Genomic DNA, 56,206 nt, shown 5'->3' with positions numbered 1-56,206 from the left:
CTAGCGGTGCTACCAGTTGTATCTATAATGATGACTCCGGTTGCAGGCTATTTATCTGATCGCATTGGAGAGCGAATTGTCAGCATCATCGGACTGGTGTTATTGGTATTCGGGTGTTTAGCTATCAGTACCTTTGAGGCTGAACTAACCGTGTGGGGGTATATTTTGCGAGTTACACCTCTGGCGTTGGGAGTAGGAATATTCCAACCCTCCAACCAAAGTGCTGTGATGGGAGGCATATCCCCAGAGCGATTGGGTATTGCTTCGGGGTTGTTGTTTTTGTCACGCACATTAGGACAGATCACAGGTTTATCGCTGATAGGTATTCTATTTTCTATTTTGACTTATACTCACACCCAGGCTAAATCTCCTATTGATGTTACAGATGCACCTGTTGAAGCATTAGTGTTTGCCATACAGATGAGTTTTCGCTTGATTGCGCCAATTCTCATAGCTGCAACAATTATGGCAGTTGTGTTGTGGTGGCTAGAAGGAAGGAAACATAGAAGTTAATTGATTATTCTTTATCATTCCCCACTGAGTCAAATATTTCAGCATTTTTACGTAGCATTTCAGTTAAATATCGAGCTAAAATATAGAACCTTATGTCAACAATTTCCCGAAAATTATATGGATTTGACTATTTGCGAGTTATCTGCTCTTTAATAGTTGTTCTCTTGCATGTTCAACATGAATTTTCAAATCATTTCCATTTCACGCCAATCGAAGAAGTCCTGATAAATTCATTTATTTATAATTTGGGCTTTCTCGCAGTTCCTGTATTTTTACAGATTTCTTTATTTCTTTTTTATTTTAACCTTAATCTCAAAGAAAAATATTTCAAAAAAAGGATAATTGATATAACAAAAATTTATGTTCTATGGTTTCTTATATATCCAATTTTTAGCAAATTAGTTATAGAACATGGAGAATTACCCTCATTAAATTTTCTATCTATTACCACCTTCATTGCTTCTGGGGGACATACATTAATGTATTTTTTATCCGACCTGATATTATTAACTGCCATCTCAGGATTATTAATGAAAATAGGTTTGTTGAAAAATAAATATCTTGTGGTTTCATTTTTATTAATTAGCAGTCTAATTGTGTTTTTATTGCCATTTATTAGAATTTTTCCCCTGGCTTTATTAAATATCGATATGACTCAACATTGGAATCCTTTAAATTTTATTCCCTACATATTTTCTTCTTACCTCTTATATATGCAGCTAGATAGTGAAACTAATTCATTAAATAAAATGTCTGTAGCAGCGTGGTGTGTCATCTTGCTAATCCTATGTTGTACAGTAGTAATCGAGTGGAGATATCTACAAGGTTATGACTTCTGGGAACATCGACTACTTTTGCCAATTTACTCGAGACTATCTCTAATTATTTCTGCCTATATCGTTAGTTATTTGGCTATTAATTATTTGTCATATCCACCACCTGTCTTCATACAATTAATTTCTAATTGTTCTCTAGGTATCTATTGTATTCATCATATTTTAATAGATATAGCTGTTTGGGTTTATCCCCAAAATTTAGAATTTTCTCCATTACCAGATTCAATTATTTTTTTGATGATATTTGCCTTGATTGCTATTATCACAATATCCTTGACAAACTTCGCGAAAAAAATTAAATTTCTTGAGAAGTATTTATAATCATTAGGAGTTACGCATTGACAAAAAAACTAATTCATGTTGATTAAGCACCATAAGCATTGGTAAGATTGTCCACAATGTAGTCGCGGACGACTAAAGTGAATAAGTTTCTCTGCACTTCATAAGCTGTTACGCAGTTAAATTTAATAAACGGCATTACCTTTATTTTTAATTTTGCGCTCCCATTTAATAATAAGACCTCCTTCATTTAGCAATTTATTTAACAACTCTTCTAGCTGTGATACTGATTCAAATAATCTATGAGCTATATATTCTTTTGCGGAATGCCAAACTAATTCAATTAAATTATAATCTGGACTATACGGTGGTAAAAATTCCAAAATAATATTTGGCATTTCTGACTCAATCCGAGCTAAAATATCTTTTCTTTTATGAAAACTGGCATTATCTAGAATAATAACTATCTTGGCAGAATTATTCTGAAAACTTTCAATTTGATTTCCTTGTTCTATCCATTCTTGTCTTAGAAAATTATTCAATGATGTCAACTGTTCATAAAAAACATCTGCGTTCCCCTTTTTTATGACAAAATTAATTCTTTTTTTGTCATGATAACGCAACCCTCCCATAATATTTACTCATCAAGAGTCTTCTTTGTCCCGTTACTTTTTTTCTGTTCCCTTTCTTTCCCCATGTTTTTCTTCTTATCACTCTCAAACTAAATCCACTTTCGTCCCAAAACCATACCTGTAAACGCTCTGGCGTTTCTTTAGTTATTTTTAAATATTCTGCCAATTTTTCTTTAAATAACTTCCGTTTCTCTGGATTCTGTTTGTCTTCCAAGCTATATCTTGCCCAAAGGTAAACGTACTTTTTTTTCGCTAAGATTCTCCTTACCTGAGAACCACTTAACTTAATTCCTGTTACTGATTCTAGATATGTTGCTAATCTAGCCGCTGTCCAACGACCAAATTCATAGCCATATTCTGCCGGCTCTTTTTCTATTATTTCTAATAATAATTCTTCATATTCTTTGGTAACTTTACGGAAGTTACCTTCTCTTCTTCCATCCAAAAAACTTTCTAGGTTATCAGGATCTCCATGTACTGCCCAATATGCTACTGTTGGATATGCGATATCTAAAAAATTACTAATTTCTTGGTAAGTTTTCCCATCATTCATCAACAACAAGATCAGTATCTTCTCTCTTATGTATGGGTTTTCTTGCTCTTTTAGGTTTTTTAATAGCTTTTCTCTCTGCTCTTGTGATAGATGGTTTTTTGCTGGCATACTTCCTGGTGATTGCTTATTAACTTAATTTTCTATTATACAATCAAGCTGCACAACAGCTTACCAATTATAAATTATGTTGAGGGAGCGCATTTTTTCGTTTAGAAAAAATGCTTGAAGTGAACAAAAAATGTGTGTTTTGATTGCTTGGCTATCTCGAACCATAAATCGCACATTCCGCACCCCAAACTATCACAGAGGGAATGCTACTATCCCTAAATGGTCTATGTTCTGAATTTCTATTTCTTGAGGTTTTAATTTCACAACAGTTTCGTCTAATATTTCTGTTGTCATCAATTATTTCTTATTTGCTTATCAATTCATTTTTTTATTTTGTTTTTGTTACCAAGCTTCACTTTCTCACACCATTTCTCTTTTAATGCTATTTCTTATTATTAAGCCTCTTAACCTTTGAATTGACTTTATTATGTACTACTTTAGTGGCTTTTTTTTTATCTGTGACAGTTGAGGGTGCGGAATGTGGGATCTATCAGAAAAAAGTAGCCCCAGAAGTCCAGGGAAGGGTCTTTGCTTTTCGTAGTGCTGCTATGCAGGGGTTTTTACCACTGGCCTACCTGACCTGCGGAGCATTAGCTGATCAATTTTTTGAACCAATCATGGCGCAAGATGGAGCTTTAGCCAATAGCATTGGCCAGATTATTGGGGTTGGTCATGGTCGCGGCATGGGTTTAATGTTGATCATCATGGGTCTGTTTTCTCTAGCTGCAACCTTGACTGCTTACTTATATCCACGTCTGCGCTGCGTAGAAAATGAACTACCTGATGCCTGAGTTCGGTGTTAGGAGTTCGGTGTTAGGATTGTCAAACTTTGTCGCTTTCTCCATGATTTGGGTAGGGCGATGCCTTCGGCGCGGCGTAGCCATCGCATCTCTATCTAAATCTCAAATCAAGCTTATTGAGAATACTGTCAAATGTCTTAGGCAACAAATTGATATCATTATCAGAATTTTGGTAACTATCACGAAAAAAGTCAAGGAAAAAACACCAAACTCCGAACTCCTAACACCGAACTCCGAACTCCGAACTCCGAACTCCGAACTCCGAACTCCGAACTCAGGTCTGATGCACTTTGACATCTATCCCAGCGGGTATTTCATATAACAAAAACTTATTGGTAATAAGTAACTAAATTTCATTACTAATCGGGGTCAATTTTCTGTTATAACTTTTAACTTTTCCCTTAGTATCAGAATTGAAGCAAATTTAAACCAGCGGCTAATCCCATCAGAATAGCTGTAGTGTTTGCTTAAACATCACTTATACTGCCGATTTCACAACAGAGGATAATTAAATGGCTATTTTCAAGGTAAGACTATTCAACGAAGCCGAAGGTTTAGACCAAACTATTGAATGTCCTGAGGACACCTACATTCTAGATGCAGCGGAAGAAGCTGGACTTGACTTACCCTACTCCTGTCGGGCTGGTGCTTGTTCAACCTGTGCTGGTAAAATCATTTCCGGTACTGTTGACCAATCTGATCAGTCTTTCTTAGACGACGACCAAGTTGAAGCTCAATATGTATTGACTTGTGTTGCTTATCCTACTTCTGATGTCACTATCGAAACCCACAGGGAAGAAGATCTTTACTAAGTTTTAGTAAAAAAGTCCACTCTACAAAGGGAATTGGGGATTGGCTACTGAGTAAGACTTTTACCAATTGCCCAACTACTTAAGTAGTCGGACAAAATTAAATTCACTCGTTGAGAGAGGGAACAGGGAACTCTTAACTGGGAACAGAAAAATCAATTGTGTAATTAATTCTGTCCCATTACTTATTCCCTTGAATTTTAGTTCCTGGATCATAGAACTCTAAAATCTTGGAACTAGATCAACCTCACAAAGTTAATTTTCTGTCACCCCTTGTAACCTTTTCCTGGGGATCAGAACTCAAGTAAATTGAAACCAGCACTTAATCCCATCAGAATAGCTGTAAAATTTGCTTAAACATCACTTATACTGCCGATTTCACAACAGAGGATAATTAAATGGCTACTTACAAAGTCAGACTAATCAACAAATCAGAAGATTTGGACACAACCATTGACGTTGAAGACGATACCTACATTCTAGATGCAGCGGAAGAAGCTGGACTTGACTTACCCTACTCCTGTCGGGCTGGTGCTTGTTCAACCTGTGCTGGTAAAATCATTTCCGGTACTGTTGACCAATCTGATCAGTCTTTCTTAGACGACGACCAAGTTGAAGCTCAATATGTATTGACTTGTGTTGCTTATCCTACTTCTGATGTCACTATCGAAACCCACAGAGAAGAAGACCTTTACTAAGTTTTAGTAAAAAAATCCACTCTACAAAGGGGATTGGGAATTGGCTACTGAGTAGGAGTTGCACCAATTCCCCAATTACCTGTTTCCTTTAATTTTAGTCCCCGGATAATAAAACTCCAGAATCTTGGCACTAGACCAACCCAGTTTGGCTAAATTCTGAGCGCCTGTTTGACTTAAACCTACTCCATGTCCTAAGCCACCACCAATAAAAGCATATCCCCACAGATTGGTTTGACCTTTATTCAATGGTTGAATGTAGAAAAGCGTGCTGATGGGGGCAGCGAAGGCACTGCGAACTTCATCTTTTTGTAAGGTAAAAACGCCAATATCTGTTTTCACAGCCAGTTTTAAAATCCGTCCACTGGGACTGCGTTGAACGACGGACATGGCTTGAATTTTTTTGAACTTGCTATAGGGACTTTTTTTCGCTTGTAAGAACTTTTGCAAGTCTTTGGTAATTTTATTGATGTCCGTTTCTCTGTGCCAACGGAATACATCCCATGTACTTTCATTAAATCCGGCTTTAAGATTGATAAATTTCTCAAAGTTCCGATCATCTGCTAGATTCTGATGTGATAAGTTCCAAAGATTTTGATTAGCAGCATCTATGACCGGTTTTAAATAGGGACGATCTTCTCCATTCCAGATATCACTAAAGTTAGCGGTAACACCACCTGTAGTGGAAGAATACAAAGCATCAACTATTTCATTATTATAAGTGAGGATCTGACCTCTGGTCGAGGCGATCGCCTGATCTGTATTTTTAGCAATTCCGCTCAGTCCTTGATAAACTTGACAGTGAGTGTCAGCACATAACTGATAATTATCTACCGCAAATCTGCGAACATTTCGCAAAGCATAGGTGCGAGCAATAATCGCTTGTGCTTCTAGGGCTGCCATTGGCGCATCTATGCCAATTTCATGGGGTAAAACTCCTCGCACATAGGTTTCCAAGGGGACGGTATTCACTAAGGTATAATTCCCATAGGCGTTAGGCTGCAAGGTCACTTTTCCGGGATAAACACCCTTTGATTCGAGTTTGTTATCGGTACTGACTTTGACCAATTCCTTACCCGCAGTCACTTCCAGATAATTGGGACTATAATTTTTACCATTTACTACCCAAGTAATTTTTGGGACTTTTGATAAAATATTGGTGGCTAAGTAAGCATTTTTATCACCGGATGTTTCTATACTTTTTAATAGTAAGCGGCGAATTAAGGGAGTGCTGTAAACGTCCCGTTTTGCCCATACTTGCCAGCGTTCTGGTTGGGATATTTCCACTTCTATACCCTGGGAACGCCAGTGATTAGCGTTATCTTCGGCTGTTTCAAAGGTGCGAAAGTCACCCAGCACTAATACTTCCTGAACCACTGTTTGGGTTAAGGGCTGCATGAATGTTGCTAACTGGATGGGTTTGTCTGTGACTAGGGTTTGCTGTTGACTACCTACTGCAAATTTTAATGTTAAGCGATCGCCCTTGGTGGCAGATAATTCTAACTTGTCTGTGGGTTTAGCCCCAAATCGTTGGACAATACCAATTTGCAATTTTACATCCTGGTTTTTGCTTACGGGTTCTGATGCGGCAGTCAATCCCAATAAGCACAAGGTTGTTATTAATCTGTAGGAAGAACGCCAAATAAATATTTTCATGCAAACTAATTCTGATTGCCCTTATATTGTCGGAGAGGTTTTAAATTAATTAACTCAATTTACAAAAGAAGGGAACAGGGAACAGGGAACAGATAAGAAACACTCATTTGCACCAGTTTAGAGCTTCAGTCAAAAAAAAGATGTTTTTAAAAGATGCGTAGCACGAAAAAAACAGTGTCATTATTTCAATCTCATGTTTTTAAACATGAGTTTTTCCTGTTCCCTGTTGCTTCTTCCTCTGAATCATGATAAGAAGATGCAGGGCGGCAGGAAGAATCACAAATTACCAATCTCAAGTTAGATAATTAGCAACTGGGAATATTATATATTTTTCACTTACGCGCTTCTATAATACCATTACGTCTTTTCTTCGGCACAATTGCAAATAAAACTCATTATGAGTATGATTTATTTAGTGATAACGACAATTTTTAATGACAACCTGCTGCTGTATAAGCCAACTATACTCAATGCGGCTTAATTATTTGATTCTATTTGATTCTATTTGATTCTATAGGTAGGGGTAAAGCAAGAGCTTCATTGGTGTCAACTTAAGCTCAAATCCCTACCACATCTCGTTCCTAGGGACTTCCAAATAAAAAAATACTCAACCACCTAACGCAAAAATCTCTCAAACCCTTATTCCTCTGTGTCCTCTGCGCCTCTGTGGTTCGTTAATCAGGATAATTTATTTCTTGGAAGTCCCCTAGTCTCTGACTAGGAATGCAGTTGATGAGGCTCTGCCTCTAAGTAGTGAGACAGAGTTAATTACACAATATCATTGCGTTAGCGCAGCGTGGCGTTAGCCATATGGAACGAAGTGAAATGAAGCAATTCCAAGGGTTGTGATTGCTTCCCTTCGCTCGCAATGACTGTAAATATTTTTGTCCAATTACAAAAGAAGGGAACAGGGAACTCTTAACTGGGAGCAAATAAGAAACACTCATTTGCACAAGTTTAGAGCTTCAGTCAAAAAAAGGATGTTTTTAAAAGATGCGTAGCACGAAAAAAACAGTGTCATTATTTCAATCTCATGTTTTTAAACATGAGTTTTTCCTGTTCCCTGTTGCCCGTTCCCTGTTCCCTCTGAATTAATATTATTGAAGGCAGAGCCTTCTAGAATTCATTCCCAGTCTCTGAGTGGGAATGAGATGACTTGAGTTCTTTGCGGGATAGAGGTTTTACGTTAAGTTGACACCAATGAAGCTCTTGCTTTACCCCCTACAAATCTAGGTTTTTCGTAATTTTCCAAAAGTCCATATTTCAACCATGTTGAGTATAGAAGAATAGTTTCACTGGAAAAAAGGTATAATAGCTAACAACATCTTATATCCCAGATTTTATGGCGCAAGTTGACTTGACTGATAATTTGCGAAATTTAATGCAAAAAGTTGGTTGTGATAGTTTTAACGCTTTAAGTCGTGCTGCTGGTGTTTCCCAATGGCAAATTTTGCAGTTGCGGAGGGGGAAAATCGGACAGATGCGGATGGAAGTATTGGTAAAACTGTCAGAGATTTTACAAATATCTTGGATTGAGTTGGTAGAAACTTTCAGTGTTGATGGTTTATTTTCAAGTGTCAACAACACTCATTCCTCTCATAAAAACATAAACTTATTAAGACAAATTACGGATTTACAATCTGAGTATGAAAGATTAACATTATCAATGTTAGAACAACGGGAAGTATTACAACAAGAATTTCAGCGATCGAGTTTACAAATATTGGAATCCTTACTATTACAATGGCCAATAGCAGCACATAGAGCCAGGGAGGATCACCAGTTATCAGCGGTGAAAATACTACCTTTGGTAGATAAACCCCTAGAGACATTATTACAGACTTGGAATGTGCAAGCGATCGCTGCTGTCGGCGACCAAATTCCCTATAATCCACAATTTCATCAATTATTAGAGGGAACAGCACAACCAGGAGAAATCATTAAGGTACGTTATCCAGGTTATATGCAACACGACCAGCTTTTATACCGAGCTAGAGTCAGTCCCATATAATTATTTGTTGTATTTGTTGCGACTCAATCTCCCAAAAATGCTCTAAAGGATCACTATTTTGGGTTATAAGAAACTGGAATAAATGCCTGATGAAAAATTGCTCAATATTTTTGTGTACAAAATGTCTTTATTCAATTTAACGTTAAGATATACTAATAAAATCAAAATCAGAACCTTATTAAATAAATCAAAATTAGCATATTATGAATCAGCAGGTGAAAGTGATTTCCATTAGTGGGAGATTCAATGCCAATAGCTCTCAAAACTTTCGAGAAAGTATTACAGAAGTAATGGAAAGTGGAATGTCCATTGTGTTAGTTGATTGTCATAATGTTACCTTTATGGATAGTTCTGGATTAGGCACTCTCATTTTAACATTTAAAGCTTTACAAGAATTAGGTATAAAGATGGTAATTTGTTCAATTAATGAACAAGTTAGAATGCTATTTGAATTAACCGGGATGGATAGCAAATTTACAATTGTTCCTAGTCAAGAAGCATTTGAAAATCTTTTGCTTTCTGCCAAGTAGGTTAGCATTGAAAATTGTCGTTATAGGAAGGCAAGAGGCAAGAGGTAAGAGGTAAGAGGTAAGAGGCAAAAGGTAAGAGGTAAGAGGTAAGAGGCGAGAGGTAAGAGGCGAGAGGCGAGAGTGAAGAAGCTTTGGGCGATTTTACTTTTCTTTACACACTTTGGTTTTATTGTGTTCACCTACTTATTTGATCAATCAAATTTAACTTGAAGAATAGATAAATCATCTTCAAATATCTCTTTGGAGTTTAATTTAATTAGGTAATCCAGTATATAATCAAGTTGATTATCAACAGAATATTGTAGGCTAATTAAAATCTGAGTGAACCCTTCCAAACTCCAAAGATTACCATTTGATTGAGTGATTTCATAAGCACCATCACTAAAAATATAAAGGGTACTAGATTTTTCAATCTGACAATAAGCATCAACATATTTAGCTTCAGGAAACATCCCCACCGGCATTCCTGGAGTTTTTAATCTTTTTACTTCTGTGTTAGTAGGAGAGTTACCAGAAATGATAATAGCTGGTGGATGTCCAGCACTAGAGTATGTTAACTGCCGACTAACTCGATTATAAACTCCATACCAAATCGTAAAATATTTATCATTTTGATAATTTATTTGAAAGGTATTATTTAAAGCCGCTAATACCTCGCTAGGTTGATAGTAATTTAAATCTTTGAGAGCGCGGGAACGTAAGAGATTTAATACAGAAATTGAAGGCAGAGTTGCTTTTAGTCCATGACCAGCAACATCTAGTAGGTAAATAGCTAAAGAATCAGCGTCCAGCCAATTATAGTCCAAACAATCCCCACCAAGTTGCCTGGATGGCAAAAACTTAAACTGAATACTCAGGGGGTTATTTATAGGCAGGGGTAAAAGGGATTTTACATATTCTGTAGCTTCGGATAATTCTGTTTCTAAAAGTAGCTTTTGGGTCTGTAAATCCTGACTTAATTGATGTAGACGTAACCCGGCTCTAACTCTTGCTTGGAGTTCGTTTTGTTCGATAGGTTTGGAGATAAAATCATCAGCACCAGCATCTAATCCTTTAACTCGATCTGCGACGGAATCTAAAGATGTTAATAAAATAAAAAATGTGGTAGATAATTTGGGATCTTTTTTAATGATATTACATACTTCTATCCCAGTTAATCCCGGCATAATCCAATCACATATAATTAAGGCTGGAGGTGAATCCAGCGTTCTTAAAATCCCTTCTTCTCCCGTACTCGCGGTAATAACTTGATAACCTTGTTTTTCTAAGATTCTTTTGAGGAAAATTTGGATGGATCGGTCATCATCAATAATTAGGATTTCAAACATGAGATTATTAAGAAAGGGGATTTAACCAAAACAATATAACTTGTTTTAATTGATTTAAATCTCGATAAACTTCTTGCTTTAACCATTGTCCTAAAGCATCAAAGGGACTAAAGGAAGTTCCTGGTTGCCATTTAACATCTTGTCCTAAAGGTGTGGTATGAGTGCCTGATAAAGTTTGTGTTGTCACCATATCAGGAAAGAGTTGTTGTAAAATTATTGTTAAGTTTGCTGATTGATCTAGGCTATCTTTATTAAATCTTATTAATAAATTTCGCCGAATCTGATAGCTGTCTTGGACTATTTGGTTGGTTTGTGCGGGTGTAGGTGTAAATTCAATGTCTAATTGGGAATTTAACTGGGAATTTAACTGTTCTACTAATGGTATGGCTTCACTGGCGGCAAAGTTATTAAAGGATATTAAAATATTACCAGCCCTTTGGATTGGAAACAGGCTACCAATTAGTAAATGCAGTTTACAACCCATGCTATGTCCGACTCCATAGGTGGGAAGATAAATTTTGCGGAGTTTTCCAGAGTCTTGTAACTTTTCGAGAGTATATTCAAATTTATGGAGGACAGATTTAGCGATCGCTATATGATCTAATGTATTCACAAAAGGTGTAGCAATAATGACATATCCTTGATCCGCCAAGTTTTCCAGTAACCAACGATAAGTTAAATGTGGTAAGGTGGCGACAAATGCACCACCTAAAAAATGAATAATCCCGATAGGATTACGGGGAATAAGTACCCAATTGCCTCTAATTTCTTGCCAGTTCATTTCCAAAGTTTGTAGAATAGAAGACTTTACGATTTGCTGACTTTATCTCATTCAATTGCATACCGCTATAAATATATATAAAGTATTAACTCTGACTTTGCAACTTTTTCATTTCCTGCTGTACATCTAGGGAAATTTGCAAGGCTTCATTTAATAATTTACCATGTTCTGTGGCTTCTTCAGTAACTTGCATTGATGCCAAAGTGGCTAAATTATTAGTAAATAAATCAGAATTGGTGATAATAAAACTTTTATTTTCTCGCAAAATTCTCTCTGTTTTTAAAGCGCGGATTAAATCATTTCTAGTTAATTCAAGTGCTAATAATACTTTTTCTCTTTCTTGTATACTTACTCCTAAGTTGCCAACATCCTCAATTTGGTCGTTAATATCTATAGCTTTAATCACGGAATTATATCTTTCCACATCATTTAGTAAAATCCGCAAAGAATTGGTCATATTCTGCTTCAGAAACTTACTTTTACCTCTCCATAATAAATATAATAATATTTGAATACTCCCACTTGTCCATAAAATGAAAATAATTAATGATAGCCAAGATGATAGTTTTACTAATAGATAAGTACAAACAGAAATGGTAATTCCCGCGAAAACCACAGTAGCAATTTCTGTTTTTCGAGCTTTTTTTAGCAACCTTATACTGAATTGCTGGATAATATCAGTAATAATTATTAATTTATTATCAACAGGTAAGTTAGTCGCATCTTGAAGTTGATCATGACTAATATCCAATCCCTGTAAATCATCTCGCACAGTTGCTAAATCCTTAACTACTATTGATTTAGTCTAATATAACAACTGGATTTCCAGAATGGCAATTACCAATTACCAATTACCCATGACCAATTACCAAACTAAGTTACTTGTAACAAATAGGTCATACAGTTTCCCATTAAAAAGTAAACTACTAGCATTGCTGCTGCGGCTAATGCCACCAGTATACCAGCCAGCATGAGCGAAAATTCTTTATGCTGATAAGCTTTTTCCATTAGGTGTAGCGACCATGCTACAAGTGCGACATCAAAGATTAAAATAGGAATCAACATATTTCTTAATATTTCTTCATAGAAGTAAGATTATCTTAACACTGTTTTGGATAACTGTGTTTTGTCTTCAATAGATGCAGTTGGTCGCTGTATTTGATATCAAGTAGGAAGACGGACAGGAACATGGCGTTCTTGCAAATAAGTTTTAATTTGTGCTACGCTTAGTTTCCCAAAATGTAACAAAGACGCTAAAAGTGCAGCTTCGGCTTTACCTTCTGTTAAAGCAGTGTGAATATGTTCACAATTCCCTGCACCACCAGAAGCGATGACGGGGATTTCTACAGCATTAGCGATCGCTTTTGTCAAGTCCAAATCATAACCAGCTTGAGTTCCATCAGCATCCATACTCGTTACCAACAATTCTCCAGCCCCCCGTTTTGTTACTTCCTCCGCCCAGCGAAGGGCATCAATACCAGTATTCTCTCTGCCACCGCGAACGTATACATCCCAGCCAGGATTCTCAGGATCAAGTCTACGTCTAGCATCAATAGCCACAACAATACACTGATTGCCAAAGCGATCGCTGGCATGATTAATTAAATCTGGGTTTCTGACCGCCGCAGAATTAATACTAACCTTATCAGCGCCTGCTCTTAACAAACCTTTAACATTTTCTAAGGTTTGAATTCCACCACCCACAGTCAGGGGAATAAAGACCTGTTCAGCAGTCCGGTAAACCACATCAATAATTGTGTCCCTGTCTTCATGAGTAGCCGTAATATCTAGAAACACTAACTCATCTGCACCGGCTTCATTGTAAACCTTGGCTAGTTCCACAGGATCACCCGCATCCTTAAGATCCACAAAGTTAATTCCCTTCACAACCCTGCCCGCCTTGACATCTAAACAAGGTAAGATTCTTTTAGACAACATAATGACTTTTTCACTCCCGGTAATTGCTAGGAATTTTAATTGTAAAGGTAATTGGGAAATAGATGACAAGAGAGGATCAATATATAATGGGTCTTGTCCAGACGGAAAGCTAATTAAATAACTATACTTTGAAACATATAAAATAACCATACCTTGAGGATGTCTTGCCAAATTTGAGAGGATGTTAGTATTGAGTACATATTGATAGGTCAATGAAGCGCAGTGCGATCGCACTCCTCAAAATCATCCTACAAGCGATCGCCTTACCTATGAGACACTACCAATAACGATACATGAGAGATTTTGTTAGGATTTAGGTTTGATTTCAAATTCAAGTTTTGAACGATAGAAAGAAACATCAAATTCCATAAAAAAGTTAGTTTGTCCCAAAATTAAAGGTGCATTTGGTTTACTCACCCATGCAAAAGCCAATCTAACTGAGGGAAATTCACCTATTTCAGCATTTGCGAAAAATGGCATTGCTGCTTGACTGATATTACCTGCTAATTGGATAATGGCTTTGCTTTCATCCCATACTCCGCCTAATTGAAGACCTATTTCATAAGGTAAAACGTTGATAGTCGCACCACTATCTACTAAACCAATTGCTTCTACTATTTGATCTCCTCGACGCAAAACTAATAGAACTCTTGGTAAACTATCAAATTCGTTTTGGCTGGGGTGGCTTGTTGAATACTTAAACCGCATAAAATTTAATCATTATAAATTGATTGATTTAGTGCTTCCATGAGAATTTCTCCTGCACCAAAGTTATTATAAGGCGTTGGTAGGTGATATGTTTTAAAGGGTTCTAATGGAGAAATGTCTTCAGCAGTGTCCAAATCTTCCGCAAGGATGCGAATTAATTTGAGTTTTTCTGGTGCTGAAAGTTGTTTAATTGACGGAAGTAACTCGGTTAATGTCATATTTTCCTACTGGATGTGTTTGAGATATGTAGAGTCAGAATTATCTTATTCTATTTTATCTAATAGCGATACCTTCGGTGCGCTTCGCTATCGCACTCCCCAAAATCAAGGTCGTCCACCGGAAAAGGCAATTCTTGCCAGTCGTCTGATTAACCGTCCACTTCGTCCTTTATTCCCCTCATGGTTGCGGGATGATTTGCAAGTTAGTAGTTTTGCTTTCTTTGAAGTTCCACAACGAAAACAATGAAAGGCGATCACTTCTTTAAATCGAAACTGGTGTAAAGGACTACGAGGAGAATATTCCTTCTCAATTTGTGATAGAATAGGTTTCACTAAATTACCTCAGTAACAGTTATATTTTTGTTTAATTGATTAGATTGTTACCAGTTTCAACCTAATAAAGATTTTTAACGACAATTATCTTAACCTTCTGCTACAGGTGCTTTCGCCAAAAAATAATGAGCAGTTTGGGAAATTCCGTCAAACTGCCAAAAAATATATCATTACTAACTTTCCTCACTACTCAATCTTTGTAACAACTCTTCACGGGATAAATTAGGATAAATTACCCAAAGAAAGAAGTAACTGAGTTGGTGTTAATTTAGCCAAAAAGTGAGATACTAGAAAAAAATTATTTCCCTTATTCACATAACAACACCCTTATTCACATAACAACAAATGGAAAAAGTACAATTGTTCGGTATGCCTGCTGAGAAAGGGCGATGGATACTGATACCTCTAAGTATCACTATCCTGCTGTGCTTGGGTACAGTTTATTCTTGGAGTATTTTTAGAAAACCTTTAGAAAAACTTCTCAATGTAGGTGCCACTGATAGCCTGTTGCCATTTACTGTGCTGTTGGTTGTCTTCGCAATTTTAATGCCAATCACTGGCTTTTATATCAATCGTTTTGATACTCGTCTGATTACAGGTGTTGGTGGGTTAATTACGGCATTAGGTTATATTCTCTCTAGTTTGGGTGGCAATATTCCCACACTAACTATTACCTATGGTGTAATTGCTGGTATGGGTGTGGGTATCGCTTACGGTGTACCGTTGGCTGTGGTAGCTAAGTGGTTTCCCGATAAAAAAGGTTTGGCTGTTGGTGCTACTGTGATTGGGTTTGGTTTGTCACCTTTAATTACTGCACCTTTGGCAAAGTTTCTGATAGATGCTTTTGGAGTTCGGCAAACTTTTGTAATTTTAGGTATTGCTTTTGCAGCTATTATTACCGCTATTTCTACTGTCCTCACAACTCCTCCCCAAGGTTGGCAACCGGAAGGATGGACTCCACCTGTAGCTGTTCAAGCAAATTCTCATACTAAAACTTCAGGATCAATTCTTCAGACTTCCAGTTTTTATGGCTTGTGGTTTTGTTATAGCATTGGTTCTTTTGCCGGACTGGCAGCTATTGGTATTTCTAGTCCTCTAGCACAGGAAATTATTAAATTGGATGCAGCAACAGCCGCAAATACAGTCTCCCTGTTCGCTGTCTTTAATGGTGCAGGGCGGTTATTTTTTGGGTGGTTCACAGACAAATTTACGCCAAAATTGGCGGCAATTGTTTCCTTTGTTTTGATTTTGATTGCCTCGATTATGATGCTGAGTGCTGGAAAGGGAAGTGTACTAACTTATATAGTCGCTTTTTCGCTATTTTACTTGGCTTTGGGGGGTTGGTTAGCGATCGCTCCTACTTCCACTTTAATCATATTTCAACCCCAAGACTACGCCAAAAATTACGGTATTGTCTTCACTGCTTACGGTATGGGGGCTTTGGGTGGAACTTTATTAGCTGGCAAAATTAGGGACATTTTCGGCAGTTACACTAATTTCTTTTATCCAACTGCGGGATTAGCAATTGTGGGAATTATCTTGGCTGTATTCACGCTGAAACGCAATTCTACCAGTGCCGATTTAGTAACATAATTTGTTCGTTTTCGATATCCCCTCTTGGATTGTGCTTTCCACAATTTATATTGGGAAAGTACCCACCTTCCTATATCAGTTTATTACTGATAACCCATAATTAGATTTTAGATCCCCGACTTCTTCAAGAAATCGGGGGTCTTTTTGTTTCGTAAATCCCCTCAAACTTCCTCATTCCCCAATCTTTGCAACAATTCTTCACGGGATAAATTACCCAAAGAAAGAAGTAACTGAGTACGTTCAGAAATAGGAAATTTAGCAATCTTTTCCACCAAACCAGATAACTCAGCATCCAAACTACCAAAACGCCCTTCCAGAAGAGAAGTTATCAACAAAAGTTGTCCTTCTTGCTTTCCTTCTTGCTTCCAGTCTTCTATTTGTTGTAAATAAGCCGGTGATAAGTTCATAATTAATTACTTCCTCTTCTTCCCTACTTAAATTATCTCTCAATTCTAAATTCTTGCGCCAGTCCGCTAAAATTTCTAACAAATTCTCTCGAAAAGGGTTATTTTCTGGTAATTCAGTTAATTCCTCTACCGCTCTTTTTTGTGTTCCTCCTTTCCCCAAAACTCTCAACCATAATGTATCCTCATTTTCTGGTAATTGATGAATAACAACTATTGCTGTTTTCAGAATATTCGGCAGAAAATAAACACCTTCAATCCAATCTTCTACAATTTCATTTGCACCTAAACCCGCAATCATCCGAGATGAAAAAGTTGGTGTTAAAATCCATAAAATCGGTAATTCTGATTCAGCAATATTTCTGTTTTCGCGTTTTGCTTTCCTAACTACATCACCATGAACGGCATATAATTTAAGTAAACAACGATGACTAAGATTTTAAGGTATTGGTAACTTGAGGATTACCATTAATAATGTAGCTACAGTGATTAGTATCGAGCAAATAAGACATAGTAACAGAAATTAAAACTGCGTTTGGGAACGGGTTTCTTCAACTAAACGCAGACAATCTTCAAGATCATCACCATGCCAAGTTCCAGCATAATGTAGTAAATCACCTGCTTTTTTACCTCGCTTGATGGGGGAAATACGACGTAATGGGCGTTGATTTACGGTGCTTTTTTCCTGAATAGAGTCGAGAAAATCATTAACTAAGGAAAGCTGTTCTGGTGGTAGTTGGGATATCTGTTGTTCAATCTTTTGATGTAGTTCTAAATAAGTCATTTGTGCCTCGTTTTCATAGGAAGAATGGGGATGATTTTATTTTATCTCTTTATTTTACAGCGATTCCTTCGGTGCGCTTCGCTATCGCACTCCCAAAAATCACACAAGCACTAAATTATCAATTTGCTGCACAGACTACTCATCATCATCTTGAACATTTTCTTCGTCAAATCCCAGCCAAAATAGTAGAACCTGTTCTAATTCCAGCATTTGTTCTGGTGTTATGTTTCCCAATTTGCGTAAAAGCTTTGCATGAGGAATTGTGATGATATTTTGCACATCAAATACTCCTTCCCGAAGAAAATTTGTTTTGACTTGCACCTCAAATCTTGAACCACGTGAACTGGTTGTGTGTGGTACGAGAGTAGCTAATGCACGATCTTGATCTAGTGCAGGAATACTAATTACTAAACATGGTCTAACTTTTGCCACATAACCTAAATCTACTAGCCAAACTTCTCCACGTTCAGGACTACTCATACTCCGCTTCTTCCTCATCTAAATCAAGAAAAAGTCCCTCAGCATTCATGACTAAATCTTCATCAGATAAGGGAGAAAAATCTAAATCAACTGTCCGCTTTAAAATTTCTAACACCAAATCTAACCGTTCTAAGTCTGTCAAGCGGTCGAATGTATTCAGAAGTTCTTGTACTAAAGCAGTCATAGCTTTTTTCCTATATATGGAGATATTATAACATGAGCTTGATATGGCATTCCCAAAATCATCCTACAAGCGATCGCATTCCCAAAATCACCTTACAAGCGATCGCATTCCCAAAATCATCCTACAAGCGATTGCACTTCCTAAAATCACATTACAAGCGATCGCACTTCCTAAAATCACATTACAAGCGATCACTATCTTTACCATAAGTGATCGCTACCACAATCGTACTGTAAAATTTTAAAATTGCTATTTCAGTAGATTTTGCAATGCAGTTTTCAACTTATTCCTTCTATTTTCAAAAAAATCTTCAAAATCTTTAAATTCAAGACTTTGATTTATATCAATATAGTTATCTGTCAAAAATTTATCTTTATCTGGTTGATTTAAAAGCCAATCTTTAAACGGTGTAGCGTTTTTGCTGTTGTTCTCTCTCCCTTCCATAAGTTGCAAGTTGGGTAGTTTATCTCTAAGTTCCTGAAAATTTTTATGTTTTTCAACTTCAATATTATTTGTTCTTAGTTTAGCATCAGTAAACTGTGATGCTGGATGTATATGGTCTTGATGAAAATCTACCTGCGAAAATTTTAGATTTGGATATAAAAATGATAAAATTAGAAACGCATAATTACCTTTTGTATATTCAAGAAAATCCTCTATATCTTCATCAGTCACTTTTAATGATCTATTTGATGGTAGTTTTGTTGCTGAAATTTCTGCAAATGAAAAATCATTACTTTTCAGAATATAATCATTTGTTGACTCATCTTTTTGTGATAATGAAGCTCTGAGATTTGTCAATACTGTATCTCCTTGACTACCAAATACATTTTTAAGTAAAGAATGGAATAAGAATTTTTTAATGTCGTTTTTCGTTTGTGAATTTACATTACCACCTTTTACTATGTAATAAGAAATTGGTATTATTACATTTTGAGATGCAAGGGTAAATTTGCTTAATCCATACTCCACAAGCAAATCAACTGTTTTAGATATTGCCTTTTTTATTTTTTTCCAATCCGTTTTAATTTTTATAACATTTTCAGTCTTAAAACTGCTAACGTTAAAAATAACAGAGCAATCTGTTAACATTAAGCAACTTCTCATTACGAAGTCGTTGTCAAAACTAAAGCCATTACCCTTTTTATTTATGCTGGCAATAAATTTTTCAATTTCATCTCTTCCATCCTCCCAATTTGCAACAATAGTAGAGAATAATAGGTCTGTTTTTGACAATATAGTTCCACCACTATTAACACGAATAAATATTTTTAAAATATTGTCTAAGTCCTGTTCTTCTATCTTGAAATAGTTTATTAATTTTTCGCTAACAATTCTTGAATGAAGGTTTCTGAGTGTCCCTTTAATTCTAAGTCTAATTGAGCTTTCATTTAACTTAGATGTAACGTCTGCGTTTTTAACGTTATCAGCAAGAAGTTCTTCATAGCATTCATCAATAAGAGGGTCTCTTGTCCATTTGAGAACTTCTCTAACGCTAAACCAAAGTTTATTTTCGTTACGCTCTATGGATTCTTCATCAGTAATAAAATGAAAAGAATAATTTAACTCATTATCTTCATCATTATGCACTTCACTTAAAAGATTTATAAATAGTGTTTTCTCAGGAAAATCACTATCCTTATTACCTCTTGTATATGGTTTTTTAACACAATATGTACCTTGTAAAGCTAGATATATTGAGCTTAATCGCTGTTGTCCATCTAAAACTCCAATAATTTGATCTTTCATTTTAGGATATGGTGTTTTATCATTAAGATACCTATCTCTTTCGTGGTAGTTTTGAAGAAATTTATAAAAAACATATTCATCAATTTCAGGTCTATTTAAAAACCAAAAAAGAAATGTCCCAATAGGATAACCACGTAGAATAGAATCAAATAACTTCTCAATCTGCTCTTGTTTCCAAACAAATTTTCTTTGTATTGCAGGTAGATACATTTCATTATTGTCAATTTTATCAATCACTTGCTTAATTGTCATCGTCTCGTAACTCATTGCATAATCTCCGTAGTGCTAACCCTTGGTTCTTGTCAAACAAAAATCAGCAGTTTGGGAAATATCCTCAAACTGCCAAAAAATATACTACCCTAAATTTCCTCATTCCGCAATCTTTGTAACAATTCCTTACGGGATAAATTACCCAAAGAAAGAAGTAACTGAGTGCGTTCAGAAATAGGAATATTAGCAATCTTTTCCACCAAACCAGATAACTCAGCATCTAAACTACCAAAACGCCCTTCCAGAAGAGAAGTTATCAAAGAAAATCGTTCCTCTTGCTTCCAATCTTCTATTTGTTGTAAATAAGCTGGTGATAAGTTCATAATTACTTCCTCTTCTTCCCTACTTAAATTATCTCTCAATTCTAAATTCTTGCGCCAGTCCGCTAAAATTTCTAACAAATTTTCTCGAAAAGGGTTATTTTCTGGTAACTCAGTTAACTCCTCAACTGCTCTTTTTTGTGTTCCTCCTTTCCCCAAAACTCTCAACCATAATGTATCCTCATTTTCTGGTAATTGATGAATTACAACTATTGCTGTTTTCAGAATATTCGGCAGAAAATAAACACCTTTAACCCAATCTTCTACAATTTCAGTTGCACCTAAACCCGCAATCATCCGAGATGAAAAAGTTGGTGTTAAAATCCATAAAATCGGTAATTCTGATTCAGCAATATTTCTGTTTTCGCGTTTTGCTTTCCTAACTACATCGCCATGAACAGCATATAATTTAAGTAAACAACTGCGAATTTCTATTTCCGATGGTGGATTGCGAAAAGGCTCAAATAAACATTGAGTTTTTGCCATCTTCCCTAACAAACCTAAAGGGAGATTTTCCTGAGTTTGATCAGAAAATGGTTCAAACCAAACATCAATTTCTTGAACTTCACTTTTAACCTTTTCACTTTTTTTAATTGTTCCTAAAGGTGTTAATAATTCCTCTAGATATTCCTTAGCGAATTGATCATGGGATTGTCGAGTCATTTGATTATATCAAAAATTACACTAAACATGAAAAATATTGTATAATAATTATTATACTACCGAAAGCATAGTTTGAAAAGTGGTTTACCCCCACAAGTTAAACTAATTCACAAAAATCGGCAGCAATTCAAAAATTAGATTATAATTGTCGAATAGGAAGAATAAAAATGGTAAAAATATGAATACGATACAAGAAATAATCATCAAAGTACCATCAAATATTGCTGAAGCTTATCGTCGCAGCACTAAGGAAGAACAGGAACAAATTCAGCTAAAGTTAGCATTAATTATGGAGTCAAATTTATTAAAAAATAGTAAAGAAGCACTTCAAAAACTTAGAAACACAATGGATAAAGCTAGTCAAGAGGCACAAGCTAATGGTTTAACTTCTGAAATTTTAGAATCTATTTTGCAAGATGATAAATAAACGCCGCTTTGTATTTGATACAAATGTTTTCGTAAGTGCATTTTTATTTAGTCAAAGTAAACCACGTCAGGCATTAAATAAAGCTCAAGATGTAGGTATTATCTTGTTAAGTGCTGCTGTTTTTGCCGAGTTACAAGAAGTTTTATCAAGACCAAAATTCAACCGTTATATTACCTTAGAAAGACGGAGGGAATTAATAGATAATTTAGTAGAAACTATCGAGTTTATTAATATTACTGAACAAATCAGTGAATGTCGAGATCCTAAAGATAATAAATACCTAGAATTAGCTGTGAGTGGCAAAGCTCAATGTATTATTACAGGTGATGAAGATTTGCTTATTCTTCACCCATTTAAACAGATTGATATTTTATCGGTTCAGAAATTTTTGGATGAAATTTAATTTGTTCACTTGCAGATTTTTACATTTTAATATTGATGTCCTCAGATCCCCGACTTCTTCAAGAAGTCGGGGATCTTGTTGTTCACTAATTAACCTTGAGCTACAGGTTCTTTCGCCAAAAACTTCTCCAATTCTGTCAAAGCATCAGCATCAACCTTAGTCTGCATTGGACAGAATTTAGGTCCACACATAGAACAAAACTCAGCAGTTTTATAGATATCTGCTGGTAAAGTTTCGTCGTGATATTCCTTCGCTCTTTCGGGGTCTAAAGATAACTCAAATTGACGATTCCAGTCGAAATTATAGCGAGCTTTAGAAAGTTCATCATCTCTATCTCTAGCACCAGGGCGATGTCTCGCAATATCCGCAGCATGAGCCGCAATTTTATACGCAATTAAGCCATTCCGCACATCTTCAGCATCAGGTAAACCTAAATGTTCTTTAGGTGTCACATAACATAACATTGCTGTTCCATACCAGCCCGCCATAGCTGCCCCAATAGCTGAGGTAATATGATCATAACCAGGGGCAATATCTGTCACCAAAGGACCGAGAACATAGAAAGGAGCTTCCGAACACTCTTCCATTTGTTTACGGACATTGAATTCAATTTGATCCATAGGAACGTGACCAGGACCTTCCACCATGACTTGCACATCATGTTCCCAGGCTTTGCGGGTGAGATTTCCCAGAGTTTTCAGTTCCGCCAACTGGGCTTCATCTGAGGCATCATGGGTACATCCGGGGCGCAGGGAGTCGCCCAAACTGAAAGAAACATCATATCTTTTGAAAATCTCAATGATGTCGTTAAAATGGGTATAGAGGGGGTTTTGTTTGTGGTGATGCAACATCCACCGCGCCAAAATTCCGCCACCACGAGAAACAATCCCTGTCAGACGGTTTCTGACTAAAGGTAAATGTTCAATCAAAATTCCCGCGTGGATAGTTTGATAGTCTACCCCTTGCTGGGCGTGTTTTTCGATGATGTGGAGAAAATCGTCAGCGGTGAGATTTTCGATAGTGCCGTGAACGCTTTCTAAAGCTTGGTAAACTGGTACTGTACCAATGGGAACAGGTGAAGCATTGATAATTGCGGTACGAATTTCATCTAAATTACCGCCACCTGTGGACAAATCCATCACGGTATCAGCACCGTATTTTACCGCCAGGTTGAGTTTATCAACTTCTTCCTGCAAGTTAGAAGAGTTGGGAGAAGCACCGATATTGGCGTTAACTTTACAACTAGAAGCGATACCAATGGCCATCGGTTCTAAGTTAGTATGATTAATATTCGCAGGGATAATCATCCGTCCCCGTGCCACTTCAGCGCGGATAAGTTCAGCAGGCAGCTTTTCCCGCTTCGCTACATAATCCATTTCTTCAGTAATCACACCCTGACGAGCGTAGTGCATTTGCGATACGTTAGCTTGTCCACGTCGCTTGGCTACCCATTCTGTCCGCATATTACAATCCTCAAATAAACAGCTTCCCTCCGCTGGTATTATCCAGACTCAGGTGTTAAGGGTTTGATCTCAGCTTGGTTTCCCAAGCACCCCTAGCATGGTGTAGATTGTAGCATTTTGGTGATGATTGGAGGGAGGGGGATGATAAATCGTGAAGATATGGGGAAAGGAGGATTTGTAGTTGGTTACACAAACCGTCTAGGGTTGAAACCCCAGGCTAATAGCCAAACTCCGTTAAAACGGACTCAAATCTTTTCTTTTTTCAGTCGTCTTGAGACGACTTTTGTTATTAGCCTTGCACTTCAGTGCTAGGCGGGTAAGTTAGCAATTACTATGCTATAGCTAGAAGGTTAGAAAAATTAGATGGTTCGCAATAGTTTCTAATTAAGGCTTTGGCATTTTCGCGTTTTTCGCCTGTGAATAAATTAAATATTACTTCTTCATTTTGATAGTAAAGATGTAATAATCCAAAGTCTTTAATTCTTGAATAAATTAGGGGAACTCCTGCTAAGGTTAGTAAATGTAATTTTTTATTATCACGCTCTCTTGCGTCATGAGAATCATGATATGTAGATTGAAATTCTACAACTAAACAAGGTTTATAGTCTTTGTTTGTGATCAGAGCATCTACACTGGAGCTAAAGAAGAAGTTTCTGAGTTTAATATCAAGGCTGCTACCTAATTCACAAAATGAGCATAAGCTAACCTGTGTATGAATTTTATAATTCTCATCTATGCAGGTTTGGAGAAACTCTAACATTCTTTCTTCGTAAGGATTAACCAGTCTTTTAGGTTTTACAGACATTAGTTTTTCTCCATTAATATTTTTGCAAAGTGGTAAATAAATTCTTCTAAAACTTCTCTTAATTTAATTTTGGTTTGCCAAGTATAAGGAAAAAGTTGATCTTCTTCTAAATGTACCCAGATTCCTCTTTCTTCAAAACCTATAGGAGGTTCATAATCAACAACGGTTTTAAAATAACCAATGACTTGATCATTTGTCCAGAATCCTTCATTAGCTATTTCTTCTAAAAAAAGGTCTGAATTACTTGGTAAAACCCAATATTGATCTATGAAAGGATATTTACATTCATAATATGTTATATTTAAACACAGTAAATATGGTTCCCATATATCACGAGGTAAAGAAATATATAAACCATCTTTTCTCTGTGTGAAAATTAACTGATAGCGTTTAGAACCTTTTCCAGGATTTTTAATTCGATAACCTATATATTGAGATGTTCGCTTCTCTTCAAACTTCTCATAAAAACCCAGTTTAGCTAACATACTGATAGCTAAAGATAACAAATCTTCCCCACCTTCAATTACCTGAATATTTGTTGAAACCAAACGAGGAACACCGTTTTCAACCTCAAAGCGTTGAATGACATCGTATATAATTTTTGACATTGCTTTTTCCAAAAACCTTGGCTAAGGTTCATGGAAATATCATAAACCCTTTTTTCTAAAATTACAAGAGTCTTGGCTAAGATTTTTGGATTTTATGGAAAAGGCTAATTTTCGGGCTTTTTCTTCAGAACACAGTACACATTTCTTATCAGTGTGTAAGAAGAAGTTATAATGAATACGAACCATAGAGGCACAGAGGACACGGAGGTAAGAGGTTTGGTAGAGGTGATAATTGGGTTAATTTGGTAATTAGTTGTTTTTGCAAGGATTATGTGATGAAAACGAACCGCAGAGGCGCAGAGGACGCAGAGGGAAGAGAGTTAGGAGAGGAGATGAGTTGGCTTACAGGGGAGGTTATTGGGGCTGCTATTGAGGTACACCGGGTTTTAGGTCCTGGGTTTTTGGAGGAAGTGTATAAGGAAGCACTGGTTGTTGAATTTATGATTCGGGGTATACATCATGAGGTTGAAAAGTCAATAAGCTTGACATATAAAGGACATGATGTAGGTAGAGGTAGATTAGATTTTTTAGTTGCAGACTGTTTAGTTGTAGAATTAAAAGCTGTGCAAACCCTAGCCCCCATTCACGAAGCTCAACTTCTCTCCTACCTCAAAATAACCAAGCGCACTTTAGGACTCCTCATCAACTTTAACGTTCCCCTCCTCAAAGACGGTATCAAACGCATAGCCCTCTCTCTCTAACTCTTCCCTCTGTGTACTCTGCGCCTCTGCGGTTCGTTAATTCCTCTATAACCGCATCAACACACCGAAAATCATGTATTTTTGTAAATGTGGCGAAAACCTCCGGCAATATCGCTAAACAAAGATCACAAACTGCGATAATTTAAGAACAGCTTTTGGATTCATCCATGTACCGTGAGACAACCGGGAACTTATCCACCACTGGATAAAAGCTTGGGTAATTATTCGTGACAAAGACATGAGTAAATGCGAACTGTTAAACCTGTGATTAGGTCAATCGAAAATAGGTAAGTTTAAACCAAGAATCCCCAGCCTGTAAAGGTTTGGGAATGTCTGAAAAAATTTAAAAAAGCTTTGGTAACTAATTCTTAGGTGAACTATGGCACAACGGACTAAGTTAGGAGATATTCTCAGACCCTTAAATGCTGAGTATGGTAAAGTGTCTCCAGGTTGGGGAACAACACCTTTAATGGGTGTGTTTATGGGTTTATTTTTGGTATTTCTGCTAATTATTCTCCAAGTTTATAACAAGTCTCTGTTAATTCAGGACGTGCTTGTTGATTGGCGCAGTTTAGGCGGCTAATGGCTATCCAGTCATCAAGCTGACAATTAGCATCTACCCGGCTTGTCCGGGTTTTTTTATTATGCAAAAAAATGCCTAAAAATAGCGATAAAATTAGTCTAAATCCCAAAGCTGTAGAGTAGTTGTGGCGGTTTTTCAGTCTATAGGAGAGCAAAATGAATATATTTGGTATCGGCTTACCAGAAATGGGTGTCATTATGGTAGTTGCATTATTAATCTTTGGACCGAAGAAGTTACCAGAAATTGGGCGCAGTTTGGGGAAAACGATTCGCAGTTTTCAAGAGGCCTCTAATGAATTTCAAAGCGAGTTCAAAAAAGAATCTGAACAATTAAAAGAAACTGTGCAAACAACCGCTGAATTAGAGCATAAACATATTGAAGCTGGAAAAACCCAGTCAGAAAACGTACAAGGATGAAAGATGAAGAAGTAAAACCAATGGTTTTGGTGATTCCCCAGCTAATTGTTGGACTGGGAAATCCAGAGCCTAAATACGATCAAACTCGTCATAATATTGGCTTTGCAGCTATAGATACCCTAGCTCGTGCTTGGCAAATTTCTCTAGCTGAAAATCGCAAGTTTCAAGGAGAGTTTGGTGAAGGGAATGCAGCAGGTAAGGGTAAAGTCCGCTTGCTCAAACCCTTAACCTATATGAATCTTTCAGGACAAGCTATTCAAGCTGTGACAAATTGGTACAAAATACCGCCTGAATCAGTATTAGTAATTTATGATGATTTAGATTTACCTTTGGGCAAAACTCGCTTACGTTTATCCGGTTCTGCGGGTGGACATAATGGCATGAAAAGCATTATTTCTCATCTAAATACCCAAAATTTCCCCAGATTGCGAATTGGCATAGGTAAACCAAAGGGCGCAATAGATGGAGATAATTCTCATACTGTTTCTCATGTTTTGGGACGATTTTCCGCTGCTGAGAATAAAGTTATGTCTCAGGTTTTAAACTTTGTTGTTGAGTGTGGAGAATTTAGTTTCAAACAGGGAGTAGAAAAGGCAATGAATCTTTGCAATACTCAGAATTTTACTGGTATTGATTCTTGATGAGGGGTTGCTTGTTCACGGAAGGAGTTAGGAATCCTGACTCCTGACTTCTGGGACAATGTGCGATTAGTTAAATTTTGTAATATTCTATAAATATGGCTTTCATAATATGTATCTAAATTTATGGACTTAGAACCCGCTACGGTGCTTGGAATTGCCTTTTGCTCGGCATTGGTTGCTATTACTGGTATGGCAATTTATACATCTTTTGGACCTCCAAGTCAGGAATTAGATGATCCTTTTGATGATCACGATGATTAATAGGGTTATTAATTTAACATGATGGATCATGGTGGGCAATGCCCACCCTAATGAGCTAGGATGTATATAAATTTGATTTACTTACTTTTTGTTTCAGCATAAGCCGCATAAACACTCTTGACATTATACCAATTCAAGAAAATCCGGGCAATTTCCAAAGCCAATTGCGGTTTACCAATATTAATTACCCATTGTAAGAACGGAGACATAGTTCTTTCATTCAATAATCCGTTTACAGAAAGAATCCCCCATAGTAGACGATGAAACCAGGTCATTTGAATCATCATTTTTACTTCCCAAGTAGGATGTTTTTGATAAAACAAAACTCCCATGCGTCCCCGTTGAATTTCTTGATCAATTAACTTAGGAATTTGCTGTAAACTAAATGGTGGATGCCAGTGATACCCAACAGCTTCAGGACATTTAATTAATTTTAAACCCAAGTTTTTTAACCTAACACCTAATTCTAAATCTTCCCAACCATAAAGTTGAAAACCATTATCAAATAACCCAGCTTCTTCTAACCAATGTTTGGGAATAGCCACGTTACCCGTAGCAAAGAAAGCAGCAGAAAAATCTGTAATTTTATAAGGTTCAGCCGTAGGATTGGCGAAGTTACAAGTATTAATTACAGCACCATAAGTAAAAAAGCGATCGCGCCGTGTACCGGAGGTATCGCTCCCTAATTTCTCCCTTCCCTGTACCAAAGCATTTGTATGAGATTGGAGGAAATTAGACAAAACCACTAAATCACTATCAATAAAAATAATTGTGTCACCTTGCGCTTTTTCCACCCCTAAATTTCGCGCTGCTGCTGGACCTGCATGATTTTGTTCAAAACAGCGGACGTGGGGAAACTCATCTTTATGTAATGCTAACCAATTCAAAGTACCATCAGTAGAACCATCATCTACTAACACAACTTCATAGTCTTCTATATAAGTTTTATCGCTGAACTCCTGACTCTCCAAAGCGCGGAGGCACTTTTCCAAAATTGGTAAGCGATTATATGTAGGAATGACAATACTAAAAAACACAGTTGCACCCAAAAAACTATTACCCATATTTAGGATAAAACAAATATAGCAAAGTCACGGTTGCATAAAAAAATATCCGCTAGGCAAGTCAGATATAATAATGACTCATTCTTTGTTTTCCTAAGTGGAGAAATTCATGGGTCGCGCTAAAAAGGTTGTTCTAGCATATTCTGGTGGAGTTGATACTTCTGTTTGCATTCCCTATCTCAAGCAAGAGTGGGGAGTAGAGGAGATAATTACCCTAGCAGCAGATTTAGGTCAGGGAGATGAATTAGAACCAGTTCGAGAAAAAGCTCTTAAATCCGGTGCAAGTGAATCCTTGGTAGCGGATGTTAAGGATATATTTGTTAAAGACTACGCATTTCCGGCGATTCAAGCCAATGCGCTCTATGAAAACCGCTATCCTCTTGGTACAGCCCTGGCTCGTCCCTTGATTGCTAAGATACTGGTAGAGGCGGCTGCAAAATATGGTGCGGATGCGATCGCTCACGGTTGTACAGGTAAAGGTAACGACCAAGTACGCTTTGATGTTTCCTGTACAGCTCTCAACCCTAACCTGAAAATTCTAGCGCCAGCCAGAGAATGGGGTATGAGTCGGGAGGAAACCATCGCCTATGGTGAGAAATTTGGTATTCCTGCACCCGTGAAAAAATCCTCTCCTTTTAGTATAGATAAAAACTTGCTAGGTCGCAGTATTGAAGCTGGTACATTGGAAGACCCAGCAAACGAGCCACCGGAAGAAATTTATGAAATGACCAAAGCCATAGCTGATACTCCCAATGAACCGGAATATCTAGAAATTGGTTTCCAAAAAGGGCTTCCTACCACTATCAATGGCACATCAAAAGAGCCTGTTGAGTTAATTGAACAACTCAATAAAATCGTGGGAAATCATGGTATTGGGCGGATTGACATGATTGAAAACCGCTTAGTAGGCATCAAATCACGGGAAATCTACGAATCACCAGCCATGATAGTTTTGATTAACGCCCACCGTGACTTAGAAAGCCTCACCTTAACAGCAGATGTCACTCAGTACAAACGAGGCATAGAAGAAACCTATACCAAAATTGTATACAACGGACTTTGGTATAGTCCACTCAAAGCAGCATTAGATGCCTTTATTCAACAAACACAAGAAAGAGTTTCCGGTGTAGTGCGGTTAAAACTTTTCAAAGGTAACGCCGTCATAGTTGGGCGCTGGAGTGACAATACTCTTTACACCCCCGATTTAGCCACTTACGGCGCAGAAGATCAATTCGATCACAAAGCCGCAGAAGGCTTTATCTACGTTTGGGGACTACCTACTCGTATTTGGGCGCAGGGCAACAAGTAAAGGGTAGGGGGAGTAGGGGAGTAGGGGGAGTAGGGGGAGTAGGGGAAGTAGGGGGAGTAGGGGAGTAGGGGGAGTAGGGGAAGTAGGGGGAGTAGGGGGAGTAGGGGGAGTAGGGGAAGTAGGGGAAGTAGGGGGAGAAATTTCTTCCTCCTGAACTCCTGATAGCGCAGCGTGGCGTTAGCCATACTCCTGATAGCGAAGCGTGGTGTTAGCCATACTTCTGAATGGGCGCAGGCCCTGCGCCCCTACCTCTTACCTATTCTTCAGTTTGCTGTTTCACTTCGCGGGACTCTAACCAAATTGGTACAGCAATCACAGCAACTAAAATAAGTAACGCCAAAATTGCAAATTTACTTACCCAGGCTACCAATTGTTCTAGGGAAATAATTCTTCCCGCGAAAAAAGCTAATGTCACCATGACGCTACCCCAAGCAGTCGCTCCAGCTAAGTTATAAATCAGGAATTTGCCAAAGGGCATTTCCGCTATACCTGCAAGTGGTGAAGCAAAAATCCGCAATAAGGCAAAAAAGCGACCAAAAAATACAGCCTTACCTGCGTTTTCCGTAAATTGCTCTTTAATACTCAGCAGTCGGACTTCGGAAATGCGGAAAATCTTGCCAACTTGCAGCAGAAAAGGCCAACCACCAACTCTACCAATCCAATAGCCGCAATTGCCACCAATTACAGCACCCCCCACAGCGTTACCGAGAACCAGCCAGTAATTTAATTCATTACTACCAGCAAGGAAACCACCAACAATTGTTACAGTTTCGCCAGGAAGGGGAATGCCCAAATTTTCTAGCAATATTCCCAAAAAAATTGCTAAATAACCATAATTATGAGCAATTTCTTGGATGTTTTCTAGTGAAAGTAGCTCAAAAGACATCCAGCACCACCGAGTTTACAAATTTTTACCTTTACCATATCTTTGCTTGCTTTTGGCTAGGGTGTCAATCAAACCGCAATAGGAGGAGTTCAGGAGTATGGCTAACGCCACGCTGCGCTATCAGGAGTCAGGAGTCAGGAGTTCAGGAGTCAGGAGTCAGGAGTATGGCTAACGCCACGCTGCGCTATCAGGAGTTCAGGGGGAAGAAGAAAGAAGAAAGAAGAAAGAAGAATATTTTTCACCAATGACCAATGACCAATGACCAATGACCAATCAAACCGGATTGCTATAGATAATTTGAGATAATGATAAGTTCGTTACCGAAATTAGTGGTAATTTATGCTTATACTAAAAAAACATATCAACAAATTATACGGCATAAATACTGGAAAATTTTTTCTCAACTGTCCGGCTGTTAATTCTCATAAACTTTGCGAAAACAGTCATTATGCGGTTGAATTATAAACAGTATGGATGTCAGTTTGCCCTTTCTTTTGTGTTTTAAATACTCAGTTAAATTTATGACTCTTACACAAGAACGCCAAGTGATTTTGTTCAAACCCCAAGGTAGTATAGACCTGGATAGTGGTACAGTCTTGAGCGAACAGATGGCTGCTATTGAACCTCAGCATCACCAACTCTGGGTTATAGATTTAGCAAATGTAGATTTCATGGATAGTTCTGGATTGGTCCCACTTGTCAAGGGACTTACCACAGCGCGTCAAATTGGTTGTCGGTTGGTTCTCTGCAATGTTAAAGCTCCAGTTAAGTTGATTTTGGAACTTACCCAGCTTGATTCAGTATTTGAAATTTTCCCAAGTTACGAAGATATTTTTGCTCCTGTTACCAATCAACAGCCAGTAGCAACTGGAGTTTAGACTAAATCAGTATTTTTATTCTTTTCAGATCCCCGACTTCTCTAGATCCCCGACTTCTTAGAGAAGTCGGGGATCTTAGGCTACAGTAATGATAACTGCTCATTAGGGGGTTTAAAACCCATGTGTTGATAGGCTGCTTTAGTGGCTATTCTCCCCCTGGGTGTCCGACTTAAATAACCTATTTGCATTAAATATGGTTCATAAACTTCTTCAATGGTTTGGGTGTCTTCCCCAGTGGTAGCAGCGATGGTTTCTAAACCGACTGGACCACCATTAAAGTTTTCAATAATCACACTGAGCATTTTTCTATCTGTCCAATCTAAACCACAAGGATCAACTTGGAATAGCTGCAATGCTTCCGCTGCAACAGTTTCATTTATTTCTATAAAAGATTTTACTTCTGCATAATCACGGACTCTTTTTAGTAGTCTATTAGCTATTCTTGGTGTTCCTCGTGAACGTTTGGCTATTTCTGTAGCCCCGTCTAAATTAACTGAAGTTTGTAATAATTCGGCAGTGCGAACCACAATTTGAGTAAGTTCAGCAACTTCATAAAAACGCAACTTTTGAATTAAGCCAAAGCGATCGCGCAATGGTGAAGTTAAAGCTCCGACGCGGGTTGTTGCCCCGACCAGGGTAAATTTAGACAAAGGTATACTTCTAATTCTGGCACTAGAACCCTTACCTACTGTAATATCTAGGCGACAATCTTCCATGGCTGGATAAAGAATTTCCTCTGTCATCCGTGATAAGCGATGAATTTCATCTATAAATAACACATCTCCTGGTTTCAGGTTCACCAATAACCCCACGATATCTCGTGGTCGTTCTAAAGCTGGGGCGCTGGTAATTTTGCAACTTACCCCCATTTCTGAGGCTAAAATCATCGCCATTGTGGTTTTACCTAAACCTGGTGGTCCATACAACAGCAAATGATCCATGACTTCGTTCCTAGATTTAGCGGCTTTAATGGCTATATCTAAGACATCCTTTAAATCCTTTTGTCCAATGTAATCAGCAAAGCGCTGGGGACGAATACTTTCTTCTGGTTTCCCTTGTTCATTAATGGCAGCTTCTGATTGGAGCAGATTTTCTGCGGGGGGTACTTTGGCTGATTCCCGTTGCTTTTTGGGTTCTCCGTTGGGTTCTGGAGGCTGTTTTTTGGAGGAGATAATCGCCATAATTTTCAGGGATTTCAGAAGTACAGAAATGGGGGTTTAATTATTCATAAGTAAGATTCAGTATAGGATATTTGGGGTTCATTGAGAATATAGATATTTATTTAATTTTGTAAATTTACTATTAATAAATTGAGGGCTAGGAGTCAGGAGGTAGGGGCGCAGGGCCTGCGCCCAGTCAGGAGTCAGGAGGAAGAATTAGAAGGAGATAAGAATAGTCTCGAATCGGGAAAAGTGATAGCTTTTTGATGGTTTCAAAGCTAATTGGACAAAGAGGGAATAGGAAAATGAGGACGGGAAAACCCTGCCCATACAGCACTTACCGATGTTATGAAGTCTAATGACCCCACCCCCAACCCCCTCCCCGCTCTTCGAGAGGGGGCTAAGATGTAACTCATATAAGAGACTTCCAATTAAAAAAATATCCCAAAATTTCTTGTGGTGCAGGCCGAAAAGCCTGCCAATAATACAAGGACGGGCAAGATGCCCATCCCACAAGATTGGATAGCGAACGCGAGAGCGTCCCGGAGGGAACTAGCGCTGCTGCAAGCAGTTCATCTTTTTTGTGGAGTTCTCTAACTGAAAACCGCTGTATCTTTAGAAATCAACTCCACGCTTCAATTCTACGCCTTGATTTGCATAGTGTTTATGACAGTAAACCTCAGAGTGAATACTAGCTAAATCAAAATAAGCGGGTTGGTTTTGACAGCGCCCGGTGATGATCACTTCTGTATCACGAGGTTTGCGTAGCAGGGCTTGAACAATGGGATCAACAGGTAACAATTCTAAATCAACGGTGGGATTGAGTTCATCAAGAATAATTGTTTTATAGACACCAGAGGCGATCGCTATTTTGGCAATTTCCCAACCTCTTTCCGCTTCTATATAGTCTAAATCTTGACGAGAATTCCGCCAAACAATGGCATCCCGTCCACAGCGTTGATGATCTACAATTTCTGGATAGGATTGTTGTAAGGCGGCGATCGCTGCGTCTTCAGTATAACCACTACCGCCTTTGAGCCACTGCATAATTAATACACGAGTAGAACCAGGATGATTGATGCCTCTACCAATTGCTTGTAAAGCTTTACCTAAAGCACTGGTAGATTTACCCTTACCTGCACCTGTATAAATTTCAATGCCTTCAATGAAAAGTTCTGCGGCTGTGGGGTGGTGATGGGGTTTCATTTCCGAATGCAAATCCGCAATATCCAATAATTGTGGCGGTGCTGCGCGTCCAGTCGTAATGATTTCCAGTTCTTGGGGTTTAGATTTTAAAGTCTTTACTACCTCATCCACTGACAGCAAACCCAAATCCAAAACCGGGTTAATTTCATCCAGGACAACAACTGAATACAACCCAGAGGCGATCGCCCCTTTGGCTACATCCCAACCCCTTGCAGCCTCTGTTCGATCAAAAGCTGTAATTTGATCATGACCGAAAAATTCGGCTCTTCCGGTGCGAACCTGATCAATTAAATGGGGAAACCCGCGCTGTAATGCGGCGATCGCTCCATCCTCATCATAATCCCGTTCTGGCCCTTTCAAAAACCGCAACAATAAAACCCGGCTAGAATCACTAGGTGTATTGATTCCCAACCCAATAGAGCGCAAAACCACCCCTAAAGCCGCTTGGGACTTACCTTTCCCAATACCATCATAGACGTGAATTTGACCCGTAAGCCGCTCAGAACGGACTTGCGCTGTGCGAATACCGATACCGTTCCTTGTCATTTTTTGAAAAGCTATAAATTGACACTCCCCGGTCTAAAGACGCGGGGATTCTTAATCGAATAATTGTAAAGACAACTGCTCGAATAATATCCGCTTTTCAGGTATTACCTTAGATGTACGGTTCTTGCCCTGATCCTGTTTGCCATTACTGGCAAAATCATATCTGCTTGCGGTGAGCGAAGCCGAACTGACACGCGTAACTTTCCGAGAGTCCCCCGGTAGCTTTTTATGTCTTTAGTGACGATTTAATTGTATCACGAATATTGAAGGCAATCAATTCGCCCGTGTGCGTTTTCCCCTGCGGTCTGAAGACGCGAAGCTCCCAACGCTACCGTGTTCCTCTTGTGGCAATTCTGTTATCTTAACGAAACTAAGTAGGTGAACAGAAAAATTTAAAGGTATGTGAAGAAAAGTAAAATCACTCAAAACTCTCTTCCTGTTCCCAGTTAAGAGTTCCCTGTTCCCCATTGGTGTCAACTTAACGTAAAACCTCTATGCCGCAAAGAACTCAAGTCATCTCATTCCCAGTCTCTGACTGGGAATGAATTCTAGAAGGCTCTGCCTTCAATAATATTAGAGGCAGAGCCTCATCAACTGCATTCCTAGTCAGAGACTAGGAACGAGATGTGGTAGGGATTTGAGCTTAAGTTGACACCAATGAAGCTCTTGCTTTACCCCTACAAATCTAGGTTTTTCGTGATTTTACAAAAGTCCAGGTTCCAACCGTTTTGAGTATATCCTGATTCTGACGATTTACCTAACTGGCAACTTAACATTAGTAGTTCGTCAGTAGTTCGTCAAATTTATTTTGACGAGTAATGATCGGAAAAAACTTCTGTTCTTCCCTCCCCTACCCCCCCTACCTCCCCTACCTCCCCTACCTCCCCTACCCCCCTACCCCCCCTACCTCCCCTACCTCCCCTACCTCCCCTACCCCCCTACCCGCCTACCCCCCTGCTTGCCTTCACCCGTCATTTTCGGGTTGACAGACCACTAGGGTGGGCGGTTTGTATCTTTGCGTATTCAAGTTTGATAGATGTATTAATAAAATCAATCTAAATATCCTGTCACACTCAGATCATAAATGTCAGAACAATGAGATAATTGCCGATTATCCGTATTCTTTCAGTTATACTCTGTACAACTAAGTCAAAAAAAACGTAATCCCCAGATCCCCGACTTCTTGAAGAAGTCGGGGATCTAACTAACTCCTAAAATTTTCTTGTTGTTACCATTATGTCTGATGAATTATCACTACCCATAATCTTGCCTATTGGGGCGATATTTTTTGAAATATTATTCTTACTAACTGCCATTCCTGTAGAAGCCTATGTTCTTCATAAATGGTTAAAGTTTGATAAAAGAACCAGCATTTTTTATGCCATTGCCTTAAATGTTTTTTCGAGTGTCATTGGCTGGATTGTATTTTTCACAGTCGAACCGATGTTATCTATCCCGATCAAAGCCGAATTGATTAATTATGTATTTTTCAATAAGATTAAAGCTTCTAGCATTAGTACAATGATAATTTTATTATCATTTACTATTTTCATAGCGACTTTCTTAGTTAAATTTTTATTGATGAAGATCCTCATCATTTTTATGGGTGAAGGCGGAAAAAACACCCAGCCAGAAACCATGTCTTCACAACAAAGATCTAGTTATATCAATATAGCTAAGTTGCAGAATACTAATTTAATCACGGCAACATTAATAGCAAATTCACTCAGTTACAGTGCCATAACCTTTATCATATTAATTCGCTCTCGGTAAAATGATCAATATTCATCATTGCATTAATTAGAGGTAATCTCATGAACTTTTTATTGAAGGAAATAGGTGGCATATTTAAATATATTCAGGATTTATTTGCAGGAGTGCAAAAATTTCTGACACCAGCCAAAGCATACTCATGGCAAACATTTATCTATTTGAGTGTTTTTTCTTGGGGAATATCATATTTTGCTGTAGGGTATATTAGGGATATTATTGCCTTTTGTGGTTGGTTATTTTTATTAGCAGGAACAACTTGGTATACTACGGACGATCCTTTAAGAATTCCCGGAACTTTTATGCCAGTTGGGGCAGTAATCACAGGCTTTTTAGTGAGCGTCTTTGCCTTTGGATACCAGGAGAGTGGATTAACATTTAATACTATAGTCATTTGGCCGACAATAGCCGCCCTAGTTACAGCCATACCTAACTTCTTTGAAGGCAACGGTAGAGGATTGCCAAACGCGAAACTTCCTAAATTGCAAGATCGTCAAAAAGTTGTAGTTTTATTAGCTTGGTGTATGCTAATTAGTTGTTGGCTTCAGTTTTACTTTGTGATAGATAAATGGTTAAAAGAATATCCCAGTTTACGAGCAGATAATTTTCAGAAAAGTGCTTTTGTGATTAGATTAGAACCACAATCACGAAAGCCAAAAACTGGTGATTTGATCTTAAATAAACTGCAACCCTTAATTAATCAACAACTTGCCAATAAACCTTGGGGTGAAGTAGAAAAATGGTTACTAGAAGCTAATCAGCAACTAGGCAACTTGGGGAAAAGAACGATTAATAGTAATTTAGGTAAATCTCAAGAAAGACTACTATGGCGAGTTGAACCCCGTGTAGTCAATATCAAGTCTGGATATAGGCTAGATATTTTAACAATTTGGGCTGGACCTAGTGCCAACTCTCAAGGATATTACTGGAAAAAATCTTGTTTGATAGAACCATCTAACTCTGGTAAACAAACAGATAATAAAAATACCGTTGCCCGTCTAACTTGCGATCGCACAAGTAAATTTATCATGGGTTCTCCACCAGCACAACAATAAGGAAGAAGTAATTACTATGAATGTAATTAGAACTGTCGTCATGGCTAAGAATGTATTTCAGGAAGTGATCCGCGATCGCATTCTGTACATCATCGGTTTTTATGCTATCATCCTGGCTATTGCCTTCCGTGCCATTCCCGAATTTGCCGGCACCACCAGTAATAAAATATTTTTGGACTTTGGTTTGGCAACAATGAACGTCATTGGTTTAATTGTCGCTATATTTATCGGCACAGGATTAGTTAACAAAGAAATTGAAAAACGCACTATTTTAGTATTAATTGCCAAACCCATCAGCCGCAGTGAATTTATTGCTAGTAAATATTTAGGGTTATCAGCAGTTATCGGTGTACTCATTACTGCAATGACAATAATTTATTTAGGATTCTTACAAGTTGGTCAAGTATCCTATCCAATTACTAGCATTTTTCTGGCTACACTATTCTTATTTTTGCAATTATGTTTAATTACTGCCGTAGCCATTACTTTGGGCGTTTTTACCAGTTCACTAATAGCTACATCCCTAACATTTGCAGTGTATTTAATGGGGAATGTTACTCAAGATTTAGTGGCATTAGGTAAATTAAGTCAGAATCCTGGTATGGAACGCATTACCCAAAGTTTATATCTAATTTTGCCAGATTTATCTAGATTAGATTTAAAGAATGATGCTGTTTACGGTTTGCAAGCACTACCTGATCCAATCACATTAGTTACCAATGCAGGCTATAGTTTACTTTACAGTTTTATGTTGTTAGCGATCGCCATTATTATTTTCTTAAGACGAGAATTTTAAATAACAAGATCCCCGACTTCTCTAAGAAGTCGGGGATCTGAAAATCTCGACTTTCAAAAATTTTGTTAAAATAATTATTGTCTATGATTCAAAATTCCCCAATAAATACTACTGACAGTCTCATTTATCCCGATATTTATCATCACCAAGTTTCCTCGAATCAGCCTTTGAAACTAGGAATTATGGCTTCTGGCAATGGTAGTAATTTTGAAGTAATTGCCCAAGCTATTGCCGACGGTAAAATTAACGCCCAAATTCAAGTTTTAATTTACAACAATCCTGATGCGAAAGCAGCAGTTAGGGCAGAAAATTGGGGTGTAGAATCTGTATTTTTAAATCATCGGGACTATAAAAATCGTCAAAAATTTGATCATAAAGTTGTCCAAACACTACAGCAGTATGATGTAGAATTTGTGATTATGGCGGGATGGATGCGATTAGTCACACAAGTTTTAATTGACGCTTTTCCTAATCGCATGATTAATATTCATCCCAGTTTATTACCGAGTTTTAAAGGCGTGCAAGCTGTAGAACAGGCTTTAGTCGCTAAAGTCAAAATTACTGGCTGTACTGTACATCTTGTTTCTTTAGAAGTTGACAGTGGCGAAATTTTAATTCAAGCGGCTGTTCCCGTTTTACCAGATGATACATCAGAAACACTACACGCGAGAATTCAAATCCAAGAGCATCGGATTTTACCAATAGCAATTTCTTTGTTAAGTTAAAGGTAATAGGTAATAGAGAAGAGTTTTATTACCACTGACAACTGACAACTGACCACTGACTAATGTTAAAATTCTCAGTGAGAAATTTAGGATATTTTTATGTCAGTTGTAACTAACCCAATCAAATTCGGTACAGATGGTTGGAGGGGTGTGATAGGTGAGGAGTTTACCTTTGAACGTCTGGCATTAGTCGCAACCGTAGCAGCCAAAGTTTTACATAATACTTACTTTTCCCAAGTGGGTAGCCGAACGATTATTATCGGTTATGATCGCCGATTTATGGCGGAAGAGTTTGCCCGTGTGGTTGCCAATGCTGTCACCGCAGTGGGTTTTGATGTCCTGTTTAGCGAAACTTTCGCCCCAACTCCGGCTTTTAGTTGGGCGGCTAAAGAACTCAAGGCTTTAGGGGCATTAGTCGTCACAGCTAGTCATAATCCTGGTGCATATTTAGGATTAAAAGTTAAAAGTGCTTTTGGCGGTTCAGTACCACCAGAAGTTACTCAAGAGATAGAAGCTTTATTATCAGAAAAAGTTGCCCCAGCAGCGATTACAGGTAAGGAAGAAACCTTTGATCCTTGGCCAAGTTATTGTCAAGCATTAGCCGCTAAAGTTGATATTCACAAAATCAAAGAAGCGATCGCAACTGGCAAGTTAACAATATTTGTGGATGTCATGCACGGGGCAGCGGCTGGGGGATTAGCACGATTATTAGGGGAACAAGTTAAGGAAATTAATAGCGACCGTGATCCTCTATTTGAAGGTGGTGCGCCTGAACCTTTACCAAAGTATCTTTCCCGACTATTTACAGTTATGAAAACCCATCGGCAAACCCATAAAACTGGTTTAACTGTGGGTTTGGTATTTGATGGAGATTGCGATCGCATTGCCGCCGTAGATCAAGATGCTAATTTCCTCAGTTCCCAAATCTTAATTCCCATCTTAATTGACCATCTCACCCTCCGGCGGAACTTTCAGGGCGAAATCGTTAAAACTGTCAGCGGTTCGGACTTAATGCCCCGTGTAGCCGCATTACATAACCTTTCTATCCATGAAACAGCAGTAGGTTATAAATACATTGCTGACCGAATGTTAACTACACAGGTATTACTCGGTGGTGAAGAATCCGGTGGCATTGGTTATGGTAGTCATATTCCCGAACGCGATGCTTTATTATCGGCACTTTATGTCTTAGAAGCAGTGGTAGAATCAGGGTTGGATTTAGGTGAATATTATCGCTATTTACAACAACAAACTGGTTTTTCATCCAGCTATGATCGCATTGATTTACCTTTAGCAAATATGGAAGTTAGAGGGCGACTATTAGACCTTTTACAATCCCAACCTTTGACAGAAATTGCGGGTAAAGAAGTCATTGGTTGTCAAACAATTGACGGTTATAAATTCCGACTAGCTGATCAAAGTTGGTTAATGATTAGATTTAGCGGCACTGAACCTGTTTTACGTCTTTATTGTGAAGCCGCAACCCTAGAAGAAGTTCATCAAACTCTCAATTGGGCAAAAAATTGGGCAGAATCAAATTAATTGATAACTAGCCTAAATGAGTTATGAACAACAAGATCCCCGACTTCTTTAAGAAGTCGGGGATCTGACTTTTACGACTTTTACAATATAAAATTTAGCCAAGGAATAAATTCCCTGTCTAACAGCTAAAGTCGGTTGAAGCCGACTTATTTTAAAGATGTTATTTGGGTATTTTATCAGGTTTTGGTGATGAGTAGATAACAATTTTCGGCTCTTGCGTTGTTTTTATGGTAATTGAGGATTGATTATAACAAAACCCTTACGGGGCAAGGGTTATAAACAATTATGACCATATTTTCAATGAAATGCCTACACAATAAGGCTTTCAATGGTTTTGAACCAGGTTTTCCATAAAAAGAACCGAAGAACCCAATTTTCAAGTATCAGTAATTATTGTCTCACCTGAAACTTTAAATATGTTCCTCCCAATCCTTCTACAATGATTCTTGTATTAGTTGTCATCATTTTTTGATAGGTTTCTCCGTTACTTCCTAGTTCACCTAGTCCGTCAATATAAAGTGGTTTTTGAGAAACTCTGACTTTCGCTGCTGTCGCTACAGGTGCGAGTAAATTGGAATTGGTATTTGTATCTGCAAAAATTGTTGGTACTTTAGCTTTTTGAATATCCTTAGCCAAATTTCTGACTTCTGTATCTGTCAATTTTCCCATATTTTTAACATTACCTAAATTGACTGAATAGGGAATATCATAAGCTTTGACATAATAAATCATTGCTGAATTTGTTGTAATTAATTTTCGATTTTTATCGGGAATACTAGCTAGTCTTACTTTAATCCAATTATTGATTTGATTGATTTCTTGGGTGATTATTTTTGTATTTTTATTATAGATTTTCTTATTTTTTGGTACTAGTTTAATTAAACTACTATTAATTATCTCTACCATTTTGATAGTATTATTTGGATTATGCCAAACATGAGGTTCAACAATTTGTTTACCGGTTTTTCCAATTTTGATGAAATTTACACCTATAGTTTTAGCAACGGCAATTTTTGATTTAGGCTTTTTGATCTCTTCAATAATTTTAATTAACCCTGGTTCAAAGTTATAACCATGATATAATACTAAACCAGCATTTTTAATGGCTTGATTATCTTCTGGTACGGGTTTATAATTTATAGGATTTATCCCAGGAGGAATTAAACAAATCAGATTAATTGTATCTCCAGCAACTTGTTTTGTTAAATCGCAAATTACGCTATTAGTTGCTACGACAAAGGGCAAATTATTATTAATATTATTATTGGTGGTATTATATGTTGTACTAATAGTTTTATTTCCACATCCAAATAAACCTACCATTACACCTAGAATGATAGTTTTCAATAAATGTGAAGATAGTTTTTTTTCTAACATAATTGATTGTAATTGATGAATATATTAAAAAGTCCAGAAATAATTATATAAAGTAATAAAGACACAGACTTGCTGTGTCTTGTAAAACATTTATTGTTCTAATTTATTAAATTCCAGCCATAGGTAACTTACCTTGTAATTTCTGTAAATTAGCTTGAACACAACTAGTGCAACTACAACCAGTTTGTTCGATTACAGAGTGTGTGATGCTATTTATTTGCGGTGTAACTATATCAAGATTGGCTTGAGTAGATGTCACCACAATCATTTGCACAGCAGGTGTAGGTTTGAAATTGGCAGCGTGTGCTGGGTTAACTACCAATAGCAGAGATGCGAAAAACATAGGAAAAGCCAGTAAAATCAGTTTGACTATTTTCATAATTCACACATAAACCATAAATGTCATTAGTCAATTATCAGAGGATTTTCCTACCAGTCAATACTTCTCGCACTTCCAGCATGGCTGAATAGGTGGGGAGAATGTGTAAAGTTTCATTTGCTGGTGTATGCTCTAGAGCAGTAGCGATCGCTTGCTGCAAATTTGGCTCTACAATCAGATTGATGTCACTGTCCAGAGATTCCTGACTATAACGTAGACGTAAAGCCATATCATACACGCGATCGCCACTCACAATCAACGTTCCACCCCTTGTTACCAACTTTTCTGTATCCACATCCCAAATCCATGATACATCAGTACCATCTGGGGTTCTGTCATTCAACACCAATAAAGTAGTTTTATCGGTACTTTGAGTGACGACACGAATAGTTTCATTTGTTCCTACAGGGTTTTTTGATAATAGAATCCGCACCCGTTTACCGTCAATTACTAAATCTTCTGCACGACCAAAAGCAGCTTGAAAATTATTAATTCCATCCCTAATATTAACCTCATCAACTCCTAATGCTTGCGCTGCTGTAGCTGCTGCCAAAGTATTATATTTGTTATATAAACCCACGAGAATTTGTGACCATTCCTGACTTAATAAAGCAGGTTTACTTTTAGTAAAACCACAACTAGGACAAGTAAAATCTCCCAAATGGGACAAATAAACCCCTTGATAATCTAAAGCATGACCACATCTAGGACAATAAATAGAATCAACAGCATGAGGAATAGCTTCTAAATAATTCTCAGGCTCATTTAAACCAAAGAATAAAACCTTTTGGGGTAACTGTTGACCCAAATAGGATAAAGTCGGATCATCAGCATTGGGAATAACTACCGTTGTTGTTGGTAAAGTAGCAATCACCTGAGTCCACCGCTTACTAATACTATCCACTTCCCCATATCTATCCAACTGGTCACGGAACAGATTCAAACAGAGAATAATTCGCGGTTGTAATGGTTTTAAAACCTTGGGAACTATATTTTCATCAACCTCCAAAATTGCATAATCTACATTCAGATTTCCCAGCAAACTAGCATTGTCTATTAAAGCCGTCGCTAACCCATTTTCTAAATTTGCACCAGTAGAATTATGGGCAACACAGAAACCATTCCGTTCTAAAATAGTACATAACAGTAATGCCGTAGTAGTTTTACCATTCGTCCCCGCAATGAGAATTACCCCATTTTTAACCTGCTGACTCAATAACTCCAAAATCCGAGGTTCTATCCGTCGCGCAATCGAACCGGGTAAAACACTAGCAGCACCAAGACGCAATGACCGCACCAAAAACGTCACACTTTTAGCCATTGATACCGCAAAACCCAAGCGGAGTCTATCTATAACCTTTATTTTCTTACCCACAGTCATGATTTATAAATAACCTATAATTGCCAAAAGAATTTTAACCCTTAATCCCAATTTTATGTGAAGTTGCACAGAATCATGAAATCCATAAATCCATCCGTCTTTATCTGCGTTTATCTGCGGTCAATTATTCTGGAAATTTTATTCTAGGGAATTTCATCTTAGAGGGTGTTTTAAAAGTATTAGATGAAACCGATAATCTCCAGAAACCTAACCCCCCTTCCCTACGTTAGCGCAGCGTGCCGAAGGCTGGGAATGGTGGTTTCAAAGCCTCTCCCCGCATCGGGGAGAGATTTGGAGAGGGGTTTATTTATACATTAAAAACTTTTCAAACATCCTCTTAACTTGGTATAAGTTTAACTAATTAGAAAAGATAGCATCAAAAGGAGTATAGTCTAACAATACCTTGTCCAAATCGAAAAAAGTCTTGATTTCTAGTAGTTCGTCAAATTTATTTTGACGGGTAATGATCGGAAAAAACTTCTGTTCTTGCCTCCCCTGCCCCCCCTGCCTCTCTTCTCCCCCTGCTTGCCTTCACCCGTCATTTTCGGGTTGACAGACTACTAGTGGTCTGTCAAGCTTAAAATTGTCTGTATCCAATTTTGGGAATCTTTGATTTAGGAACTGATTAAACACAAAAACAAAATTGACAGACCACTAGGTTGGGCTGTTCGCGCAAGCGTGCCGCAAGGCACAGGAGAAGTGTGTGGAGTATGTCACCATCAGTTCAGCACAAACTCACAAAAAATAGTAGCAAAGACAAGGTTTCTGTTAATGAATAGCATAAAGTGGCTTTTTTCACAAACTCAAATAATTACTAATTGGAAACGGTTAGTGTCGAAATGCTTATTGCTGCTTGTTTGCCTATTCATAATTAGTATGCAGCCAGCATTAGCAGGTATTAAAGATGACCGATATGATGGCAATATTTTTGTAATTTATGCTGGTAATGGTTCTCTCGTTCCCTCCAAAGAAACTCTAGCACAGGCATTAGCAGAACATAAACCAGCCATACTGACATTCTACATTGATGATAGTAGCGATTGCAAAAAATATGCGCCGGTTGTTTCCGAGATGCAAGCATTCTATGGTCGCGCCACAGAAATCATTCCTGTCAGCGTTGATACTCTTTTAACTAAGAATACCTATCAACCCACAGAAGCGGGATATTACTATGGAGGAAGTGTTCCTCAAGTTGTAGTTTTTGACCAGTCAGGTAAGGTAATCTTGAACAAAAAAGGTCAAGTACCTTTTGAGGAAATAGACGACAAATTGAGAGAAATATTTGATTTATTACCCCGCACTGAGTCAGTCGAGTTAAAACGACGTTCACCAAGAGAATTCAGCAGTCAGTTAGAAGACCAATAGAAAGCATAAGTCAGGAGTCATACATCATACCTCGTTCCCAGTCTCTGACTGGGAATGCCGTCACAGAGGCTCTGCCTCTATTATTATAGAAGGCAGAGCCTTCTGAATTCATTCCCATACAGAGTATGGGAACGAGAAAATAGAAAGCATAAGTCGCATACCTCGTTCCCAGTCTCTGACTGGGAATGCTGTCACAGAGGCTCTGCCTCTATTATTATGGAAGGCAGAGCCTTCTGAATTCATTCCCATACAGAGTATGGGAACGAGAAAATAGAAAGCATAAGTCGCATACCTCGTTCCCAGTCTCTGACTGGGAATGCTGTCACAGAGGCTCTGCCTCTATTATTATAGAAGGCAGAGCCTTCTGAATTCATTCCCATACAGAGTATGGGAACGAGAAAATAGAAAGCATAAGTCGCATACCTCGTTCCCAGTCTCTGACTGGGAATGCTGTCACAGAGGCTCTGCCTCTATTATTATGGAAGGCAGAGCCTTCTGAATTCATTCCCATACAGAGTATGGGAACGAGAAACGAGAAAGTATGGGAACGAGAAAAGGAGAAATACATTATTTCACCGAGAAAATTGCCGTTTTAAAGCTGTAAAAACTGGACAAGGGGCTGATGTTTGTAAATTCTCCGGTTTATTCCAAGTAAAAGGTGCTTTTTGAGCCGCAGACATCCATAATAGTCTTTTGGCTCTAGTCATGGCAACATAAAGTAAACGATATTCTTCAGCAATTTTCAGGTATTTTGATTCTTCCCAGGCTTGGTTAATATCCGGTATGGGTTTTTTGTGAAGTCCGGCACGAATTTGGGCGCGGGCAACTTCTGATAGAGTAAAATCACCTAAAAATTGTCCTTGGGGGGGAATCCAAAAGCGTCCAGGAATTAAATTTTCATGGAGAAAAGGCAAAAATACATAATCCCAGTCTAGCCCTTTGGCTTTGTGCATGGTGATAATTGTTAATTGTCCGGCTTTGGTATATTGTGCTTCTACATTTTCTGGTTCTACAGATTCAAATCTTTCGGAACTGACAATTTCACTTAAAGTTGAGATCATTGCCCCCATAGAACTATTACCAAAAATTTGCTGATTTACCCGTTCTGCAAGTTTATCCGCAGTGGCCAATTCGGCTTGATCATATTTTAAGGTTAAGGCGAAAAAAGAAATTATTTGATAAAATGGTAGTTCTAAATAAGCCCTGAGTAGACTCCGACAAAGATGAGCCGCTTTTTGGACTATTTCTGTTTGGGGTGTGGCTAAAAGACCTGGATAGAGAAATTCTTCAGGTAAACTAGCTAGAGTGTTAATATCTTGGGTAGGAATTAATTGCCTTTCTACAAGGACTTCTAAGGTAGCTTTGAGATAATCGGGGGAATGGGGGCGATCGCAAAACTGTAATAATGATAGAATTTCTTGAGGAACATGAGAACGGCGTTCCTTTTCTCCCACATCATAAAGTTTAATTTTATGTTCTTTACATATTGGTTCTAAAGCCGCAGCTAACCATCGTCCTTGACGATTTTCTCTGACTAATATCGCTGCACAAGCTTGGGGATTTTCGCTAAATAACTCAATTACTCTTTGGGAAAGTAATTCAACTGTATGATGAATATCTCTAGGGGTATGAAGTTCTAACCCTTTTCCTACAGGTTGAGGATTGCCATTTTCTTGATTAACTGGTTGAATTTTCTGATTTCTAAATGGTGCTTGTCTATGTTGAATTTTGGCAAAATCTTGATTATTGACCCATTCTAAAGCAAAGTTAGCTGCATCAATAATTATTTGCGTACTGCGCCCAGCTTGATCCATTTCCGCTAGTCTATCTTGAATTTGACAATCTTCGCAAAATTCCCGAAAATAAATCGGGTCAGCAGGTGTAAATGTAGAATTAATGGCTTGATTAGGATCACCAACTCTGATTAAATTCAAAGCTGATTTATCTAATTTATCTGCATATTCTTGACTAGCGAGTATTTCTAATAAATCTGTTTGTAAAGGACTAGAATCTTGAGCTTCGTCTTCAAAAACAGCAAAAACTTTATTTTGTTCAATGCGGCAGGTGCTAGGATTTCGCAAAACTTTTAAAGCCCCTAATATCATATCATCGTAATCAATAAAGTCTTGTAACTGCATGATTTTTTGATATTGTTCATATAATCCAGCGGCTATTCTTAAAATGTCATATTTATTATGAGTTTGTTCACTCCACTTTAATAAATCTGCTGGTGATATTCCCGAACTTTTGGCTTCATGAATCACCGTATAAGCTAAATCTGGTAAAATTTCCGTTCGCAGCACCGATTGACGACGGAGTTTTTCGGTTTCTTCTCCATCAAATTGCTGTCCTGCAAGTAAACGTAGATAAATTTCTGGATAATTAGCAATCCATTGTTCTACTGCTGTGCGAATGAATTTATGACTTTGATTGGGTGTAATTAAAGTCGCATTTTCTAACTGTAACCCCGACAAATTTGGATGACGACTAGCGATAATTAACGCTAAACCATGCAAAGTATAAACGGCAAATCCTGTTTGTGGTAAAGATAATTTCTTTAAGTTTTCCCGAATTTTAAGTTTAATATTAGCAGTAGCAGAACGGGTAAAAGTAACAACAATTAACTGTTTATAATTCTGATTGCCAGTATTTAAATAATCCTCATATTGACGAGCAATAGCGATCGCTGCGGCTGCCGCCATTCCCGTTGATTTTCCCGCTCCAGGCACAGCAGACACAGCCAATGGTCCCCATCTCCAATCCGCCATTTGCGTTTGTCCTGGGCGCAGTTGGGCGCGAATGACAGCGATATTCTCTTTTAATTTAGTCAGTGGTGATTGGTCATTAGTCATTAGTTTTTATACAAGCTGTGTAATTTGATTTAAGTTAATATCCTCAATGAGAGGAATATCTACAGGGGTAGGTTTATTACATCGTACGATGCCTGCGGAGCGCTGGGCGATCGCTTTACCCTCTAATTTTGCTAAACTAGAATAAACCTCACACCAGCAGGAGGACATAATGACTTTTACAACTGATATCCAGGAAGATCAAGACTTACGCCCTTATCCAGAAACCTCTCTTCCAGATCATACCCAACTACCAGAGTCGGACGGCACGTTTGTGAAAAATTGGCAAGAACATCCCCAAAGTATTCTCCTGACAGACTCTATTCAGCCTGTGTTGCAAAAACTTTATCCTGATAGTCAATATTTTATTGCACAGGATTTAGGTATTTATTGGCGTATTACTGAACCACCTGAGAAAGGTGCAGAAGCACCAGACTGGTTCTATGTTCCCAATGTACCACCTACCTTAAATGGTAAAACCCGACGTTCCTATGTCCTTTGGCAAGAATATATTTCGCCATTAATTGTGTTAGAATTTGTTTCGGGGAATGGTGCAGAAGAGCGAGATAAAACTCATTGGAAAGGTAAATTTTGGATTTATGAACAGGTGATTAAACCGGCTTTTTATGGCATTTATGAAGTTAATAAAGCCAGTATAGAAGTTTATGAATTAATTGGTGGAAAATATCAGTTATTAGCAGCAAATGAACGAGGACATTATTCAATTACAGCTATGGGTGTGGAGTTGGGTTTATGGCAAGGTGAATATCAGAATGCAGAATTACCTTGGCTGCGGTGGTGGGATTTGCAAGGCAATTTGTTATTGACTGGTAATGAAAGAGCCGAACAGGAAACACAAAGAGCAAATCGTTTGACTGCACAATTACGGGCTTTGGGGATTGAACCGGAAGCGTAATATTAAATTAAATGTAATGGTGACGGTTTTGGATTTAATGGAAGTAAAAAGAAATAGCCCGACTGAGAATGAATTCCCAGTCTAATAGCAAAAGTCATCTAAAGATGACTAAATTTGATATTAGGCGTTAAAACTAATTCTCTCATTAATCTTATGTTAAACTTGCCTGTAATTCAACAATAATACTCTCCATAGATTGAGGTTTTAATTCTCCTCTGTGAAAGGCTGAAATCGCTTTTTTTGCATCTTCAGCAATTTCTTCACGACGAGATTCAATCATTTGGTTTTTAATAATTTCTAATAATATTTATCTTTGTTCAAGAGGAAGTTGATTAACAGTTAAAATTGCCTGTTCTAATGTCACCATAATCTAGGTTCTCTTGATTTAATTGACTTTATTTAAATAGATTATAACTTATGGAGTAATTCAAACGCAGATAAACGCAGATAAACGCAGATGGTTTTTGGGCTATTTAACGAAGCTAGGGTCATTTATCTAACTCTACTAAAGAATACGGGTCCTATTTACTTATTATATAGATCATACAAATTATCAGAACTAATTAAAAAGCCTGTATAATATCGATCCTAAACCTAAGCCTAAACTGGAAGTAGCAGTCAAAATTAGGAAGGAATGAAACTTGCTAAAAGATTTTTCTAATTCATGCCCAGCCACAGCACCAGTCCCAGCACCAGCAACAGCAACAACCCAAAATAGAGCGTAAGATTTGCTCGAAAAATAGCCCATCAATACATAAAGCACCAATGAATTAATCAACCAATTCCATGAGATAATTCTAATACGGTTATTTCTATTGTGAGTAGTTTTTATATCTAGTTTGGATATAGGATGAATAACTTCTTTTCTATGAGATGCCTTAACTGAATATGCGGAGAAACTGGGATCATATCTTAACATTTCCAACCATACCTGCATTGACTGAGGGCGATCTTTTGCCTCCAACGCCATACCCTTGAGAATTGCCCTATTTAATCCGTTACTGATACTAAAAATAATCTCCTGCGGTGGAATTAGTGGCTCATTATCAAGTTTACGAGCTAAAGAATTTGTGGGATGTTGACCAGTTACCCCATAATAAAGACTAGCAGCCAGACAGTAAATATCTACCCTTGGATCTCTACTTCCTTTATATCTTTGTTCATAAGGGGCAAATCTCTCATGGGCTGATTTATCTGTAGAACTTTGAGTTGCAGGAATTATTTGTTTAGCAATGCCAAAATCAATTAAAACTGCTTTACCATTAGTCCGCAGCATAATGTTTCCAGGGTGGGCATCTCGGTGTACTAATCCTGCTTGATGCACTACTATTAGAGCTTCCCCTATTTGGCGAATACAAGTTACAATCTCTGCTTCTGGTAACGCTCCCCTACGCTTAACAGCCTGAAACAAATTTTCCCCCGGTACAAATTCCATGACTAAACAATAGGTGTTACCTTCCTGAAATAGTTCAATTACCGCAACAATATGAGGGTTAGCATTTTGAGATAAACGTTCTAGTGTCTGCCCTTCTGCAATAAATCTTTCTATATACTTGTCATACTCTGGATCATGGTTCAGATATTCATTAGGTGTTTTGATGACAACTGGCTGATTGAGGTTCACCTGCAATGCCTTGTAAGTAATTCCAAATCCCCCTTGTCCGAGAATCTGCTCAATGACATATTTACCACCCTGCAATTCCTGTCCTATTCCCCAGGTCATGAATACCTCTGATTTTAAATATTTATTTTCATACCACTACTTTAGAAAAAATTAACCAGCAATTCTCATTTTTGACTGAAACCCATCTCAGTTGACAAAACTTGAACAAAAGAATAAACTTTTTAGAGAAAGCTATTAAGAAATATTTTTAATAGGTCGTGCAAGATTTCCAAAATGAGAATTGCTGAAGACTAACTAATTGTAAGGTTTTTTAGTAGGCATGGGATTGGGAGCGTGTAACGGTGGATTATCAGGCTGTACTTTAAAAATAGGAATCCAACCAGCCATACCTGAGAGTAATGTTCCAAAAGCAGCAATTGCACTTATAACCAATGTCCACAATGGGAGGTTCTTATCCCAGTTCCAAATATGCCAATTCCAAAAAAACTTAAAATCGAATTTGCTTGGTTTTTCAATTTGCTTCAGCCACTCTATCACTGATTTAGGACGCTTTTCGGGCTTGATTTCCATACCCATTAATATTGCTTTATTGACATGATCGGTAATTTTTGGATTTATCTGTTGTGGCTGTACTAAATGAACATTATCTATTATGCGTTCTTTAACATCTACAGGTTTTTTTCCAGTCAAAAGCACATAGAGAGTTGCAGCCAGAGAATAAATATCACTTGTTCCAGTTAAGTCACTATTTCTAGTGTGAAGTTCAGGAGATCTAAATCCCCTGGTTTTTTCATTAGGTGGACCCGCCATTGAATTATAATCAGACTCACCATGAACAAAATCAAAATCAACTAATACCGCTTCAGGTATTCCCTCACGTACACGTAAAATAATATTTTCTGGTCGTACATCCCCATGAATCAAATTGTTTTCATGTACAACTGTCAAAGCTTCCCCAATTTGCTGGATGTAATCTAATGCGTCTTTTTCAGGCAGTGGTAGTGGAAGGTCGTCTAAAATTACCCCGGCTACATACTCCATTACCAAACACCAATGTTCTGCTTCTTTAAAAAATTCGGCAAATTGGACAATATATTGATGTTTACAAAAAGTAAGTATTACCGCTTCTCGACAAAATCTCGTTTCTAGGCTGTCGCGGTCTAATGGGTCCATAGATATTAGTGAACTAACATCTAAGGTTTTAATGATTTGGCGATCGCCATTTTTATTTTTAACCAAATAAGTAATCCCGAAGCGTCCTCTTCTTAATTCTTTCTCAATAGTGTATTTTCCACCTTGCAACTGATCACCTGCTACCCAAGCCATTTTTGCAACTCCCCAAATACTTGGATTAATTTTCGCATAAAAAGCTCGTTTAGTCTCTATCTAGCTTCAGTTTTTACCCAAAATCACGAAACTCCTTCCCATGCCATATTCTTAATATAGGAATCACATCTTCAATGCGTAATTCATCAACTTTCAACAGAAAATAATCCCTTGGTCTTCTATGAAACCTGCTTATATAATAAAAATATCTTAACTACTTGGTTGTACGGGTAGGGGTTTAGCACTGCTAAACCCTTACACATCTACGCAAAACTGTTAAATTAATTTCTTCTTTCTGACTCGGTGACTTCTAGAGACTTCCAAATAAAAAAATGTCCCAAAACTGATGCAAAAATTCTCTCTCTGTGTACTCTGTGCCTCTGTGGTTCGTTTCTTGGGATAATTTATTTCTTGGAAGTCTCCTATTGCATTACTCGTCAATTTGCCAAGCATCTTTGGTATATTCTTCATCCAATACTTTCTTAGGACGAACCAAAACAATCATTTTTCCTAACAAGGGAATTGCTGGTGCAGTTTCAAACCATTGAAAGTCAATACTATCGCCGTTTTCAAACACAAAGTAATTGGAAATATCCCATTCTCTTTGAGCGCGATCTATAACGATCATAATTGGTTCAACTTTGTTTTGATGGGGGTTGGGGAAAATATCGCTTTTACCAATGACAACTACAGGATCTTCGGCATTTAGTAGCACTTTCCAACCTGGTAAAGATACCCAAGCTTGTTCTCCGGCAAATTTAACAATGCGAAATGGTTGAATTTCGGTAATAAATGGTACGGCTTTTAATTCCTGTGGAGTTAGTGGCAATTCACCTACTACTGGTAAAATCCGGGGTAAGTCTTCATCAATTTCTAGCCGATAAAATGGCAAAATAGGCGGTGCTACTTTAGCCGTAACGCTAAAATCCATTAACAGTTGTTCTAGTTGTTTTCTGGCTGTTTCGGAGTGAGCAAAGCGTAATCCCTTGGCAATTAAGCGCGATCGCTCGGATAAGTCAGATTTTTGTTTAGCATATTTCCAGGATTGATAGGCGATCGCATCTCCTGGATGTTTACTAAAACCTTCGGGTAAAGTAGGAAACCAAGAATAGTCTTTCACTGCTTTGGCTATATCCCTGACTACATCGGCATCAAGTTTGTATTGATATGTCAAATCCGCAGTCGTGGCTCGGTCTTCTTGGGTTAATCCACGCAATTCATATAAGACATCACTACTCTTGGTGCTATAATATGCCAATGTTGCCGATGATGAGCCACATTTTTCCATAGAATTATAAACCTGAGAGCCAACAATTACCTGATTTTGTTGAATTGGTTCAAATCCAGTGGCTTCAAAGATGTCTTGGGGATTGTAACCATTTTTTTGCAGGTAGGCGATCGCCTGTCCCCATTCCACCCAAGTCCCCTGTTTTTGTCTCAGCTTAACTAATAATTCTGTGGCTGTTTCTTGGTCAGGATTTGGCAAATTGGGCTGTATTTCGGTCATAATTAAAGGATGCGTCTTAAAAAGTTAATACTGTGTGATGAGCGTGAAGAAATATAAATCTGGAAAACTATCTTCTTCTCTTATGTGTATTTTGACTTATTACTCATGAAAATAGTCAGAAAAAATAAGTGAGATATATAGTTGTAGAATTAGTGTATCAAAGAAATTTGCATCTCACTTGAGTTTTCAGCGCTATTCTTAACATCATACAGATAGAAAATATAACAAAATAGCAGCTAACACGGATATATTTATGGATAAACCCAATTTTGAATCTAACCCCTGAAAGTGCCAAAAAACTTAATGTTCCCTATTCCCTCAACAAATGAGTAACGAAGTCCGCGCTATATTTAATCGTATTGCTCCTGTTTATGACCAACTTAACGATCAGTTAAGCTTGGGACAACACCGCATTTGGAAAGAAATGACAGTCAAATGGAGCGCAGCTAAACCAGGTGATACTGGCTTAGATCTGTGTTGTGGTAGTGGGGATTTAACTTTTCGGTTAGCACGTCATGTAGGGAAAATAGGCAAAGTTTATGGAGTAGATTTTTCTGCTAACTTACTAAATACTGCTCAAGAACGCTGCAAAAATTACTATCCCCAACCTCCTATTAATTGGATAGAAGCAGATGTATTAAATTTACCTTTTGATGATAATTATTTTGACACAGCCACGATGGGGTATGGATTAAGAAATGTTAAAGATATTCCCGGTAGTCTCAAAGAAATACACCGTGTTCTCAAACCAGGTGCGAAAGCCGCAATTTTAGACTTTCATCGTCCCGACAATCAACAGTACCGCGCTGTGCAACAGTGGTACTTGGATAATCTGGTAGTTCCCATAGCTACTAATCTAGGCTTAAAAGACGAATATGCTTATATTAGCCCTAGTTTAGACCGATTTCCCACTGGGAAGGAGCAAATAGAGTTAGCTATTGAAGCCGGTTTTATGAATGCCACACATTACCCCATTGCTAACGGTATGATGGGAGTATTAGTAGTAAGAAATTAAAAATTAAGGTTCTACCGCTCCCCTTATGGAGAAGAATATTAATTTAATTTTTGTAGGTTGGGTTAAACGAAGTGAACCCCAACATTGGCGGTAAGATAGTAAGAGTTGTTGGGTTTCCTTGCGTCAACCCAACCTTGTATCTTAGAGGTATGTTAGAAGAAGTGGTAGACCGTCCCAACCTGGGTCAGAAAAGACCGCTTTGTAGCAAGGATCACCACAACAATCTCCATGACAGAACTCGAACAGTCGCCTGGGGTAAAAACTATGAACAAAGACATAGATAATATAGCCCGTATCGTGCAAGGATGAGTGAAATCAAGGGGATGAATAAAAACAAAACAAATTAAAAAGAAGTAATTGAAATTGGAGAGTTAAAAATGGATTATATCTCCCAATGGGTAGGCATTGACGTAAGTAAAGCAACACTTGATGTTTATATCCGTCCAATGGGTAAAGCATTTCAATTTGCTAATACTGAAACAGAAATAGCTAATCTAGTTAAGCAACTTCAATCTAACGATTTAAACCTAATCGTACTGGAAGCAACAGGAGGACTAGAAACAGAATTAATCATTCAATTGCAAGCGGCTCTTTTACCAGTAGCATTAATCAATCCTCGTCAGGGAAGAGACTTTGCTAAAGCTACAGGTAAGTTAGCCAAAACCGATGCCATTGATGCACAGATTTTGGCGCATTTCGGTGAAGCAATGAAACCGGAGGTGTTAGCATTTTGATTGTGAAATGTCACGTCAATTAGGCGAATTAATTAGTCGCCGAAGACAATTAGTAGAAATGTCTACAGCGGAAAAGAATCGCCGTGACCGCGCTCGTGGTAAAGCTTTGACAGATATTGAATCCCATATTGATTATCTTGAGCAACATCTTCAACAACTCAATCAAGAAATTGAGACGTTGACCCAAAATAATCAACAATGGATTGATAAAGTCAATCTACTCAAAACTACTCCTGGCATTGGTCAAGTAATTTCTACCACTTTAGTTTCTGACTTACCAGAATTAGGTCAATTAACTGCCAAACAAATCTCTCGCTTAGTTGGTGTTGCACCAATTAATCATGATAGTGGTCAGCACAAAGGTAAGCGCATGATTAATGGTGGTCGCGCCCATGTTCGTGCCATTCTTTATATGGGTGCTGTTGTTGCCATGCGTCATAATCCTGTTATCAAAACTTTTTATGAGCGCTTGGTTGAACGTGGTAAACCCAAAAAATTGGCCATTACTGCTTGCGTTCATAAAATGTTAGTTATTTTAAATGCGATGATTCGAGATCATCTTCCTTGGTCTATTTCTCAAGACTCACAACCAATTTCTGCATAAAGTTCTACTGTCGTTTTTATACCTCCAATCTAGTTTGGTAATTTATGGCAATCTATAATTTACCTGTTTTGTTCTGTTCTGTTTTTCTCCTCTATTTTCTGACTTTTTTCCTAGACTTTAAATTTTTCCTTAACGATCGCTTGACAATCAAGACAGTCGCTACAATAAATGTTGTTTTACGTAAAGGGAGCGGTAGAGCCAAAATTAATAATTCAATAAAACTTCCACCCTTACCCATTACCCATTACCCATTACCTAATCCAAAAGCCTGTGGATTTGTCTAGAATTCTATTATATATCTCTCCCCCCATTCTGGGTGGATTAATTGGCTATTATACCAACGACATAGCCATAAAAATGTTATTTCGTCCCTATAAAGCCGTTTATATTTTTGGACGAAAAGTACCGTTTACTCCTGGTTTAATTCCTAGTAATCAGGAACGGTTAGGACAGAATATTGCGAATGCGATTATGAAATCGCTACTGACTCCAGAAGAAATGCAAAATCTGGCGCGGAAACTCCTACAACCTGAACGATTACAAGGTGGAATTCTCTGGTTATTACGTCTGGTAGTTGATCAAGTTAAAGGTGATAAAAACCCTCGTAGCACTAAAATTTTAGCTGGTATTTTACGGGATTTATTAGGTGAATCTTTACCGCGTCTCTTGAAGGTTCTGGCGAGAAAAGAAACATTTTTAGAAACCCAAG

Annotated in this window: 59 protein-coding genes, 3 pseudogenes and 1 riboswitch (2 of these 63 running past the window's edge); of the genes and pseudogenes, 30 read left to right on the top strand and 32 right to left on the bottom strand. The window is 37.8% G+C overall.

The genetic code is table 11. The features are described 5' to 3' along the window. Both HEQ36_RS08535 and HEQ36_RS08530 read left to right on the top strand, forming a co-directional pair. Window positions 1-513: the 3' end of an MFS transporter gene (locus HEQ36_RS08535; protein ID WP_233455466.1), read on the top strand. 969 nt of this gene lie to the left of the window's left edge; 513 of the gene's 1,482 nt are visible here — the last part of the coding sequence; its start codon lies off the left edge, out of view; its stop codon occupies window positions 511-513. A gap of 92 nt (window positions 514-605) precedes the next feature. Continuing rightward, entirely contained in the window at window positions 606-1,670 is a 1,065-nt protein-coding gene (locus HEQ36_RS08530) for an acyltransferase (protein ID WP_168635955.1), read from the top strand. Between the two features lie 143 nt (window positions 1,671-1,813). Here the strand turns inward: HEQ36_RS08530 and HEQ36_RS08525 are convergent. Together HEQ36_RS08525 and HEQ36_RS08520 are read right to left on the bottom strand one after the other, a co-directional pair. Then, a pseudogene (locus HEQ36_RS08525) lies at window positions 1,814-2,921 on the bottom strand (IS630 family transposase). Window positions 2,922-2,984: 63 nt separating this feature from the next. Further along, window positions 2,985-3,092, bottom strand: a pseudogene (locus HEQ36_RS08520) (IS701 family transposase); the annotation flags it as partial. Window positions 3,093-3,361: 269 nt separating this feature from the next. On the opposite strand from HEQ36_RS08520, the gene HEQ36_RS08515 reads away from it, so the two are divergent. The 3 genes from HEQ36_RS08515 (at window position 3,362) to HEQ36_RS08505 (ending at window position 5,228) form a co-directional block, all read left to right on the top strand. Beyond that, complete coding sequence (locus tag HEQ36_RS08515) at window positions 3,362-3,712, top strand: hypothetical protein (RefSeq protein WP_205748509.1); 351 nt, start codon at window positions 3,362-3,364, stop codon at window positions 3,710-3,712. Between the two features lie 521 nt (window positions 3,713-4,233). Then, on the top strand, window positions 4,234-4,533 hold the full coding sequence (locus HEQ36_RS08510) for a ferredoxin (protein WP_053541026.1): 300 nt from the start codon (window positions 4,234-4,236) through the stop codon (window positions 4,531-4,533). A gap of 395 nt (window positions 4,534-4,928) precedes the next feature. After that, window positions 4,929-5,228 carry a ferredoxin gene (locus HEQ36_RS08505; RefSeq protein WP_039201987.1) on the top strand — a complete coding sequence of 100 codons (300 nt, stop codon included), beginning with the start codon at window positions 4,929-4,931 and terminating at the stop codon, window positions 5,226-5,228. 75 nt (window positions 5,229-5,303) lie between these two features. Here the strand turns inward: HEQ36_RS08505 and HEQ36_RS08500 are convergent, their stop codons facing one another. Further along, window positions 5,304-6,881 carry a SpoIID/LytB domain-containing protein gene (locus HEQ36_RS08500; protein WP_168635956.1) on the bottom strand — a complete coding sequence of 526 codons (1,578 nt, stop codon included), beginning with the start codon at window positions 6,879-6,881 and terminating at the stop codon, window positions 5,304-5,306. 1,342 nt (window positions 6,882-8,223) lie between these two features. On the opposite strand from HEQ36_RS08500, the gene grpE reads away from it, so the two are divergent. Continuing rightward, window positions 8,224-8,892 (top strand): nucleotide exchange factor GrpE, encoded by a 669-nt coding sequence (grpE, locus tag HEQ36_RS08495; RefSeq protein ID WP_053541028.1) that lies wholly within the window; start codon window positions 8,224-8,226, stop codon window positions 8,890-8,892. 203 nt (window positions 8,893-9,095) lie between these two features. Continuing rightward, window positions 9,096-9,422 carry an STAS domain-containing protein gene (locus HEQ36_RS08490; RefSeq protein WP_168635957.1) on the top strand — a complete coding sequence of 109 codons (327 nt, stop codon included), beginning with the start codon at window positions 9,096-9,098 and terminating at the stop codon, window positions 9,420-9,422. Between the two features lie 191 nt (window positions 9,423-9,613). On the opposite strand, the gene HEQ36_RS08485 is transcribed toward HEQ36_RS08490, so the two are convergent. The 7 genes from HEQ36_RS08485 to HEQ36_RS08455 all read right to left on the bottom strand — a co-directional run bounded on the left by HEQ36_RS08485 (window position 9,614) and on the right by HEQ36_RS08455 (window position 14,395). Further along, window positions 9,614-10,750 carry a SpoIIE family protein phosphatase gene (locus tag HEQ36_RS08485; protein WP_053541030.1) on the bottom strand — a complete coding sequence of 379 codons (1,137 nt, stop codon included), beginning with the start codon at window positions 10,748-10,750 and terminating at the stop codon, window positions 9,614-9,616. A 7-nt stretch (window positions 10,751-10,757) separates the two neighbouring features. After that, window positions 10,758-11,531 carry a DUF1350 family protein gene (locus tag HEQ36_RS08480; RefSeq protein ID WP_053541031.1) on the bottom strand — a complete coding sequence of 258 codons (774 nt, stop codon included), beginning with the start codon at window positions 11,529-11,531 and terminating at the stop codon, window positions 10,758-10,760. Window positions 11,532-11,616: 85 nt separating this feature from the next. After that, a complete protein-coding gene (locus HEQ36_RS08475; RefSeq protein ID WP_168635958.1) occupies window positions 11,617-12,303 on the bottom strand; it encodes a hypothetical protein in 687 nt (228 codons plus the stop codon). Between the two features lie 101 nt (window positions 12,304-12,404). Beyond that, window positions 12,405-12,596 (bottom strand): hypothetical protein, encoded by a 192-nt coding sequence (locus HEQ36_RS08470; protein WP_168635959.1) that lies wholly within the window; start codon window positions 12,594-12,596, stop codon window positions 12,405-12,407. 99 nt (window positions 12,597-12,695) lie between these two features. Then, window positions 12,696-13,469: an imidazole glycerol phosphate synthase subunit HisF gene (gene hisF, locus HEQ36_RS08465; protein WP_039203271.1), complete on the bottom strand. Its 774-nt coding sequence runs from the start codon at window positions 13,467-13,469 to the stop codon at window positions 12,696-12,698. A 306-nt stretch (window positions 13,470-13,775) separates the two neighbouring features. Beyond that, window positions 13,776-14,177, bottom strand: a complete 402-nt coding sequence (locus HEQ36_RS08460) for a hypothetical protein (RefSeq protein WP_053541033.1) — start codon at window positions 14,175-14,177, stop codon at window positions 13,776-13,778. 5 nt (window positions 14,178-14,182) lie between these two features. After that, window positions 14,183-14,395, bottom strand: a complete 213-nt coding sequence (locus HEQ36_RS08455) for a hypothetical protein (RefSeq protein ID WP_027402869.1) — start codon at window positions 14,393-14,395, stop codon at window positions 14,183-14,185. 19 nt (window positions 14,396-14,414) lie between these two features. Here HEQ36_RS08455 and HEQ36_RS08450 point away from each other — a divergent pair, with 19 nt between their 5' ends. Further along, a complete protein-coding gene (locus HEQ36_RS08450; RefSeq protein ID WP_168635960.1) occupies window positions 14,415-14,642 on the top strand; it encodes a hypothetical protein in 228 nt (75 codons plus the stop codon). Between the two features lie 431 nt (window positions 14,643-15,073). Beyond that, window positions 15,074-16,321 carry an OFA family MFS transporter gene (locus tag HEQ36_RS08445; protein ID WP_168635961.1) on the top strand — a complete coding sequence of 416 codons (1,248 nt, stop codon included), beginning with the start codon at window positions 15,074-15,076 and terminating at the stop codon, window positions 16,319-16,321. Window positions 16,322-16,482: 161 nt separating this feature from the next. On the opposite strand, the gene HEQ36_RS08440 is transcribed toward HEQ36_RS08445, so the two are convergent. The 5 genes from HEQ36_RS08440 to HEQ36_RS08420 all read right to left on the bottom strand — a co-directional run bounded on the left by HEQ36_RS08440 (window position 16,483) and on the right by HEQ36_RS08420 (window position 18,173). Further along, window positions 16,483-16,656 carry a hypothetical protein gene (locus HEQ36_RS08440; RefSeq protein WP_233455467.1) on the bottom strand — a complete coding sequence of 58 codons (174 nt, stop codon included), beginning with the start codon at window positions 16,654-16,656 and terminating at the stop codon, window positions 16,483-16,485. After that, window positions 16,619-17,026, bottom strand: a complete 408-nt coding sequence (locus tag HEQ36_RS08435; protein WP_168635726.1) for a hypothetical protein — start codon at window positions 17,024-17,026, stop codon at window positions 16,619-16,621. Before HEQ36_RS08435 ends, HEQ36_RS08440 begins: the two co-directional genes overlap by 38 nt. A gap of 222 nt (window positions 17,027-17,248) precedes the next feature. Continuing rightward, window positions 17,249-17,509: a hypothetical protein gene (locus HEQ36_RS08430; RefSeq protein WP_168635963.1), complete on the bottom strand. Its 261-nt coding sequence runs from the start codon at window positions 17,507-17,509 to the stop codon at window positions 17,249-17,251. Between the two features lie 135 nt (window positions 17,510-17,644). Next, on the bottom strand, window positions 17,645-17,989 hold the full coding sequence (locus HEQ36_RS08425) for a type II toxin-antitoxin system PemK/MazF family toxin (protein ID WP_168635964.1): 345 nt from the start codon (window positions 17,987-17,989) through the stop codon (window positions 17,645-17,647). After that, window positions 17,982-18,173 carry a hypothetical protein gene (locus HEQ36_RS08420; protein WP_168635965.1) on the bottom strand — a complete coding sequence of 64 codons (192 nt, stop codon included), beginning with the start codon at window positions 18,171-18,173 and terminating at the stop codon, window positions 17,982-17,984. Before HEQ36_RS08420 ends, HEQ36_RS08425 begins: the two co-directional genes overlap by 8 nt. A 43-nt stretch (window positions 18,174-18,216) precedes the next feature. Here HEQ36_RS08420 and HEQ36_RS08415 point away from each other — a divergent pair, with 43 nt between their 5' ends. Beyond that, window positions 18,217-18,417 (top strand): hypothetical protein, encoded by a 201-nt coding sequence (locus HEQ36_RS08415; RefSeq protein WP_168635966.1) that lies wholly within the window; start codon window positions 18,217-18,219, stop codon window positions 18,415-18,417. Window positions 18,418-18,422: 5 nt separating this feature from the next. Here the strand turns inward: HEQ36_RS08415 and HEQ36_RS08410 are convergent, their stop codons facing one another. Together HEQ36_RS08410 and HEQ36_RS08405 are read right to left on the bottom strand one after the other, a co-directional pair. After that, window positions 18,423-20,174, bottom strand: a complete 1,752-nt coding sequence (locus HEQ36_RS08410) for a DUF262 domain-containing protein (protein WP_168635967.1) — start codon at window positions 20,172-20,174, stop codon at window positions 18,423-18,425. A gap of 107 nt (window positions 20,175-20,281) precedes the next feature. Then, window positions 20,282-21,175: a hypothetical protein gene (locus HEQ36_RS08405; RefSeq protein ID WP_168635968.1), complete on the bottom strand. Its 894-nt coding sequence runs from the start codon at window positions 21,173-21,175 to the stop codon at window positions 20,282-20,284. Window positions 21,176-21,353: 178 nt separating this feature from the next. Between HEQ36_RS08405 and HEQ36_RS08400 the strand changes: the two genes are divergently transcribed. Both HEQ36_RS08400 and HEQ36_RS08395 read left to right on the top strand, forming a co-directional pair. Continuing rightward, complete coding sequence (locus HEQ36_RS08400; protein ID WP_053541040.1) at window positions 21,354-21,602, top strand: hypothetical protein; 249 nt, start codon at window positions 21,354-21,356, stop codon at window positions 21,600-21,602. After that, window positions 21,592-22,005 carry a putative toxin-antitoxin system toxin component, PIN family gene (locus HEQ36_RS08395; protein ID WP_053541041.1) on the top strand — a complete coding sequence of 138 codons (414 nt, stop codon included), beginning with the start codon at window positions 21,592-21,594 and terminating at the stop codon, window positions 22,003-22,005. Before HEQ36_RS08400 ends, HEQ36_RS08395 begins: the two co-directional genes overlap by 11 nt. Window positions 22,006-22,094: 89 nt before the next feature. On the opposite strand, the gene thiC is transcribed toward HEQ36_RS08395, so the two are convergent. The 3 genes from thiC to HEQ36_RS08380 form a co-directional block, all read right to left on the bottom strand. Next, window positions 22,095-23,468 (bottom strand): phosphomethylpyrimidine synthase, encoded by a 1,374-nt coding sequence (gene thiC, locus HEQ36_RS08390; RefSeq protein WP_015078229.1) that lies wholly within the window; start codon window positions 23,466-23,468, stop codon window positions 22,095-22,097. Window positions 23,469-23,475: 7 nt separating this feature from the next. Then, window positions 23,476-23,572: riboswitch (TPP riboswitch) on the bottom strand. A gap of 227 nt (window positions 23,573-23,799) precedes the next feature. Next, on the bottom strand, window positions 23,800-24,273 hold the full coding sequence (locus HEQ36_RS08385) for a DUF2726 domain-containing protein (RefSeq protein ID WP_168635969.1): 474 nt from the start codon (window positions 24,271-24,273) through the stop codon (window positions 23,800-23,802). After that, complete coding sequence (locus HEQ36_RS08380) at window positions 24,273-24,881, bottom strand: hypothetical protein (RefSeq protein WP_168635970.1); 609 nt, start codon at window positions 24,879-24,881, stop codon at window positions 24,273-24,275. The genes HEQ36_RS08385 and HEQ36_RS08380 overlap by 1 nt, the downstream gene beginning before the upstream one ends. 275 nt (window positions 24,882-25,156) lie before the next feature. Between HEQ36_RS08380 and HEQ36_RS08375 the strand changes: the two genes are divergently transcribed. The 5 genes from HEQ36_RS08375 to psbN all read left to right on the top strand — a co-directional run bounded on the left by HEQ36_RS08375 (window position 25,157) and on the right by psbN (window position 27,483). Then, window positions 25,157-25,582, top strand: coding sequence for a GxxExxY protein (locus tag HEQ36_RS08375; protein WP_015078232.1), 426 nt, complete (start codon window positions 25,157-25,159; stop codon window positions 25,580-25,582). A gap of 379 nt (window positions 25,583-25,961) precedes the next feature. Next, window positions 25,962-26,165 carry a photosystem II reaction center protein PsbH gene (gene psbH / locus HEQ36_RS08370; protein ID WP_015078233.1) on the top strand — a complete coding sequence of 68 codons (204 nt, stop codon included), beginning with the start codon at window positions 25,962-25,964 and terminating at the stop codon, window positions 26,163-26,165. Window positions 26,166-26,320: 155 nt separating this feature from the next. Beyond that, window positions 26,321-26,581 (top strand): TatA/E family twin arginine-targeting protein translocase, encoded by a 261-nt coding sequence (locus HEQ36_RS08365; protein ID WP_015078234.1) that lies wholly within the window; start codon window positions 26,321-26,323, stop codon window positions 26,579-26,581. After that, the gene (pth, locus tag HEQ36_RS08360) at window positions 26,578-27,222 is read left to right on the top strand and encodes an aminoacyl-tRNA hydrolase (RefSeq protein WP_053541046.1); all 645 of its coding nucleotides are present in this window, start codon (window positions 26,578-26,580) and stop codon (window positions 27,220-27,222) included. The genes HEQ36_RS08365 and pth overlap by 4 nt, the downstream gene beginning before the upstream one ends. Window positions 27,223-27,345: 123 nt before the next feature. Then, window positions 27,346-27,483, top strand: coding sequence for a photosystem II reaction center protein PsbN (gene psbN / locus HEQ36_RS08355; protein ID WP_027402855.1), 138 nt, complete (start codon window positions 27,346-27,348; stop codon window positions 27,481-27,483). A gap of 77 nt (window positions 27,484-27,560) precedes the next feature. Here psbN and HEQ36_RS08350 read toward each other — a convergent pair whose 3' ends face one another. Then, a complete protein-coding gene (locus HEQ36_RS08350) occupies window positions 27,561-28,547 on the bottom strand; it encodes a glycosyltransferase (protein ID WP_168635971.1) in 987 nt (328 codons plus the stop codon). A gap of 109 nt (window positions 28,548-28,656) precedes the next feature. Here HEQ36_RS08350 and HEQ36_RS08345 point away from each other — a divergent pair, with 109 nt between their 5' ends. Further along, entirely contained in the window at window positions 28,657-29,856 is a 1,200-nt protein-coding gene (locus HEQ36_RS08345; protein WP_168635972.1) for an argininosuccinate synthase, read from the top strand. Window positions 29,857-30,112: 256 nt separating this feature from the next. Here the strand turns inward: HEQ36_RS08345 and HEQ36_RS08340 are convergent, their stop codons facing one another. Further along, entirely contained in the window at window positions 30,113-30,742 is a 630-nt protein-coding gene (locus HEQ36_RS08340; RefSeq protein ID WP_027402852.1) for a DedA family protein, read from the bottom strand. Between the two features lie 521 nt (window positions 30,743-31,263). Here HEQ36_RS08340 and HEQ36_RS08335 point away from each other — a divergent pair. Next, window positions 31,264-31,620, top strand: coding sequence for an STAS domain-containing protein (locus HEQ36_RS08335; protein WP_205748510.1), 357 nt, complete (start codon window positions 31,264-31,266; stop codon window positions 31,618-31,620). Window positions 31,621-31,700: 80 nt separating this feature from the next. Here HEQ36_RS08335 and ruvB read toward each other — a convergent pair whose 3' ends face one another. Further along, window positions 31,701-32,801, bottom strand: a complete 1,101-nt coding sequence (ruvB, locus tag HEQ36_RS08330; protein WP_039201976.1) for a Holliday junction branch migration DNA helicase RuvB — start codon at window positions 32,799-32,801, stop codon at window positions 31,701-31,703. Window positions 32,802-33,395: 594 nt separating this feature from the next. Beyond that, on the bottom strand, window positions 33,396-34,532 hold the full coding sequence (locus HEQ36_RS08325) for a cob(I)yrinic acid a,c-diamide adenosyltransferase (protein WP_053541050.1): 1,137 nt from the start codon (window positions 34,530-34,532) through the stop codon (window positions 33,396-33,398). A 1,236-nt stretch (window positions 34,533-35,768) separates the two neighbouring features. Here HEQ36_RS08325 and fraC point away from each other — a divergent pair. The 5 genes from fraC to HEQ36_RS08300 all read left to right on the top strand — a co-directional run bounded on the left by fraC (window position 35,769) and on the right by HEQ36_RS08300 (window position 40,420). Further along, on the top strand, window positions 35,769-36,305 hold the full coding sequence (gene fraC / locus HEQ36_RS08320) for a filament integrity protein FraC (RefSeq protein WP_168635974.1): 537 nt from the start codon (window positions 35,769-35,771) through the stop codon (window positions 36,303-36,305). A 41-nt stretch (window positions 36,306-36,346) separates the two neighbouring features. Next, entirely contained in the window at window positions 36,347-37,357 is a 1,011-nt protein-coding gene (gene fraD, locus HEQ36_RS08315; RefSeq protein WP_168635975.1) for a septal junction protein FraD, read from the top strand. Window positions 37,358-37,373: 16 nt separating this feature from the next. Beyond that, entirely contained in the window at window positions 37,374-38,153 is a 780-nt protein-coding gene (locus HEQ36_RS08310) for an ABC transporter permease subunit (RefSeq protein ID WP_168635976.1), read from the top strand. An 83-nt stretch (window positions 38,154-38,236) separates the two neighbouring features. Then, window positions 38,237-38,878, top strand: coding sequence for a phosphoribosylglycinamide formyltransferase (gene purN, locus HEQ36_RS08305; protein ID WP_053541053.1), 642 nt, complete (start codon window positions 38,237-38,239; stop codon window positions 38,876-38,878). Between the two features lie 99 nt (window positions 38,879-38,977). Beyond that, the gene (locus HEQ36_RS08300; RefSeq protein ID WP_168635977.1) at window positions 38,978-40,420 is read left to right on the top strand and encodes a phosphoglucomutase/phosphomannomutase family protein; all 1,443 of its coding nucleotides are present in this window, start codon (window positions 38,978-38,980) and stop codon (window positions 40,418-40,420) included. Window positions 40,421-40,810: 390 nt separating this feature from the next. Here HEQ36_RS08300 and HEQ36_RS08295 read toward each other — a convergent pair whose 3' ends face one another. From HEQ36_RS08295 to HEQ36_RS08285, 3 genes are all read right to left on the bottom strand, one after another. Next, entirely contained in the window at window positions 40,811-41,797 is a 987-nt protein-coding gene (locus tag HEQ36_RS08295) for a zinc ABC transporter substrate-binding protein (protein WP_205748511.1), read from the bottom strand. A 106-nt stretch (window positions 41,798-41,903) separates the two neighbouring features. Further along, window positions 41,904-42,176, bottom strand: coding sequence for a hypothetical protein (locus HEQ36_RS08290; protein WP_168635978.1), 273 nt, complete (start codon window positions 42,174-42,176; stop codon window positions 41,904-41,906). A 37-nt stretch (window positions 42,177-42,213) separates the two neighbouring features. After that, a complete protein-coding gene (locus HEQ36_RS08285; protein WP_053541061.1) occupies window positions 42,214-43,557 on the bottom strand; it encodes a Mur ligase family protein in 1,344 nt (447 codons plus the stop codon). 771 nt (window positions 43,558-44,328) lie between these two features. Here HEQ36_RS08285 and HEQ36_RS08280 point away from each other — a divergent pair. Further along, a complete protein-coding gene (locus HEQ36_RS08280) occupies window positions 44,329-44,922 on the top strand; it encodes a thylakoid membrane photosystem I accumulation factor (protein WP_168635979.1) in 594 nt (197 codons plus the stop codon). A gap of 572 nt (window positions 44,923-45,494) precedes the next feature. Here HEQ36_RS08280 and HEQ36_RS08275 read toward each other — a convergent pair. Beyond that, window positions 45,495-47,774, bottom strand: coding sequence for an ATP-dependent helicase (locus tag HEQ36_RS08275; RefSeq protein WP_168635980.1), 2,280 nt, complete (start codon window positions 47,772-47,774; stop codon window positions 45,495-45,497). Between the two features lie 169 nt (window positions 47,775-47,943). Between HEQ36_RS08275 and HEQ36_RS08270 the strand changes: the two genes are divergently transcribed. Beyond that, window positions 47,944-48,687, top strand: coding sequence for a Uma2 family endonuclease (locus HEQ36_RS08270; RefSeq protein ID WP_168635981.1), 744 nt, complete (start codon window positions 47,944-47,946; stop codon window positions 48,685-48,687). Window positions 48,688-48,838: 151 nt separating this feature from the next. Here the strand turns inward: HEQ36_RS08270 and HEQ36_RS08265 are convergent, their stop codons facing one another. From HEQ36_RS08265 to HEQ36_RS08250, 4 genes are all read right to left on the bottom strand, one after another. Then, complete coding sequence (locus HEQ36_RS08265) at window positions 48,839-48,967, bottom strand: hypothetical protein (RefSeq protein WP_267902183.1); 129 nt, start codon at window positions 48,965-48,967, stop codon at window positions 48,839-48,841. Between the two features lie 279 nt (window positions 48,968-49,246). Then, on the bottom strand, window positions 49,247-50,410 hold the full coding sequence (locus HEQ36_RS08260; protein WP_168635982.1) for a serine/threonine-protein kinase: 1,164 nt from the start codon (window positions 50,408-50,410) through the stop codon (window positions 49,247-49,249). Window positions 50,411-50,605: 195 nt separating this feature from the next. Beyond that, complete coding sequence (locus HEQ36_RS08255) at window positions 50,606-51,637, bottom strand: serine/threonine-protein kinase (protein ID WP_168635983.1); 1,032 nt, start codon at window positions 51,635-51,637, stop codon at window positions 50,606-50,608. Window positions 51,638-52,067: 430 nt separating this feature from the next. Beyond that, complete coding sequence (locus HEQ36_RS08250; RefSeq protein WP_168635984.1) at window positions 52,068-53,144, bottom strand: RuBisCO accumulation factor 1; 1,077 nt, start codon at window positions 53,142-53,144, stop codon at window positions 52,068-52,070. 325 nt (window positions 53,145-53,469) lie between these two features. Here HEQ36_RS08250 and ubiE point away from each other — a divergent pair, with 325 nt between their 5' ends. From ubiE to HEQ36_RS08230, 4 genes and pseudogenes are all read left to right on the top strand, one after another. Continuing rightward, window positions 53,470-54,159, top strand: coding sequence for a bifunctional demethylmenaquinone methyltransferase/2-methoxy-6-polyprenyl-1,4-benzoquinol methylase UbiE (ubiE, locus tag HEQ36_RS08245; RefSeq protein WP_168635985.1), 690 nt, complete (start codon window positions 53,470-53,472; stop codon window positions 54,157-54,159). 377 nt (window positions 54,160-54,536) lie between these two features. Next, a pseudogene (locus HEQ36_RS08240) lies at window positions 54,537-55,497 on the top strand (IS110 family transposase). Between the two features lie 44 nt (window positions 55,498-55,541). Further along, window positions 55,542-55,781, top strand: coding sequence for a hypothetical protein (locus tag HEQ36_RS08235; protein ID WP_205748512.1), 240 nt, complete (start codon window positions 55,542-55,544; stop codon window positions 55,779-55,781). Then, window positions 55,768-56,206, top strand: partial view of a DUF445 family protein gene (locus HEQ36_RS08230; protein WP_053541068.1) — the 5' portion only. It continues 800 nt past the right edge of the window; 439 of the gene's 1,239 nt are visible here — the first part of the coding sequence; the start codon lies at window positions 55,768-55,770; its stop codon lies off the right edge, out of view. Before HEQ36_RS08235 ends, HEQ36_RS08230 begins: the two co-directional genes overlap by 14 nt.

This window comes from Anabaena sp. 54 (assembly GCF_017355725.1).
Taxonomy (GTDB): domain Bacteria; phylum Cyanobacteriota; class Cyanobacteriia; order Cyanobacteriales; family Nostocaceae; genus Dolichospermum; species Dolichospermum heterosporum.
The sequence above is the reverse complement of the archived record's forward strand: the minus strand, read 5'-3'. Positions and strand labels throughout refer to the sequence as shown.

What these genes read in the sequence shown, in the direction of transcription:
- HEQ36_RS08530 (WP_168635955.1), top strand. Translation starts at nt 606, where the DNA reads ATGTCAACAATTTCCCGAAAATTATATGGATTTGACTATTTGCGAGTT.
- HEQ36_RS08510 (WP_053541026.1), top strand. Translation starts at nt 4,234, where the DNA reads ATGGCTATTTTCAAGGTAAGACTATTCAACGAAGCCGAAGGTTTAGAC.
- HEQ36_RS08505 (WP_039201987.1), top strand. Translation starts at nt 4,929, where the DNA reads ATGGCTACTTACAAAGTCAGACTAATCAACAAATCAGAAGATTTGGAC.
- HEQ36_RS08500 (WP_168635956.1), bottom strand. Translation starts at nt 6,881, where the DNA reads ATGAAAATATTTATTTGGCGTTCTTCCTACAGATTAATAACAACCTTG.
- grpE (WP_053541028.1), top strand. Translation starts at nt 8,224, where the DNA reads ATGGCGCAAGTTGACTTGACTGATAATTTGCGAAATTTAATGCAAAAA.
- HEQ36_RS08490 (WP_168635957.1), top strand. Translation starts at nt 9,096, where the DNA reads ATGAATCAGCAGGTGAAAGTGATTTCCATTAGTGGGAGATTCAATGCC.
- HEQ36_RS08485 (WP_053541030.1), bottom strand. Translation starts at nt 10,750, where the DNA reads ATGTTTGAAATCCTAATTATTGATGATGACCGATCCATCCAAATTTTC.
- HEQ36_RS08480 (WP_053541031.1), bottom strand. Translation starts at nt 11,531, where the DNA reads ATGAACTGGCAAGAAATTAGAGGCAATTGGGTACTTATTCCCCGTAAT.
- HEQ36_RS08470 (WP_168635959.1), bottom strand. Translation starts at nt 12,596, where the DNA reads ATGTTGATTCCTATTTTAATCTTTGATGTCGCACTTGTAGCATGGTCG.
- hisF (WP_039203271.1), bottom strand. Translation starts at nt 13,469, where the DNA reads ATGTTGTCTAAAAGAATCTTACCTTGTTTAGATGTCAAGGCGGGCAGG.
- HEQ36_RS08460 (WP_053541033.1), bottom strand. Translation starts at nt 14,177, where the DNA reads ATGCGGTTTAAGTATTCAACAAGCCACCCCAGCCAAAACGAATTTGAT.
- HEQ36_RS08455 (WP_027402869.1), bottom strand. Translation starts at nt 14,395, where the DNA reads ATGACATTAACCGAGTTACTTCCGTCAATTAAACAACTTTCAGCACCA.
- HEQ36_RS08445 (WP_168635961.1), top strand. Translation starts at nt 15,074, where the DNA reads ATGGAAAAAGTACAATTGTTCGGTATGCCTGCTGAGAAAGGGCGATGG.
- HEQ36_RS08435 (WP_168635726.1), bottom strand. Translation starts at nt 17,026, where the DNA reads ATGATTGCGGGTTTAGGTGCAAATGAAATTGTAGAAGATTGGATTGAA.
- HEQ36_RS08430 (WP_168635963.1), bottom strand. Translation starts at nt 17,509, where the DNA reads ATGACTTATTTAGAACTACATCAAAAGATTGAACAACAGATATCCCAA.
- HEQ36_RS08425 (WP_168635964.1), bottom strand. Translation starts at nt 17,989, where the DNA reads ATGAGTAGTCCTGAACGTGGAGAAGTTTGGCTAGTAGATTTAGGTTAT.
- HEQ36_RS08420 (WP_168635965.1), bottom strand. Translation starts at nt 18,173, where the DNA reads ATGACTGCTTTAGTACAAGAACTTCTGAATACATTCGACCGCTTGACA.
- HEQ36_RS08415 (WP_168635966.1), top strand. Translation starts at nt 18,217, where the DNA reads ATGGCATTCCCAAAATCATCCTACAAGCGATCGCATTCCCAAAATCAC.
- HEQ36_RS08410 (WP_168635967.1), bottom strand. Translation starts at nt 20,174, where the DNA reads ATGACAATTAAGCAAGTGATTGATAAAATTGACAATAATGAAATGTAT.
- HEQ36_RS08405 (WP_168635968.1), bottom strand. Translation starts at nt 21,175, where the DNA reads ATGACTCGACAATCCCATGATCAATTCGCTAAGGAATATCTAGAGGAA.
- HEQ36_RS08400 (WP_053541040.1), top strand. Translation starts at nt 21,354, where the DNA reads ATGAATACGATACAAGAAATAATCATCAAAGTACCATCAAATATTGCT.
- HEQ36_RS08395 (WP_053541041.1), top strand. Translation starts at nt 21,592, where the DNA reads ATGATAAATAAACGCCGCTTTGTATTTGATACAAATGTTTTCGTAAGT.
- thiC (WP_015078229.1), bottom strand. Translation starts at nt 23,468, where the DNA reads ATGCGGACAGAATGGGTAGCCAAGCGACGTGGACAAGCTAACGTATCG.
- HEQ36_RS08385 (WP_168635969.1), bottom strand. Translation starts at nt 24,273, where the DNA reads ATGTCTGTAAAACCTAAAAGACTGGTTAATCCTTACGAAGAAAGAATG.
- HEQ36_RS08380 (WP_168635970.1), bottom strand. Translation starts at nt 24,881, where the DNA reads ATGTCAAAAATTATATACGATGTCATTCAACGCTTTGAGGTTGAAAAC.
- HEQ36_RS08375 (WP_015078232.1), top strand. Translation starts at nt 25,157, where the DNA reads ATGAAAACGAACCGCAGAGGCGCAGAGGACGCAGAGGGAAGAGAGTTA.
- psbH (WP_015078233.1), top strand. Translation starts at nt 25,962, where the DNA reads ATGGCACAACGGACTAAGTTAGGAGATATTCTCAGACCCTTAAATGCT.
- HEQ36_RS08365 (WP_015078234.1), top strand. Translation starts at nt 26,321, where the DNA reads ATGAATATATTTGGTATCGGCTTACCAGAAATGGGTGTCATTATGGTA.
- pth (WP_053541046.1), top strand. Translation starts at nt 26,578, where the DNA reads ATGAAAGATGAAGAAGTAAAACCAATGGTTTTGGTGATTCCCCAGCTA.
- psbN (WP_027402855.1), top strand. Translation starts at nt 27,346, where the DNA reads ATGGACTTAGAACCCGCTACGGTGCTTGGAATTGCCTTTTGCTCGGCA.
- HEQ36_RS08350 (WP_168635971.1), bottom strand. Translation starts at nt 28,547, where the DNA reads ATGGGTAATAGTTTTTTGGGTGCAACTGTGTTTTTTAGTATTGTCATT.
- HEQ36_RS08345 (WP_168635972.1), top strand. Translation starts at nt 28,657, where the DNA reads ATGGGTCGCGCTAAAAAGGTTGTTCTAGCATATTCTGGTGGAGTTGAT.
- HEQ36_RS08340 (WP_027402852.1), bottom strand. Translation starts at nt 30,742, where the DNA reads ATGTCTTTTGAGCTACTTTCACTAGAAAACATCCAAGAAATTGCTCAT.
- HEQ36_RS08335 (WP_205748510.1), top strand. Translation starts at nt 31,264, where the DNA reads ATGACTCTTACACAAGAACGCCAAGTGATTTTGTTCAAACCCCAAGGT.
- ruvB (WP_039201976.1), bottom strand. Translation starts at nt 32,801, where the DNA reads ATGGCGATTATCTCCTCCAAAAAACAGCCTCCAGAACCCAACGGAGAA.
- HEQ36_RS08325 (WP_053541050.1), bottom strand. Translation starts at nt 34,532, where the DNA reads ATGACAAGGAACGGTATCGGTATTCGCACAGCGCAAGTCCGTTCTGAG.
- fraC (WP_168635974.1), top strand. Translation starts at nt 35,769, where the DNA reads ATGTCTGATGAATTATCACTACCCATAATCTTGCCTATTGGGGCGATA.
- fraD (WP_168635975.1), top strand. Translation starts at nt 36,347, where the DNA reads ATGAACTTTTTATTGAAGGAAATAGGTGGCATATTTAAATATATTCAG.
- HEQ36_RS08310 (WP_168635976.1), top strand. Translation starts at nt 37,374, where the DNA reads ATGAATGTAATTAGAACTGTCGTCATGGCTAAGAATGTATTTCAGGAA.
- purN (WP_053541053.1), top strand. Translation starts at nt 38,237, where the DNA reads ATGATTCAAAATTCCCCAATAAATACTACTGACAGTCTCATTTATCCC.
- HEQ36_RS08300 (WP_168635977.1), top strand. Translation starts at nt 38,978, where the DNA reads ATGTCAGTTGTAACTAACCCAATCAAATTCGGTACAGATGGTTGGAGG.
- HEQ36_RS08295 (WP_205748511.1), bottom strand. Translation starts at nt 41,797, where the DNA reads ATGTTAGAAAAAAAACTATCTTCACATTTATTGAAAACTATCATTCTA.
- HEQ36_RS08290 (WP_168635978.1), bottom strand. Translation starts at nt 42,176, where the DNA reads ATGAAAATAGTCAAACTGATTTTACTGGCTTTTCCTATGTTTTTCGCA.
- HEQ36_RS08285 (WP_053541061.1), bottom strand. Translation starts at nt 43,557, where the DNA reads ATGACTGTGGGTAAGAAAATAAAGGTTATAGATAGACTCCGCTTGGGT.
- HEQ36_RS08280 (WP_168635979.1), top strand. Translation starts at nt 44,329, where the DNA reads ATGAATAGCATAAAGTGGCTTTTTTCACAAACTCAAATAATTACTAAT.
- HEQ36_RS08275 (WP_168635980.1), bottom strand. Translation starts at nt 47,774, where the DNA reads ATGACTAATGACCAATCACCACTGACTAAATTAAAAGAGAATATCGCT.
- HEQ36_RS08270 (WP_168635981.1), top strand. Translation starts at nt 47,944, where the DNA reads ATGACTTTTACAACTGATATCCAGGAAGATCAAGACTTACGCCCTTAT.
- HEQ36_RS08265 (WP_267902183.1), bottom strand. Translation starts at nt 48,967, where the DNA reads ATGATTGAATCTCGTCGTGAAGAAATTGCTGAAGATGCAAAAAAAGCG.
- HEQ36_RS08260 (WP_168635982.1), bottom strand. Translation starts at nt 50,410, where the DNA reads ATGACCTGGGGAATAGGACAGGAATTGCAGGGTGGTAAATATGTCATT.
- HEQ36_RS08255 (WP_168635983.1), bottom strand. Translation starts at nt 51,637, where the DNA reads ATGGCTTGGGTAGCAGGTGATCAGTTGCAAGGTGGAAAATACACTATT.
- HEQ36_RS08250 (WP_168635984.1), bottom strand. Translation starts at nt 53,144, where the DNA reads ATGACCGAAATACAGCCCAATTTGCCAAATCCTGACCAAGAAACAGCC.
- ubiE (WP_168635985.1), top strand. Translation starts at nt 53,470, where the DNA reads ATGAGTAACGAAGTCCGCGCTATATTTAATCGTATTGCTCCTGTTTAT.
- HEQ36_RS08235 (WP_205748512.1), top strand. Translation starts at nt 55,542, where the DNA reads ATGGCAATCTATAATTTACCTGTTTTGTTCTGTTCTGTTTTTCTCCTC.